General features: G+C 60.9%; 43 protein-coding genes. 28 read left to right on the top strand and 15 right to left on the bottom strand.

Features of this window, described 5'->3' with window-relative positions:
• Positions 1 to 1,113 precede the first annotated feature (1,113 nt).
• Positions 1,114 to 2,325, bottom strand: a complete 1,212-nt coding sequence (locus Q4G32_RS12175) for a dicarboxylate/amino acid:cation symporter (protein ID WP_303351754.1) — start codon at positions 2,323 to 2,325, stop codon at positions 1,114 to 1,116.
• A 329-nt stretch (positions 2,326 to 2,654) separates the two neighbouring features.
• Between Q4G32_RS12175 and Q4G32_RS12170 the strand changes: the two genes are divergently transcribed.
• From Q4G32_RS12170 to Q4G32_RS12125, 10 genes are read left to right on the top strand one after another with little or no spacing between them, the layout of a single operon-like run.
• Positions 2,655 to 3,827, top strand: a complete 1,173-nt coding sequence (locus Q4G32_RS12170; RefSeq protein WP_303351752.1) for a hypothetical protein — start codon at positions 2,655 to 2,657, stop codon at positions 3,825 to 3,827.
• The gene (locus tag Q4G32_RS12165; protein WP_303351751.1) at positions 3,824 to 4,636 is read left to right on the top strand and encodes a hypothetical protein; all 813 of its coding nucleotides are present in this window, start codon (positions 3,824 to 3,826) and stop codon (positions 4,634 to 4,636) included. The genes Q4G32_RS12170 and Q4G32_RS12165 overlap by 4 nt, the downstream gene beginning before the upstream one ends.
• Positions 4,626 to 5,654, top strand: coding sequence for an HAD-IIA family hydrolase (locus Q4G32_RS12160; protein ID WP_303351750.1), 1,029 nt, complete (start codon positions 4,626 to 4,628; stop codon positions 5,652 to 5,654). Before Q4G32_RS12165 ends, Q4G32_RS12160 begins: the two co-directional genes overlap by 11 nt.
• Positions 5,651 to 5,929, top strand: coding sequence for a hypothetical protein (locus Q4G32_RS12155; RefSeq protein ID WP_303351748.1), 279 nt, complete (start codon positions 5,651 to 5,653; stop codon positions 5,927 to 5,929). Before Q4G32_RS12160 ends, Q4G32_RS12155 begins: the two co-directional genes overlap by 4 nt.
• Positions 5,930 to 5,940: 11 nt before the next feature.
• Positions 5,941 to 6,711, top strand: a complete 771-nt coding sequence (locus Q4G32_RS12150) for a TlyA family RNA methyltransferase (RefSeq protein ID WP_303351746.1) — start codon at positions 5,941 to 5,943, stop codon at positions 6,709 to 6,711.
• Between the two features lie 37 nt (positions 6,712 to 6,748).
• Positions 6,749 to 7,858 (top strand): NAD kinase, encoded by a 1,110-nt coding sequence (locus tag Q4G32_RS12145; protein WP_303351744.1) that lies wholly within the window; start codon positions 6,749 to 6,751, stop codon positions 7,856 to 7,858.
• Positions 7,855 to 9,618, top strand: a complete 1,764-nt coding sequence (gene recN, locus Q4G32_RS12140) for a DNA repair protein RecN (RefSeq protein WP_303351742.1) — start codon at positions 7,855 to 7,857, stop codon at positions 9,616 to 9,618. The genes Q4G32_RS12145 and recN overlap by 4 nt, the downstream gene beginning before the upstream one ends.
• A 52-nt stretch (positions 9,619 to 9,670) precedes the next feature.
• Entirely contained in the window at positions 9,671 to 11,404 is a 1,734-nt protein-coding gene (locus Q4G32_RS12135) for a CTP synthase (protein WP_303351740.1), read from the top strand.
• A 3-nt stretch (positions 11,405 to 11,407) separates the two neighbouring features.
• Positions 11,408 to 12,109 (top strand): NUDIX domain-containing protein, encoded by a 702-nt coding sequence (locus Q4G32_RS12130; protein WP_303351738.1) that lies wholly within the window; start codon positions 11,408 to 11,410, stop codon positions 12,107 to 12,109.
• A gap of 12 nt (positions 12,110 to 12,121) precedes the next feature.
• Complete coding sequence (locus Q4G32_RS12125) at positions 12,122 to 13,249, top strand: site-specific tyrosine recombinase XerD (protein ID WP_303351737.1); 1,128 nt, start codon at positions 12,122 to 12,124, stop codon at positions 13,247 to 13,249.
• Between the two features lie 87 nt (positions 13,250 to 13,336).
• Here the strand turns inward: Q4G32_RS12125 and Q4G32_RS12120 are convergent, their stop codons facing one another.
• The 4 genes from Q4G32_RS12120 to Q4G32_RS12105 all read right to left on the bottom strand — a co-directional run bounded on the left by Q4G32_RS12120 (position 13,337) and on the right by Q4G32_RS12105 (position 17,995).
• Positions 13,337 to 14,677, bottom strand: coding sequence for a Dyp-type peroxidase (locus tag Q4G32_RS12120; RefSeq protein ID WP_368660396.1), 1,341 nt, complete (start codon positions 14,675 to 14,677; stop codon positions 13,337 to 13,339).
• A 14-nt stretch (positions 14,678 to 14,691) separates the two neighbouring features.
• Positions 14,692 to 15,300 carry a hypothetical protein gene (locus tag Q4G32_RS12115; protein WP_303351733.1) on the bottom strand — a complete coding sequence of 203 codons (609 nt, stop codon included), beginning with the start codon at positions 15,298 to 15,300 and terminating at the stop codon, positions 14,692 to 14,694.
• A 61-nt stretch (positions 15,301 to 15,361) separates the two neighbouring features.
• Positions 15,362 to 17,185, bottom strand: coding sequence for an FAD-dependent monooxygenase (locus tag Q4G32_RS12110; RefSeq protein WP_303351732.1), 1,824 nt, complete (start codon positions 17,183 to 17,185; stop codon positions 15,362 to 15,364).
• Positions 17,186 to 17,362: 177 nt separating this feature from the next.
• Complete coding sequence (locus Q4G32_RS12105) at positions 17,363 to 17,995, bottom strand: TetR/AcrR family transcriptional regulator (RefSeq protein ID WP_303351730.1); 633 nt, start codon at positions 17,993 to 17,995, stop codon at positions 17,363 to 17,365.
• 170 nt (positions 17,996 to 18,165) lie between these two features.
• Here Q4G32_RS12105 and Q4G32_RS12100 point away from each other — a divergent pair, with 170 nt between their 5' ends.
• The 5 genes from Q4G32_RS12100 (at position 18,166) to dmpG (ending at position 22,917) form a co-directional block, all read left to right on the top strand.
• Entirely contained in the window at positions 18,166 to 19,065 is a 900-nt protein-coding gene (locus Q4G32_RS12100) for an alpha/beta fold hydrolase (RefSeq protein ID WP_303351729.1), read from the top strand.
• Positions 19,062 to 20,078 carry a VOC family protein gene (locus tag Q4G32_RS12095; RefSeq protein ID WP_303351727.1) on the top strand — a complete coding sequence of 339 codons (1,017 nt, stop codon included), beginning with the start codon at positions 19,062 to 19,064 and terminating at the stop codon, positions 20,076 to 20,078. The genes Q4G32_RS12100 and Q4G32_RS12095 overlap by 4 nt, the downstream gene beginning before the upstream one ends.
• 72 nt (positions 20,079 to 20,150) lie before the next feature.
• Complete coding sequence (locus Q4G32_RS12090) at positions 20,151 to 20,975, top strand: 2-keto-4-pentenoate hydratase (protein WP_303351726.1); 825 nt, start codon at positions 20,151 to 20,153, stop codon at positions 20,973 to 20,975.
• On the top strand, positions 20,972 to 21,916 hold the full coding sequence (locus Q4G32_RS12085; protein WP_303351725.1) for an acetaldehyde dehydrogenase (acetylating): 945 nt from the start codon (positions 20,972 to 20,974) through the stop codon (positions 21,914 to 21,916). Before Q4G32_RS12090 ends, Q4G32_RS12085 begins: the two co-directional genes overlap by 4 nt.
• On the top strand, positions 21,913 to 22,917 hold the full coding sequence (dmpG, locus tag Q4G32_RS12080; protein ID WP_303351723.1) for a 4-hydroxy-2-oxovalerate aldolase: 1,005 nt from the start codon (positions 21,913 to 21,915) through the stop codon (positions 22,915 to 22,917). Before Q4G32_RS12085 ends, dmpG begins: the two co-directional genes overlap by 4 nt.
• A 96-nt stretch (positions 22,918 to 23,013) precedes the next feature.
• Here the strand turns inward: dmpG and Q4G32_RS12075 are convergent, their stop codons facing one another.
• The 4 genes from Q4G32_RS12075 to Q4G32_RS12060 are packed head-to-tail and all read right to left on the bottom strand — an operon-like array spanning position 23,014 to position 27,315.
• Positions 23,014 to 24,156, bottom strand: a complete 1,143-nt coding sequence (locus Q4G32_RS12075) for a bifunctional 2-methylcitrate synthase/citrate synthase (RefSeq protein WP_303351721.1) — start codon at positions 24,154 to 24,156, stop codon at positions 23,014 to 23,016.
• Positions 24,153 to 25,061: a methylisocitrate lyase gene (gene prpB, locus Q4G32_RS12070; RefSeq protein WP_303351719.1), complete on the bottom strand. Its 909-nt coding sequence runs from the start codon at positions 25,059 to 25,061 to the stop codon at positions 24,153 to 24,155. The genes Q4G32_RS12075 and prpB overlap by 4 nt, the downstream gene beginning before the upstream one ends.
• Positions 25,061 to 26,581 carry an MmgE/PrpD family protein gene (locus Q4G32_RS12065; RefSeq protein ID WP_303351718.1) on the bottom strand — a complete coding sequence of 507 codons (1,521 nt, stop codon included), beginning with the start codon at positions 26,579 to 26,581 and terminating at the stop codon, positions 25,061 to 25,063. Before Q4G32_RS12065 ends, prpB begins: the two co-directional genes overlap by 1 nt.
• Complete coding sequence (locus tag Q4G32_RS12060; protein ID WP_303351717.1) at positions 26,578 to 27,315, bottom strand: GntR family transcriptional regulator; 738 nt, start codon at positions 27,313 to 27,315, stop codon at positions 26,578 to 26,580. Before Q4G32_RS12060 ends, Q4G32_RS12065 begins: the two co-directional genes overlap by 4 nt.
• 228 nt (positions 27,316 to 27,543) lie before the next feature.
• On the opposite strand from Q4G32_RS12060, the gene Q4G32_RS12055 reads away from it, so the two are divergent.
• On the top strand, positions 27,544 to 29,517 hold the full coding sequence (locus Q4G32_RS12055) for an acetate--CoA ligase (RefSeq protein ID WP_303351716.1): 1,974 nt from the start codon (positions 27,544 to 27,546) through the stop codon (positions 29,515 to 29,517).
• Between the two features lie 350 nt (positions 29,518 to 29,867).
• Here the strand turns inward: Q4G32_RS12055 and Q4G32_RS12050 are convergent, their stop codons facing one another.
• Positions 29,868 to 30,572 carry a response regulator gene (locus Q4G32_RS12050; RefSeq protein ID WP_303351715.1) on the bottom strand — a complete coding sequence of 235 codons (705 nt, stop codon included), beginning with the start codon at positions 30,570 to 30,572 and terminating at the stop codon, positions 29,868 to 29,870.
• Complete coding sequence (locus tag Q4G32_RS12045; protein WP_303351713.1) at positions 30,569 to 32,269, bottom strand: sensor histidine kinase; 1,701 nt, start codon at positions 32,267 to 32,269, stop codon at positions 30,569 to 30,571. Before Q4G32_RS12045 ends, Q4G32_RS12050 begins: the two co-directional genes overlap by 4 nt.
• A 170-nt stretch (positions 32,270 to 32,439) precedes the next feature.
• Between Q4G32_RS12045 and Q4G32_RS12040 the strand changes: the two genes are divergently transcribed.
• Positions 32,440 to 33,846 (top strand): cation:dicarboxylate symporter family transporter, encoded by a 1,407-nt coding sequence (locus Q4G32_RS12040; protein WP_303351711.1) that lies wholly within the window; start codon positions 32,440 to 32,442, stop codon positions 33,844 to 33,846.
• A gap of 597 nt (positions 33,847 to 34,443) precedes the next feature.
• Here the strand turns inward: Q4G32_RS12040 and eccCa are convergent.
• The 4 genes from eccCa to Q4G32_RS14000 form a co-directional block, all read right to left on the bottom strand.
• The gene (gene eccCa / locus Q4G32_RS12035) at positions 34,444 to 38,493 is read right to left on the bottom strand and encodes a type VII secretion protein EccCa (RefSeq protein WP_303351710.1); all 4,050 of its coding nucleotides are present in this window, start codon (positions 38,491 to 38,493) and stop codon (positions 34,444 to 34,446) included.
• Between the two features lie 745 nt (positions 38,494 to 39,238).
• Entirely contained in the window at positions 39,239 to 40,519 is a 1,281-nt protein-coding gene (locus tag Q4G32_RS12030; RefSeq protein ID WP_303351709.1) for an EsaB/YukD family protein, read from the bottom strand.
• Between the two features lie 15 nt (positions 40,520 to 40,534).
• Positions 40,535 to 41,041, bottom strand: coding sequence for a hypothetical protein (locus tag Q4G32_RS12025; protein ID WP_303351708.1), 507 nt, complete (start codon positions 41,039 to 41,041; stop codon positions 40,535 to 40,537).
• The gene (locus Q4G32_RS14000) at positions 41,041 to 41,457 is read right to left on the bottom strand and encodes an FHA domain-containing protein (RefSeq protein WP_368660397.1); all 417 of its coding nucleotides are present in this window, start codon (positions 41,455 to 41,457) and stop codon (positions 41,041 to 41,043) included. Before Q4G32_RS14000 ends, Q4G32_RS12025 begins: the two co-directional genes overlap by 1 nt.
• Positions 41,458 to 42,040: 583 nt before the next feature.
• Here Q4G32_RS14000 and Q4G32_RS12020 point away from each other — a divergent pair.
• The 11 genes from Q4G32_RS12020 to scpB all read left to right on the top strand — a co-directional run bounded on the left by Q4G32_RS12020 (position 42,041) and on the right by scpB (position 51,533).
• Positions 42,041 to 42,388, top strand: a complete 348-nt coding sequence (locus Q4G32_RS12020) for a hypothetical protein (protein WP_303351706.1) — start codon at positions 42,041 to 42,043, stop codon at positions 42,386 to 42,388.
• Between the two features lie 66 nt (positions 42,389 to 42,454).
• The gene (locus Q4G32_RS12015) at positions 42,455 to 42,760 is read left to right on the top strand and encodes a pore-forming ESAT-6 family protein (protein ID WP_303351704.1); all 306 of its coding nucleotides are present in this window, start codon (positions 42,455 to 42,457) and stop codon (positions 42,758 to 42,760) included.
• Positions 42,760 to 43,713 (top strand): DUF6177 family protein, encoded by a 954-nt coding sequence (locus Q4G32_RS12010; RefSeq protein WP_303351702.1) that lies wholly within the window; start codon positions 42,760 to 42,762, stop codon positions 43,711 to 43,713. Before Q4G32_RS12015 ends, Q4G32_RS12010 begins: the two co-directional genes overlap by 1 nt.
• 12 nt (positions 43,714 to 43,725) lie before the next feature.
• Positions 43,726 to 44,100, top strand: coding sequence for a DUF6507 family protein (locus Q4G32_RS12005; protein WP_303351701.1), 375 nt, complete (start codon positions 43,726 to 43,728; stop codon positions 44,098 to 44,100).
• Between the two features lie 79 nt (positions 44,101 to 44,179).
• Positions 44,180 to 46,834 carry a Tox-REase-5 domain-containing protein gene (locus tag Q4G32_RS12000; protein ID WP_303351700.1) on the top strand — a complete coding sequence of 885 codons (2,655 nt, stop codon included), beginning with the start codon at positions 44,180 to 44,182 and terminating at the stop codon, positions 46,832 to 46,834.
• Positions 46,835 to 47,360: 526 nt separating this feature from the next.
• Positions 47,361 to 47,594, top strand: a complete 234-nt coding sequence (locus tag Q4G32_RS11995) for a hypothetical protein (RefSeq protein WP_303351698.1) — start codon at positions 47,361 to 47,363, stop codon at positions 47,592 to 47,594.
• A gap of 100 nt (positions 47,595 to 47,694) precedes the next feature.
• Positions 47,695 to 48,087 (top strand): hypothetical protein, encoded by a 393-nt coding sequence (locus tag Q4G32_RS11990; protein WP_303351697.1) that lies wholly within the window; start codon positions 47,695 to 47,697, stop codon positions 48,085 to 48,087.
• Positions 48,084 to 48,815, top strand: a complete 732-nt coding sequence (locus tag Q4G32_RS11985; RefSeq protein WP_303351695.1) for a hypothetical protein — start codon at positions 48,084 to 48,086, stop codon at positions 48,813 to 48,815. Before Q4G32_RS11990 ends, Q4G32_RS11985 begins: the two co-directional genes overlap by 4 nt.
• 251 nt (positions 48,816 to 49,066) lie before the next feature.
• Complete coding sequence (locus tag Q4G32_RS11980) at positions 49,067 to 49,960, top strand: ParA family protein (RefSeq protein ID WP_303351694.1); 894 nt, start codon at positions 49,067 to 49,069, stop codon at positions 49,958 to 49,960.
• Entirely contained in the window at positions 49,960 to 50,874 is a 915-nt protein-coding gene (locus Q4G32_RS11975) for a segregation and condensation protein A (RefSeq protein WP_303351692.1), read from the top strand. The genes Q4G32_RS11980 and Q4G32_RS11975 overlap by 1 nt, the downstream gene beginning before the upstream one ends.
• Complete coding sequence (gene scpB, locus Q4G32_RS11970) at positions 50,871 to 51,533, top strand: SMC-Scp complex subunit ScpB (protein ID WP_441327508.1); 663 nt, start codon at positions 50,871 to 50,873, stop codon at positions 51,531 to 51,533. Before Q4G32_RS11975 ends, scpB begins: the two co-directional genes overlap by 4 nt.
• The last annotated feature ends 439 nt before the right edge of the window (positions 51,534 to 51,972 follow it).

Here is a 51,972-nt window from a genome sequence, read left to right as displayed (position 1 = left end):
CTCGTGAGGGTGTGGGAGAGTAAGACACCGCCGCAAACCACACCCTGGAGGGGGGTGGGGTGATTGACTGTGATGGTTGATCACCCCACCCCCCTCTTTCTTTTTGTTTGTTTTCTTCATGATGTGTACGTCCTTATAGGGTGCGTGCTTTTTTCGGGTTATACGCCAAAATGTGTGTAAATCCCGGGTGTGTTATGGGTGCCGGCGTCCTGCCCAGTCGTGTTGGAAGGGGTTGCCGTTTTCGGGGCTGAATCCGGTGTTGTAGAGCACTGGCCTGATCTGTTCCTCTCGTTGCGTGTGCTGTGGTCGTGGTGGCGGAGAACCTGATTCCACCGTGCCTTCCCAGCTTCCGTAGACACCTAACCCTCGCAAGCCGTGCGCAGTTTGATACCCCATCAGGGCTGATGGGGTATCAAACTGCGCACGGCTTGCGGGTTAGCCACAGGGTATGCACCGGTAGCCGGTGGAACCAGCGGTGGTGATGCCGCTTTTGACCAGGGGGCGGGCGCATACACCACAGGTGGGTCTGTTTCGTGGAAGGGGGCACCTGACATGCTCTCAAAGCATGTCAATGCTGGTGTTGCCCTACTGCTGGTTGGGATCCAGGGGCCTGCGCTACACACGTTTAGGCGTATAACCCTCTTTTTCTGTGTGGGTGAGGTGGGTAGTGGTCCTACCCGAGAGCCAGACGGGGGTCTGTTAACACAGAATTGCAGGAACGTCGGTGTTGGGGGCGCGTTCTCTGACCAGAGATGGAGCCCGCAGCGCCGACGTTCTTTGTTGTAGCCAGGTGTTACCCGGTGGGTGGGGGGGGGCGCCGGTGTGTTTGGGGCTGCCTGGTGGTGGGGTTTCTCATCTCAGGGCTTCGGTTTCCCATGATCGTGTCGAGTTCCCATGAGCTGGGCGGTGATCTCGCAGTACGGTGGGGGACCAACAACAGGATGGGAAACCAACCAACAGGGTGGGGAACCAGGTGACAACCGGCGGTGACCGTATTACCGCGAACCATGTACTCATGACTGAGGGGGTGGTGTTCTGGCGCTGTGAATCAGCACCAGAACACCACCCCCTCAGTCTTTTGCTATCAGGTCGGGCTACGGGCGGTTTTGCGCATCAGGAGACTTGTGGCTGCGGCTCCGGTGCGGTTTCCAGCTGCTCTTCGCGTCGTCCGTAGAGCTTGTTGATGGCCACGGCAATGGCGCCGTCACCGGTGACGTTGCACGCGGTGCCAAACGAGTCGATGGCAACGTAGGTGGCGATCATGATGGAAATCATGGTGTCGTCAAAGCCGAGCATGGAGCCCAGGAGTCCCACGGCTGCCATGATGGCGCCGCCTGGTACGCCCGGTGCAGCCACCATGGTGATGCCAAGCATGAAGATGAAACCAACGTAGGTTCCGGGATCAATATCGCGGCCCATGAACATCATGACGGCAACGCTGAAGAGCACGATCTTCAGCGTGGAACCAGCCAAGTGAATCGTGGCACACAGGGGGATGGTGAACCCGGCAACGTCTTGCCGCACACCGTTCTTCAGCGTGCATTGCAGGGTCACGGGAATGGTTGCAGCGGAGGATGACGTCCCCAGAGCCGTGAAGTAGGCCGGCAGCATGTTGCGCAGCAGCTTGAAGGGGTTGCGGCCGGCAATAGCACCTGCAATGGAGTACTGCAGAATCAAATACAGGATGGTCAGCACAAACGCGACCAACACCACGCGAATGAAGGTGTTGATCACGGTGCCGATCTGACCGTTCATGGTCAGACCCAAAAATGCTCCAAAAATGTAGATGGGCAGAAGGGGGATGATCACCGAGATCACGATTTTCATAATGATGTTGCGCAGTTCCTCCAGACCCTTGTGGAGGGTGTCGCCCTTGATCAAGGTGATTCCCACACCCACACAGAAGGCCAGTAGCAGCGCAGTCATGATCTCCATGGGCGCCGGCATCTCCACCTGGAAATACGGGGTGAGCGAGTGCTCTGACGGGTCGGTCAGTGAGCCCAAGCTGCGTTCACCCAGCAAGGTGGGGAACAACGCCGTCGCTGTCCCGTAGGCAAGGAAGCCGGCCACGATGGTTGAGGCATAGGCTATTGCGGCTGTGATGAGGAGCCAACGCCCGGCACCGCGGCCAAGATCGGCAATGGCTGGTGCCACCAAGGCAAGAATCAGCACTGGAATGATGAATCCCAAGAAATTACTGAACAAGCCATTGAAAGTGGTGAAAACACGGGCGAGTCCTTCCGGGAAGAACAGGCCGCACAGGATTCCCAGGATGATCGCGGCGATCACCCGGGTCAGGAGAGGGGCAAAGATGCGCTTCAGCATGAATAGATCATGAGCGTCTGGACCCGTAATCGCAAAAGAGGTGCCGTGGGTTCACACAGTGATGTGGTTCTCCCAGCGGGGTGCGAGTGGTGGGGCGACCCTGAACGGCCCGGTCTGCTTTGGACACGCCACACCTGAACTACCCCGGCTTGTAGACTGAACCAATTGCACTGCGCCCGGTAGTTGGCGTCATGGACCTACCGGGCGATCACATGCCTTGTGCACATAGAGACTTTCAGCCGCTCTGCGCGGCACGATGAGGAGTGACATGTCCGATTCCCCTTCCCAGGGATCCCAGGACCGCAACGGACGCGACGGCGAACGCACCGGTGGGTATCGCCGTTCCGCTGGCGACGGCGGCCGTGGTAACCACCGCACGAATGATCGAGGTGGCTACCGACGTTCCTCCGATGGCGCCTCCGGTGGGCAGCGTAACCGCGGGGGGCGCTCCGATGGGCGCACGGACCGCAACGATCGGAACGATCGCAACGACCGACGCGGGGGCTCTGGGCGCAACGATCGGGGCGGTTATCGCGGCGAGGGCCGCGGTGAGAACCGTGGGGGTTTCCGGCGCGATGATCGTGGCGGGTCCCAGCGTGATGATCGTAGAGGTCACGACAGCGCAGATGGCGCCAACCGTGACGGCCGCGGAGGATCTTCCCGTGACGACCGTGGCGGCTACAGGCGGGGTGACCGTGATGACAGCCGCGGAAGCTACCGCCGTGATGACAACCGAGGGGGCTATCGGCGGGACGACCGCGGCGACAATCGCCGACAGGGTGGGTCTGAAAGCCGCGATCAACGCGGCGGCTACCGTGGTGGCGACCGTGACAGGGGCCGCGACTCTCGGGGCGGCTACCAGCGAGTCAACCGCGATGACCGTGGGGGGTATCGCCGGGATGATCGGTCTCAGGACCGCGGTGATCGCCGGGAGAATCGTGGCAGCTACCGGAGCGATGATCGCAACAACCGCGATGACGGCAGCTACCGCAAAAACCGCGATGACCGGAGTTACCGCGGCGACCGCGAGGGCCGGGAAGCCGGCGGCTATCGGGGCAACCGAGACCAAGCCCGAGGAGAGGGTCGTTACGAGAACCGCGGGGAGGGCCGCAACTATCGGAGCGATGACCGCCCGGGCGCTGGACGCCGGGAGGGCGGCGAGCGCTGGCAGCCGCGCCAGGGTGGCCGCGACGGTGGTAAACCAGACTCCCGCAGCCGCTGGGAATCAGGGCGCCGTGACGAACGTCGGACCGAACGGTTCGGGCGTCGAGACGGCGGTGATGGGCGTGAGTCCTACGGCGACAAGCGGCGGGATGATCGCCGCAGCAACCAAGGGAATGACCGACGTGACGGCGCCCGTGATGACCGGCGTCATGATCGCCGCGACGACCAGAGGGGTCGGGGTCCGGAGCGCCACGATGATCGCCGCACCCAGGACCGCTTCCGGGACGACGCCGAACGCAAACCGCGTGTCCCCGCTCCTGAGCTCGATGAGGACGTGACGGGTGAGGAGCTGGATCGGGTCACTCAGCACCAGATTCGCTCCTTGGAAGCCACCAACGCGGAGTCGGTGTCCAAGCATTTGGTGATGGTGGGGCGCTACATCTATGACGACCCGGAGTTCGCGCTGAAGCACGCCCGCTATGCAGTCAGCCGCGCGGGCAGGGTGGCAGCGGTCCGAGAGGCTGCCGCAGTGGCAGCCTATGAAAACGAAGAGTTCCACGAGGCGCTGAAGGAGTTTCGCACCTACCGCCGTATGACCGGCGATGACTCGCACCTGCCGCTGATGGTGGACTGTGAGCGTGCACTGGGCAAACCGGAGAAAGCTCTGGAGCTTGCCACCTCTGACGCGGCGGAGAACTTGGAGGTGAACGCCAAGGTGGAGTTGGCGATCGTCGTCGCTGGATTGCGGCGGGACCAAGGCGATCTGAGCGGGTCACTGAAGGCGCTGGAGATTCCCCAGCTGGACCGCAACCGCGGGTTTTCCTACAGCCCGCGGCTGTTCCGCGCGTACGCGGAGGCGCTGCGCGGGGTGAACCGCGACCGGGAGGCCACAGCCTGGGACCGCCAGGCTGTGGTGGCCGAGGCCGCACTGGGACTGGGGCAGTTCAGCGACCCCGAAATCTTTGATCTGGTGGGGGAGGAGCCCGAACCTGCCGAGGGCATAACGCTGGATGGGGACCACGCCGTACCGGAGTCCGAGGACACCGACCAGGCTGAGGAAGACGATCAAGCTCCGGTGGCTGAGGACGATCAAGCTGCCGCAACGGACGATGATCAAGCTGAAGCGGGAGAACCCGATGACAAGTGATCGGCTCATCGACCAGTTTGACGCGGTGCTCTCCGACCTGGACGGCGTGGTCTACGCCGGACCGCACGCCATCCCGGGTGCTCCGGAGGCGCTGGAGCAGGTCAAAGCACTGGGTGTGCCGGTGATGTACGTGACCAACAATGCTTCCCGTTCGGTGGATCAAGTGGCCGAACATCTCAGCGAACTGGGTGTGGAGACCAGCGGCGATCAGGTCATCAGCTCTGCCCAGGCTGCGGCAGGTGTGCTGACCGAGCACCTGGAACCGGGGGCGCGGGTGATGATCACGGGCTCGCAGGCGTTGGCCGACATTGTGCGCGACGCCGGTCTGGAACCCGTCCGTTCGCAGGAGGACCGGCCGCAGGCAGTGGTTCAGGGTTTCGACCCATCGCTGGGCTGGAGGGACTTGGCGGAGGCGGCTTTTGTGCTGGCTGATCCGGATGTTCTGTGGGTGGCCACGAACACGGATACTTCCATTCCGCAGGCGCGCGGTATTGCCCCCGGAAATGGCACGCTGGTTGCTGCCGTGGCCGCAGCCACCGGCCGCAAGCCCCTTGTTGCGGGTAAACCCGAGGCGCCCATTTTCAGGGCCGGTGCCCAGCGTGTGAAGGCGGTCAATCCGGTGGTGATCGGGGACCGACTGGACACGGACATTCTGGGTGGCAACCGCGCGGGATTCGCCACCGTCGCGGTTCTGACGGGTGTGGACACTCCGGAGAGTATCCTGGGGGCGGTCACGGAGCAGCGTCCTGACATGGTGGTGGGCACGTTGGCCGAGCTTTTCGACCCGCTACCCGGTACTGACACCTCCGTCTCCGCTGCGAACCACGACGACGACGCCTCTGCCACGGTGAGTGCCACCTGCGGTCAAGCATCTGCGCGGGCCGGTGCGGATGGGATCACCATTGACGGGACACCGGAGGATCTGAACGCGTGGCGGGCAGCCTGCGCCGCGTGGTGGAGCCTCCACCCGGAGGTGACGCAGGCTGGGGTTCCGGAGATTCACTGGGAGAAACCATGATCTCGGCGGAAGGGGGAGCGCACGCTGCGGGAGTGGAAGGCGGAGCGCACGCCGACGATGCGGAGCGTGCGGTGCAGCCCGTGTTCTCCACACCGTTTCAACCGACGGGGCACAGCGGCGCGGATGCCGTCCTGGCCGATCTGGAGGACCTGGCACAGGCACCTGTCCAAGATCATCCGGCGGCCTATCAAGCTGCACATGACAAGCTGACCGCTGTGTTGGACGCTCCCGTGAACGTGGTTCCCGCCAACGTGGTGCCCCTGCACCATGGCTGAGGATCACCACCATGACTGAGGACCACCGTCGGGGTGCAGCAGCCCGCCTGGACCGTGTCCTGGTGGAGCGCGGGTTGGCCCGGTCCCGAACCCAAGCCGCGCAGTGGATTGGTGAAGGGCGGGTGGAGGTGGGCGGCGTCGTGATGACCAAGGGTGCCGTGAAAGTCACCGCCGATCAGATGGTCGCCGTTCGCCCCTCTGAGGGGCCCGAATATGTCAGCCGCGCCGGGCACAAACTGGCCGGTGCGCTGGATGCTTTCACCGAAATTTCCGTGGCTGACAAGCGATGTTTGGACGCCGGTGCTTCCACAGGCGGATTCACGGATGTTTTGCTGCGGCGCGGTGCCGGTGAGGTGGCGGCCGTGGACGTGGGGCACGGGCAGCTGGTGGATCAGCTGCGCCGGGACCCGCGAGTGCACGTGTTCGAGGGCGTCAATGTGCGGCACCTGGACCCTGCCTCCATCGGAGGTCCGGCCGAGCTGACCGTGTGCGATTTGTCCTTCATCTCCCTCACCTTGGTGGTGGAGCCCTTGGCCCGGGCCACGAAACCCGGCGGCGATCTGATTCTGATGGTCAAACCGCAGTTTGAGGTGGGTGCTGAACGCCTGGGCCGCACGGGGGTTGTGACCAGTGAGGAGCAGCGCCGTGAGGCTGTGGACGGGGTGCTGGCAGCGGCCGAACGGGTGGGCCTGGTGAAGCGTGGCGAGTTGCGTTCGCCCTTGCCGGGGCAGGACGGCAATCATGAATTCTTCCTGTGGCTACAGCTGGTGGAGCGCGGTTGAACCTGTGGTGTCCCCCGGAGCACGTAGGCTGGAGCCCATGAGTCAAGACACGTCCCGGGCGGGCCACCAGCGCACAGCGCGGACCGCTCGCCGGGTGTTGGTCCTGGCCCACATGGGCCGTGCCGAAGCTCGGCTGGCGGCCGAACAGACCGTTCAACAGCTGCACGACGCCGGGCTGCGCCCCGTGCTGACGGAAGATGATCGCCGCGCCCTGGCGGATGCCACCAACGGGGAGTCCATGCCTGCCGTGGACCTGCTACCTGCCGACTGCGACCTCCAAGACCTGGAACTGGTCATGGTGCTGGGTGGGGACGGTTCCATCTTGCGCGCCGCCGAACTGATCCGTGACGTGGATGTTCCGTTGCTGGGGGTCAATTTGGGCCACGTGGGCTTCCTGGCTGAATCCGAGCGTGCAGGCTTGGGGGAGACCGTGGATGCCGTGGTCGGTGGGCGCTACACCGTGGAGGACCGCATGGCCCTTGACGTGGTGGTGTGGCAGGACGGCAAGAAGGTACTCCACACCTGGGCGCTGAATGAAGCCTCCATTGAAAAGGGCGACCGGGAAAAGATGCTGGAGGTGGTCACCGAAATTGACCGCCGCCCCATCTCCAGTTTTGGCTGCGACGGCGTCATCCTGGCTACCCCCACCGGCTCCACCGCCTACGCCTTTTCTGCTGGTGGACCCGTGGTGTGGCCGGAGGTGGAGGCCCTGCTGATGGTTCCGCTCTCCGCCCACGCACTGTTCTCCCGCCCGCTGGTGGTTTCGCCCACCTCCATGATGGCCGTTGAGGTGCTGACCAGAACGGATGCCCGCGGGGTGCTGTGGTGCGATGGCCGACGCACCGTGGATCTTCCCCCGGGATCTCGCATTGAGGTTACGCGCTCATCGCGCCCGGTGTCCTTGGCGCGGATGCACCTCACGCCGTTCTCCGAACGTCTGGTCCGCAAGTTTGAACTGCCCACGGTGGGGTGGCGTGGCCCGCGCGGGGACGTGGTGGATTCGGGTCCACCCACCTCAGCGCTACCGATCCGTCAACCCTCCTACGCCTCACCGCCGGTGGAAGGGCAGCGCATTCCGGTGGGTCGTGAGATTTCCCCGGACCCCTACGACGACGTCGTAGGCCAGGGCGGCGGTGAGCATCCGTGATCGAAGAAATCCACATCCGTGACCTCGGGGTGATCACGGACGCCGTGCTGCCACTGGGCCCTGGGTTGAGCATCCTCTCCGGTGAGACCGGCGCCGGTAAGACCATGGTGGTCACCGCACTGGGCATGCTGCTGGGTGACCGTAGTGACGCGGGCGCGGTGCGTAGCGGTGCGGAAAAAGCCTTGGCCGAAGCCGTGGTGAACGTTCCGGCCACCCATCGGGCCGTCCAGCTGGTGGAGGATGCAGGCGGTGACGTGGACCGGGAAGCATCCGCCGATTCCACAGCGGACACGGCCACGCTGCAATTGAGCCGTACCGTGGCCGCCAGTGGACGATCACGTGCCCACGTGGGCGGACGCAGCGCGCCCGTGGCACGACTCAGTGAGGTGGGCGAAACCCTGGTGGCGGTCCACGGGCAATCCGATCAACTGCGTCTGACCTCCGCAGCTGCCCAACGCCATGCCCTGGACACTTACGCCACGGTGCACGCGGCCGGTGATTCTCCGCAACTGGCTGGCGATTTCCCGCACCTCCTGAGTACCTACCGGCAGACCCTGTCCGAGTTTGAAGAAGTGTCTGGGCAACTGCGCGAGATCCGGGAGAAAGTGCGCGAACGCGCGCTGGAAGCCCAAAGCCTCCAGATGGCGTTGGAGGAAATAGACACCGTGGACCCCCAGCCCGGGGAAGACGTCGAACTGGATGCCGAGTCGCACAAGCTCACCCACGTGGAGGCCCTGCGCACGGCGGCCACCACGGCTCACGCCACCCTCAGCGGAGGTGAGATGGACGCGGAGGCGCCGGCCGCCGTCGTTTTGATAGCGGGTGCTCAACAGGCCTTGGACCAAGAAGCGGAGGCCGATCCCGAACTGGCGGAGCTGGCCCGCCGAGTACGTGAGTTGGCGGTACTGGTCAACGATGTTGCGGCCGATCTCTCCGGGTACGCCTCCGGGTTGGACGAGGATGCTCCCGCGCGGTTGGCGCAGGTGGAGTCGCGGCGTGCTGCCTTGCGCTCGCTGACCCGAACCTATGGCGCAGACATCCAAGGTGTTCTGGAGTTTGCGCACACCGCCCGGCAGCGTTTGGGCACCCTGGTGGAGGACCCGCACCGGGAGGAAGAACTGGCTGAACGTCGGGCTGAATTGGGTCTTGAACTCCAAGCGCAGGCGCTGGCTCTGACGGACCGCAGACAGGCTGCCGCACGGGAACTGTGCCAGGCGGTGAGCACGGAGCTGGCCGCACTTGCCATGCCCAATGCTGCGCTGGTGGTCACCGTGACGCCCACCGAGTCTTTTGACCGTCACGGCCGTGATCGGGTGGAGTTCCTACTGCGCTCCCACGCGGAAGCCACCCCTCGTCCCCTGGGCAAGGGGGCCTCCGGTGGTGAGCTGTCCCGCTTGATGCTGGCGCTGGAAGTGGTGCTGGCCGCCGTGGATCCCGTGCCCACGTTTGTGTTCGATGAAGTCGACTCTGGCGTGGGTGGCAAGGCTGCTGTGGAGATCGGGCGGCGGCTGAAAATGCTGGCCCAGCACGTGCAAGTGCTGGTGGTCACGCATCTCCCGCAAGTGGCAGCGTTTGCCGATCAGCACATTTTGGTGTCCAAGAGTTCCGATTCCACCGTTTCTGATGTCCGTGTGCTTGAGCCGGATGAACGGGTGGTGGAGCTGGCGCGCATGCTGGCCGGCCACCAGAACTCGCAAGCCGCCCGCGATCACGCCCAAGAGTTGTTGGAGGCGGCAGTGCTACCGGCATCACAACCCTGATCCTTGTTTTTCCTTAACGATCCATACCCTCCCAGTGATAGGCTCGAATCCCGTGGTGAACGCAAACGACGCCGCCCAGACGGCAGGCCAGACGCAGACCGAGACCTCAGCCCCCGCAAAGGTCACCCGCCAGATTTTTGTCACGGGAGGTGTTGCCTCGTCCTTGGGTAAGGGACTGACGGCATCATCACTGGGCATGATCCTCAAAGCCCGCGGCTTGAAGGTCACCATGCAGAAGCTGGATCCCTACCTCAACGTGGATCCCGGCACCATGAACCCTTTTCAGCACGGTGAAGTTTTTGTCACCGACGACGGTGCTGAGACAGATCTGGACATTGGTCACTACGAACGGTTCCTGGACGAGAACCTTGATGCCTCCTCCAATGTGACCACCGGCCAGGTCTACTCCACGGTGATTGCCAAGGAGCGCCGCGGCGAATACCTGGGTCAAACCGTGCAGGTCATCCCGCACATCACGGATGAACTCAAAGCCCGGATGCGTTGGCATGCCGATCATCCGCCGGAGGGCGAGGAAGCTCCGGACATCATCATCACGGAGATCGGTGGCACGGTGGGTGACATCGAATCCCAGCCGTTCATTGAGGCCGCCCGTCAGATCCGCCGGGACATTGGCCGCAAGAACGTGTTTTACCTGCACGTCTCCCTGATCCCGTTCATCGGTCCGTCCGGGGAGCTCAAGACCAAACCCACCCAGCACTCCGTGGCTGCCCTGCGAAACCTAGGCATCCAGCCGGATGCTCTGGTGCTGCGGTGCGACCGCGAAGTCCCGGAGGGCATGCGCAAGAAGGTGGGGGATGCCTGCGACGTCGACGTCGACGCCGTGATCTCCTGTGCCGATGCGCCGTCGATCTACAACATTCCCAAGACGCTGCACTCCCAGAACCTGGATTCCTACATCCTGGACTGGTTCGGGATCGGCTACGGGGAGGCTGATTTCCAGCAGTGGGACCGCCTGCTCTCCGCCGTTCACGAGCCCGCGCACCATGTGACTGTGGGTTTGGTGGGTAAGTACATTGACCTGCCGGATGCGTACCTGTCCGTGTCTGAGGCGCTGCGCGCCGGGGGATTCGACAACAACACCCGCGTGAAGATCAAATGGGTGGCCTCTGACCTCTGCGAAACTCCCGAAGGCGCCGCCCGCGAACTGGGTGATGTGGATGCCATCTGCGTACCAGGTGGGTTCGGCATCCGCGGTTTGGAAGGCAAGCTCGGTGCGCTGAAGTTCGCGCGGACCACGGGGCTGCCCACGCTGGGGTTGTGCCTGGGCCTGCAGTGCATGGTCATGGAGTACGCCCGGAACATGGCTGGATTGCCGGAGGCATCCTCCACCGAGTTCGACCCCGAAACCTCCACCCCGGTGATTGCCACCATGGAAGAGCAGAAGGCATTTGTGGAAGGGGCAGGCGATTTGGGTGGCACCATGCGTCTGGGGTTGTACCCGGCTGCGCTGAAGGAGGGCTCCGTGGTTGCTGCAGCCTACGGCGCCGCTGAGGTCCAAGAGCGACACCGCCACCGGTACGAGGTCAACAACGCTTACCGTGAGCAGCTGGAAGACGCCGGTCTGGTCTTTGGTGGCACCTCCCCGGACGGCAACCTGGTGGAGTTCGTGGAACTTCCCGCGGACGTCCACCCGTACTACGTCTCCACGCAGGCCCACCCCGAATACCTCTCCCGGCCCACCCGCTCCCATCCGCTGTTCCGCGGACTGGTCAACGCTGCCTTGGACCGCAAGACTGCCCGCGCTGCCCACCCGGGACAGGACTGAACCATGGACTTCACGGAGCTGACTTCTGCTGACCTGGCGGATGCCGTGGAGCCCCGGCACGTGCTGAGTGCGGAGACCGTTTACACGGGACGGATCTGGGACGTGCGCGCGGAACAGTTTGAACTCAGCGACGGCGGGCCCCGGATGACTCGTGATTTCATCACCCATCCGGGGGCCGTCACGGTGGTGGCTCTTGACGATCAGGACCGTGTGCACCTGATCCGTCAGTACCGGCACCCGGTGGGAATGACTCAGTGGGAGATTCCCGCTGGAATCCTGGATGTTGAAGGTGAACGTCCGGAGGTCACCGCCCGGCGGGAGTTGGCGGAAGAAGCTGACTTGGAAGCAGATGAACTGTGGGTTCTGGCTGACTTTCACAACAGCCCGGGGTCATCGGCTGAGTCCATCCGGGTGTTCCTGGCACGGGGCCTGCACCCGGTCCCCGAGGGCCAGCGCCACGAACGCTCGGACGAGGAATCAGAAATCATCGGCGCGCGCGTTGCCCTGGATGATGTTGTTGCCGCGATCCTGGCGGGGCGGGTGTCCAGCCCCAACTTGGTGGTGGGAGCGCTTGCGGCCCATGCTGCACGAGCCGCTGAGTGGACCACCCTGCGTGATCCATCTGTGCCGTGGCCGGCCCATCCAGAGTTACGGCACACGGGTGGTGTGGTGGCACGCTCCATCATCCCGCTGGATCAACGGTGAGACTTTTGGCTTGTGACCGCTGAATCCGCTGCATCCCCTGGGCCGTCGAGTTCCACATCTGGTGCCCCCACCGCGCTGGAACGGGCCGTGGAGCGTTACCTCCAACATCTGGTGGTGGAACGGGGGCTGGCGGCCAACACCTTGGCTGCTTATCGGCGGGATCTGAGACGGTACGTGGATTTTGTGCAGGCCGACATTGACCCAACGGAAGCTCCACCTGTGGACGCCGCACAGGCTGTGACCCCGGCGCATGTTTCGGCTTTTGTTCGGTACCTGCAACGGCCCGTACCCGCAGTAATCGGCGAGCCCGTTGGCCCAGCTGACTCAGCCACCGCCTCAGCCGTCTCTGTCTCAGCCGCCTCTGCCGCCCGACGGGGTGAAGCGCCCGGTGCGGGGTTGAGTGCTCGCAGTGCGGCGCGCGTCGTCGTAGCAGTGAGGGGCGCTCACCGGTTCTGGGCTTTGGAAGGTCACACCGTCACCGATCCTGCTGCCGAAGTCCCGCCGCCGGTGGCGGGCATGCGACTGCCCAAGGCGATCTCCGTGAAGGCGGTCACGCGTTTGTTGGAGGCACCCGATGTCTCCACACCTGCGGGGTTGCGTGATCGAGCGCTCTTGGAGGTCATGTACTCCACGGGGGCGCGCGTCTCTGAGGCGATCGCGTTGGATGTGGACGATCTTTCTGCGGCAGTTCGGGCAGCGGGGGAGGACCAGGACAGGGGGCTGCCCTTCATTCGGCTGTTCGGCAAGGGGTCTAAGCAGCGGTTGGTGCCATTGGGCCGGCCTGCCGTGGCGGCACTGGATGCGTGGCTGGTGCGTGGGCGACCCGAGTTCTCGACCAAGGGCAAGGCGTCACCGGCGGTGTTCCTCAATGCCCGCGGGGGCCGGATCAGTCGGCAGACGGCGTGGAACACCATCAAGGCTGCGGCCGATCGATCCGGGCTGACCGAAGAAGGTGTGGAGGTCACCCCGCACACGTTGCGGCACTCGTTTGCCACCCACCTGTTGGAGGGGGGCGCGGATCTGAGGGTGGTCCAGGAAATGCTGGGGCATGCCTCCGTGACCACCACCCAGGTCTACACGCTGGTCACCGCCGACTCCCTGCGCGAGGTCTGGACCACAGCCCACCCGAGGGCTCGGTAGCCCACCTCCGCCGAAAACATGGTTTGGTTGAAAAATCGGGCCTTGAATTGGGTCAAACCATGTTTTCGGCGGAGGGGTGGTTGCGGGCTATTTCAGGTTGCCCAGCCAATCAAGCGCTGTGAGGCTTGGCATGAAGAAGTATTCACCACCATCAAGCGTGTTGAATGTTTCAATTCCGGTGATGCGGCGGGGTGGGATACCAGGCACCGTGAAGTAGCCATCATTACCTTGCAGGCCCAGCATGGGATCCTTCTCAGTGCCTCTACCGATGAAGTTTCCAGAGTTGACCCACTCGCTCTGTAAAAACTCGACTGTGTCAATAGCGCGAGCACCAATGGCGATGAAATCCAGTCCACGAGGGTTACCATCATCCCGTAGGGAATCACCCAGTGGATCCCCGTATGTGGTGGAACGACGAATGATTCGGCGAATATTTACGTCTGATAGTGTCTTCAACTTAGTGTCACGTGGATTCATCCTGCGTATGTGTGAGCTCAGAGGGGTGCGTAGCCCTTTTTCATCTTTGCCGTAGGTGAAGTTGTTATTGCGATTGTCATCTGCACCCAGTGATGGATCATCCCGGTCAGGTGAGAGCTCCAAGGGCGCGCCGCTACGCCAGCGCCCCACCAGCTTTGCCGCCAGAAGCTCACGCTCATCAACGTTATTCGCATTGTTGTGGAGGAATCGGTTAAAGGCAGCCACGTGGGAATGATATTTTCGGAAAACTAAGTAGCTGCCGTTGCGACCGAGTTCGGGGGGTGTTGGTACTGGTAGCTCGACCTCTCCTTCCGCCTTGTAGCCCAAGACGAACTCACCTGCCTTGATTGCTTTACCATCCCCAGGTAAACCGTCCAGGCCACTGCCTTCCACAACCGGCTGGGTGAAACCATCCTTGTAACCGAACGCGTTGCGGTCTCCGGGCTGGGCACCAAAGTCTTGCCGGAGCAGGACAGTGAGCCCCGAAAGCTCAGACAGACGGTCCTCATACGCGCGCACTTCCTCTTGCCAATCTGACTCGGATTGGGCAAAAACCGTGACCGCAAGGTGAACGTTGCCAGTACCAAATGGCTTCTCCCAACGGGACGGGTGGTTCGGTCCTTGATCACGGAGAAAATCAGCGCGGGCAGCCATCCCCTCCCGAAAGCCCTTGGGGAATGAGTCAAGAGAGGTCTGTGGCACTCCAAGAGCAACCAGCCCCGGATAGGTCAGAGCCACCGCCGTCCAGGCTGAACGAGGTTCATGCCAGTTTTTTGCCGACGAAACACGTTGATGCAACCGTCGCATGGCTTCGCGGCCGGCAGCCGCATCCTCGATCTTGATTAGAGCGTGCGTACCATAGTATGGCGCGGGACGTGGTCTAAGAATAGTAGCTTGTATGTCTTCCAACTCAAGGGTTGGAGTTCGCAATCGTCTCAAAAGGCGGGACACAACAATTCCATCTATCAGTTGAGCTTTTCGGCGAATTCACGGACGGCTACATCGAGTTCCAGCAGACGTTGACCGTCCGAAACAGACATGTCTGGGTGCGCCACGTACCAGCCAGCGGCTGGAATCTGGTAGCTGGCGATCCAGTCCTTCACCTCGGGTGATTTAATTCCCGGCCATCCCTCCAGGTTTCCGAAAGCGTAGTCCATCACTTCCGGGATGCGGGTGGCGAAGTCGTCAATGTAGGGATCCCACTCACCATCGTAAGCAGTAGCAAAAAGCAGCTTTGAATCATTGTCGAGAATGACCCAGCGCATATCATGCAGAGTGCCGACGTTACTGACTGCGGCGAGACTGCCACCGAGCAGATCGAAGAGCGCGCGAAGTCGATCGGCACCACCTGGTTTCAGTGGAGCAATCACCGTCAATTCAGAGACCTGACCACTTTTGAGGCCCACGCGCCCCGCAGATGTGGTGGCGTGCTTGGCAAAATTCTCCTTCTCAAGAATGGTTCTACCAGCCCAAACCTTGAGGGCTACTTTCGCGTCGGTCAAGTGCTGTTCTACTTTGGCGCGAACAGCAGCGGGTAGATCCTGGTACTGGCTCTCAAGCTGCGCGTTACTCATTGGTTCCACTCCTCGTGATGATGTTTCCCCTCATGTATGGGGATGTTTTTATGGTAGTCACCTAATGTTGAGCAGGCAAGACCTGTGGCATGGAAAACGAATGAAAGTCACTGACAGTTGGCTGGACTTTCGGTGATGAAACCTTGATTCCGCAAAGCGTGTCCACTAGCAGGTTCAAGTTTTCCGGGAGACGATCGCCACGCCAGGCTATGTGGCTGTCTTGCCGGACTATATAAAGTTGATTTTTGAACAAATTTTGATCTGGGCATTTTGCTTGAACCATAGTGATGGGTAACTTGCTTGAGAGTATGGGGGTCAATTCTTGACCTGGATCGAAACTGATGATTGTATAATCCGGTCCCAATAAATCTAGAATACTGATACCCTGAACGGAGAAGTGAGGAAGGCGGCACCCCGGCACTGTGGACGGCACATGCTCTGCCATGGAGTATTCAGGAGCGGTCGATCCGTCGTTGAGAATAATTGGAGAATGCGTGTAGTAGTAACCGAAGTTCAGACCCTCCGGGACCATTTGAGCCTTAGTGACGGGGAATAATTTGTGCCGCAACCTAGTGCGCAGTAACTTGCCGAGTGCGCCGGATGAGCTGACCAACCTGGGAACCTTGCCGCGGCCTAATGCCTCAAGGGTCTTCTGCATGCTTGTCATTGCAAGCTTAGAAACCTGGTGAGTGATGGGCCAACGCTCTGCTTCGTAGGCCTCCAGAATTCCAGGCGCAGCCCACCCTTTGATGACAGAGGTCAGCAGCCATGAGAGATTCACGGCATCTGCGATTCCAGCGTTCATGCCGTACCCGGCGAAAGGGACCCACACGTGTGCAGCATCGCCAGCCAAGAACACACGGTTGTTCCTGAACCGAGGTGCAACCAGCCGGCGCCCGATCCAGTCCTCATCGCGCAGTATCTGGAAGTCGAAGGTTCCATCTACTCCCAGCACATCCCTGATGGATTGGTCCTGGTCCAAGCTCTCAAACTCTTGCGTGCCGTTAGGGAGCGCACGGTGCACCAGCCAGAGCTCTTTCCCGTCGATGGCCACCACGGTGCCGCGGGCCTTGTGATTCGCCACCCAGGTCATCCACGCCGGACGGCGTTCACCAAACAATTTGATGACGTCTGTTGATCGGATCAGTGCACTGCGCGTCCTCGATATTTCGGCGTCCCCTGTCAGGCGAATTCCCATGCCCTTGCGTACACGGCTGCCTCCACCATCGCAGCCCACGAGGTACTGTCCCGAGACCATGAATTGGGTATCGGAATCCAAATCGCGGCAGGTCACCGTGACACTCTCGGCATCCTGCGAAAAAGATTCCAGTTCCGTGCGGGGGAGGAACGTGACGTTGGGGAGGCTCAACAGTTTTTGTCTGAGAATTGGTTCGAGCCACAACTGACTTTCGCGCACCATGGGCTCCGGAGTTGGCCAATGGCTGTCGAAGTATTCACCGGGCTGTTGGCGCTCTCTGCGGGAAGGCATCTGAATTCGCGTGAACTCATGACCGCTGACGCTGGAAGCAAAGACGGTGTCGGTCGGAAAATCGTCTGGCAGTCCGGCTGCTCGAACATCTTGTGCGATACCGAATCGTCGGAAAACTTCCATGGTTCGTGAAGCAATGGTGTTGCACTTTGCATCGGGCGGTGTGTTGGCCTCCCGGGCTTCCAGCACAACGACGTCAACTCCGCGCATGGCAGCGTCTATCGCCAGACTGGTGCCGACCGGACCGGCGCCCGCCACGATGATTGGTGCATCCACAGTTGTCTCCCGTCTTGGTGCGGCATGAGCATGGCTTGCCGCAGCAAAAGTGATGAAAGCGTCAGAAAAGATCGTAGCTGAGGAGTGGCTGGATGCAAGCCTTGTGGAGAAAAAGTTCACAGCGGGACGCCTGGTCTGAGGCACAAGCCTGGGATTTCTGGCTAGTGAGGACCCTGTGGTCACGGCCGTTCTGGTTGCGATCACGCGGTCCGCGTGGCAGTGGTGCCGGGGGATGTTTCTGAGCCCACGCAAGCTCGGTCAGGCGAGATTTGACCCCGAAGATGGTGGGTTCGCCCGTCAGGATTCGGGGTCAGCCCGTGTTGTTGAAGACTCGGGGGTGTATGCGACACTCCCGGCCTGGGTGTGGGTGAGTCCCAGCATGATCAACACCCGTTCGGCGAACTGCGCGGAGATGGAGCTCACCTCTGCTTCAGGGTGCAGGTCCAAGTGATGCATCAGACCCAAAAGTGCTGTGGCGGCGATGGTGAAACTGATCTCCGGGGAGATCGGATCAAAACGATGGGTGGCGATGCCCTGGTTGATGTTTTTGATCCCCCGCTGGCGAAAGCCCTTGTCATCACCGAGAAGGGCAGAGCTGGAGGACAGAAGAATGCGAGTGAGTCGCGGGTGAGCACGCTGGAACCGTCCTGCAACATGAAAACTTGTGCTGACGACTTCGGCGGGGTCTGTGATGTCCTCAACCGCCTCGTCACGAACCAGTAGCCAGCTGGCTATGGTCTCTTCAACTGCTGCTTGGAACAGCTGTTCCTTGGACTCGAAGTGGTTGTAGAACGACCCAAAGCCAACCTGGGCCTGCTCGGTGATCTCCTGAATGCTGACACTGGTACGCCCCTGAGACAGAAGCGACTGAGCTGCTGAGATCAATGATTGGCGCGTACGGACTCTGCGTCGGTCTGGGCGTTCATTCACGGTGTTCACACTACTTGCCCACGGTCATTTCCGGTGTGTCTGCATCAACCACGGTTGGTGAGCACACCGGTTGGCTGCGGTGGGCAGGCGGGGCTGATCGGTTGACAGCTTGAGATTTTTCTGATGATCTCATCACCTGTAGGTGATGAGATCATCAGAAAGGGTCGGTCATGGTGACTGCCGAACAAAAAGCCGGGGTAGGAATGAAGCGCAGCACCATCAGTGTTGGGCACCGCCAGATTTTTGTCTCCGAGGCGGGCGACGGAGAAGCGGTCGTCCTCTTGCATGGTGGTGGGGCAGGTGCGTCGGGACTCTCCAACTTTGCTCGGAACATCCACGCGCTTTCCCAACACTTTCGAGTGATTGTGCCCGACATGCCGGGCTATGGTCGTTCCTCGAAAGGTATTGATCAGTCAGATCCTTTTGGCGATCTGGCCCTGTTTGTACGGGGACTACTGGACAGCCTTGAGATTGAGACCGCCCACCTCATTGGAAATTCATACGGTGGCGCTGCGGCGCTGCGGTGTGCATTGGATCGACCGGAGCGAGTGGATCGGTTGGTGCTGTTGGGGCCCGGGGGTATCGGCACAACTCGCAGTTTGCCCACCCGGGGACTCATGAAACTCACCAATTATTACGCGGGTGAAGGCCCTACGCGTGAGAAATTGGATGAATTCATACGTGACTATCTGGTGTATGACGGCGCCGGTGTCCCCAGCGATCTGATTGAGGAACGATTCCAGGCAAGCCTTGATCCCGAGGTCATGAAGAACCCACCGCTTCAGCGTCCTTCAGGGATGGGCGCATTACGCAAGTTGCGCAAGATGGATCTCCTCCTGCACGGACGCCTCAAAACTCTAGAAACACCCACACTGGTGTTGTGGGGTGAGGCTGACAAGGTGAACCGTCCCAGCGGTGGGTTGACTCTTGCTCGAACCATGCCGGAGTGTGACCTGTACCTAGTGTCTAGGACCGGGCACTGGGTTCAGTGGGAGCAGCCCGATATTTTTAATCGCACAACAATTAATTTCTTAACCGCGAACGCCAAAATTCAAGGAGCGGCACGGTGAACCTCTCTCCTGATGAGACCAGATCCAACTCCGTATTTGGAGCAATACATCTGGGGTACGTGGTGGTGCAAACTCAAAAATTCCTTGATTGGCACCGGTTTGGAGCCGATGCGATCGGGCTGCACGTGGATGTCCTGGATCGGGACGTCATGCGTTTTCGGATGGACGACCATTCATGCCGGTTCCTTCTGGAGCGCGGTCCGGCCGAAGATCTGGTGGCGGCCGGATGGGAGGTCGATGACCATGAGACTTTCGACGAAATCATACGTCGAGTGACCGAGCGCGGGGTGCCAATTGAAGAAGGTACCTATGAGGAATGCAGGCTCCGCGGAGTGGAGCGTTTGTGGAGATTCCCTGGGCCCAAGGGGATCAAGACCGAGATCTTTACGACGGCGGTCCGAACCGCTGAGCCCTTGAAAATGCAAATCAGTTCATTTGTGACAGGGGCGTCGGGGATGGGGCACTTGGCCATCACCACAAAGAATCCTCAAGAGCTCCGTTCCTACTACAACACTGTTTTTGATGCCCGCATCACTGACTTTATTGAAGAGAATATTAGCGGCTTGACTCTGAACGTCAAATTTCTACGAGTCAACGAACGCCATCACTCCATTGCTGTTGTTAACATAAACGGCATACGAATAAATCCGATCCGCACTGCCATTCAGCACATGAACATCCAGGTGGCAACACTGGAGGACATGTTGGATTCGTATGCAAGAGTCAAGGAACTTGGATTCGGCATGGCTTGGAGCGTTGGACAACACACCAATGACCGAGAATTGTCCTTCTATTGTGTTACACCCTCGGGTTTCGAGTTGGAAATTGGATGGGATCCAGTCCTCATCACTCCTGAGCTGGAATCCACCTGGGAGCCAAGTCTCTATCAGGGAATCTCGATATGGGGTCATTCCCCGGTGGGAGAAACCGTGATCTCAAAAATGGATCAATTTCGCTTAGCTGTGCGATCCATGAGGGAGCACGAACCCACAGTTCCAGAGCTGACTTACTGACACCTCCCCAATGCTTGCCCGTATTGATCACTGTATTGTGATTCCAAAGCAAATTTCCTTCATGGAGAGAAAATGAGTTCACCCATTAGTCAAATAGCAGACACGCTGGCCCATGCGGAATTGGCCAGGAGGCCGATTCTGCCGTTACGCAACCAGTACGCACTGACGCCGCATGATGCTTATGCGGTTCAAGTGGAGCTGGGTAAGCGTCGACAAATGCTGGGTGCACGGCACGTTGGGCGCAAGATCGGACTTACCTCTGAGAAGGTTCAAGCTCAGCTCGGTGTTGAACAACCAGATTATGGAGCGCTCTTCCATGACATGCGAGTGGCCCCGGGTTCGCAGATTGATCTTGCAACCCTGATTCAACCCAGAATTGAGGCTGAGGTGGCGTTCACGCTGGCTGATGACCTGTGCGTGCAGCAAGGTCAGGGGCCGGCGGATTTGGATCTGGACACTGTGCGTGCAGCCATTGCCTTTGCCCAGCCTGCACTGGAGATCGTGGACAGTCGGATTCAGAACTGGGACATCGGATTTGTGGACACCGTCGCTGACAACGGATCCGCTGCCTTGTTCGTCCTGGGGCCCACCATGCACCAAATCACGGAGGTTGAACCCCGGGCCGTCCAAATGGCCATGCACGTTGATGGTGAGTTGGTCTCCACCGGATCGGGAACTGACTGCCTGGGCGATCCGCTGGAAGCAGTCCTTTGGCTGGCCCGCTCGGCGATTGAGCACGGAAAACCGTTACGTGCAGGGGAGATTGTTCTCTCGGGTGCATTAGGTCCTATGGCAGTTATTGAGAGGCCATGCGCCGTGACAGCAGTCGTTGGTGAGTTGGGAACCGTGTCTGTTGATTTTGTTCAAAATCACCAGGAATCAGGGGTGTCGTCATGAAAACGCGAGTTGTGATCATTGGTTCAGGCAACATCGGGACTGATCTGATGTTCAAGATTTTACGTCGTTCACAACGGCTGGAGCTGGCTGCGGTAGTCGGGATCGACCCACAATCGGAGGGTCTTGCTTTGGCTCGGGACCAGAACATTGTCACGATCTCCGATGGCGTGGAAGGCTTGGTGGAATCGCCGTCGTTCAAAGGAGTGGAAATCATCTTTGATGCCACTTCAGCAGCTGCACACAAGCACAACGTTGCTGTACTGGCATCACACCCGGTGCGTATCATCGACCTCACGCCGGCGGCCATGGGGCCTCTGGTGATTCCATCCGTGAACCTAGGGGCGTATCCGGATGCCCGTGAAGTCAACATGGTTACTTGTGGCGGACAAGCCACTATTCCGATCGTTGCTGCTATGACGGCCCAAACAGTGGTTCCTTATTGCGAAATTGTGGCCTCCATTGCCTCAAAATCTGCTGGTCCTGGGACTCGCGCCAATATTGACGAATTCACTGAAACAACTTCGGCTGCATTGAGGAGCGTGGGGGGAGCAGCCCGTGGCAGGGCACTCATTATTCTCAATCCCGCAGATCCTCCGGTCATGATGCGCGACACCGTCACTGCCGTGATTGGCCCGGATGATCACGAGGCGGTCAAAGCGGCTATTGAACAAGCTGTGCAGCGTGTTCAACGCTACGTTCCCGGTTACCGGCTGAAGCAGGCGGTCCAGATCCAACCACTCGGGGACACGGATCTGAGGTCGCTGGAACTGGACTCTTTCGGACAGGACATCACACACCGGATATCTGTCTTTCTGGAAGTAGAGGGTGGCGGCGATTACCTTCCACCCTTCGCCGGAAATCTGGACATCATGACATCTGCAGCCTTGGAGGTCGGCGAGTCGTGGGCAAACGCAGGATGGGGTACCGAGGAGGCATCATGAGTCAGGTCTACCTACAAGACGTCACGCTGCGCGACGGACTTCATGCACTACGGCACCGAATCCAACCGAGTGAGCTGGCAGCCATTGTGACCGCACTTGATCAGGCGGGGGTGGATGCCATTGAGGTGGCGCATGGAGATGGTCTATCTGGCGGGTCGCTGACCTACGGTGTAGGAAGCCATACCGATTGGGTTTGGTTGGAGACGGCGGCAGAGGCCATCCATCACGCCCGCCTGACCACTCTGATTCTGCCCGGTATCGGCACCACCAAAGACCTCAAGAGAGCTTTTGAACTAGGGGTCCGTTCTGTCCGGGTGGCCACACATTGCACGGAAGCAGACGTGGCTGGTCAGCACATTGAGTTCGCGCGGGATCTGGGAATGGATGTTTCGGGATTCCTGATGATGAGCCACATGATTCCGCCTCCGGAACTTGCCCAACAAGCACGAATCATGGCGAGCTTTGGCGCCCATTGCGTCTATGTGACTGATTCCGGTGGCCATCTCACACCGCATGAAGTGGCCGCCCGGATTCAGGCTTACCGACAAGTTCTTGATCCAGAAGTTCAGGTTGGTATCCACGCCCACGAAAATCTCAGTCTGTCAGTGGCCAACAGCTTGGCTGCAATTGAGCACGGAGCTTATCGAGTGGATGCCTCTTTGGCGGGACTGGGCGCTGGAGCGGGTAACTGTCCGATCGAGCCGCTGGTTGCCGTGATACGGCGCTCCGGGCTCACCCACCGCGCCGACCTTTCACAGTTGCAAGATGCTGCTGATGACTTGGTGCGTCCTCTCATGGACAGGCCGGTCCAAGTCGATCGGGAAACGTTGACCTTGGGATATGCGGGTGTGTATTCGAGTTTCCTGCGGCATGCCGAGACCATCAGTGCCCTCTACGACGTCGAACCACGGGCGCTGCTGATAGAAGCAGGAGCTCGTTCTTTGGTGGGCGGGCAGGAAGACCTTTTGGTAGACATTGCACTTGATGTGCGCGCCCGCTGAAACCCTCCCCTCCGCCGAAAACATGGTTTGACCTAATTTCAGGCCCGATTTTTCAACCAAACCATGTTTTCGGCGGAGTTAGGGGGAAGGGGAGGGTTAGCTCAGGTGGCGTTCGTCCGGTCCGTTGTAAGCCGAGAGCGGGCGGATCAGCGAGTTGGCTGCACGCTGCTCGATGATGTGCGCGGTCCATCCCGTGATGCGCGCGCACACGAACAGCGGCGTGAACGTGGGAATGTCAAAGCCCATGAGCCAGTACGTGGGGCCTGCCGGATAGTCCAGGTTGGGCTTGATGCCCTTGGCCTCATCCATGGACTTGGCCAACCCGTTGTAGAGCCCCAGCAGCTCCGGGCGCTGGTAGTGGTCCAGCATGCGGAACAGCGCGTCCTGCATGGTGGGAACGCGGGAGTCACCGTTCTTGTAGACACGGTGGCCAAAGCCCATGACCTTCTTCTTCTGCGCCAAGGCATCGTCCATCCAGGCCTTGGCGCGGGCCTCAGCCTCTTCCGCGGATTCATCCGTGCGAATGCCCAGTTCTTCAAAGGTGTGCATCACGGCCTCGTTGGCGCCACCGTGCAGCGGACCCTTCAGCGCACCAATGGCCCCGACGACGGCGGAGTGCAGATCCGACAGCGTGGAAGTCACCACCCGGGCCGTGAAGGTAGAGGCATTGAAGGAGTGTTCCGCGTAGAGAATCATGGAGACGTTGAAGGCCTCCACCACCTCCGGGGCGGCCTCTTCACCGAAAGTCATCCACAGGAAATTGGCTGAGTAGTCCAGATCCTCGCGGGGCTCGATCGGTTCCTGACCGCGGCGTCGTCGTTGGTCGTAGGCAACCACGGCGGGCATGGCCGCGAACAAGGATTTGGCCTTCTCCAACTCCGCTTCCGGGGATTCGTCCTCGGCCTTGGGGTGCTGGGCGCCCAATACGGAGGCAGCCGTGCGGCACACGTCCATGGGGTGGCAGTCGGTGGGCAGGGCGTCGATCACGGCTTTGAGCTCCGGGGTCAGCGCCCGGTTGGCGCGCTCAAAGTCAGTGAACTCTGCCAGCTCCTCATCGGATGGCAGCTCCCCGTTCCACAGCAGCAGAGCCACCTGCTCAAAGGAACAGTTGGCGGCCAGCTCTTGGACCGGATACCCGCGATACAGCAGCGAATTGGACTCGGGGTTGACCTTGGAGACCGCGGTGACGTCCGCGACCACACCGGCCAGGCCCTTCTTGATCTCAGTGTTCTGGCTCATGATCGTCCTCCGGGGACCTCGAAATTGAAGACATTGCTGTCAAAAGCGCTGTAACCGTCGTAGTCCACGGTTTCATACAGGCGGGCTCGCGTCTGCATGTCAGCCACAGCGGCTTGCTGCGTGCCATCGGCTTTGATGGTGTCCAGCAGACGTTCGACGGCGCCCATGGCCGCCCGCTGTGCCGAAACCGGGTAAATCACCATGGACACACCCGCGTTGTGCAGCTGATCCACCGTGAACAGTTCGGACTTGCCGAACTCGGTCATGTTGGCCAGCACAGGCACGGAGACGGCAGAAGCCATGGCCTCGAACTCGGTGATGTCCTTCAGCGCCTCCGGGAAGATCACGTCCGCGCCAGCTTCCACCAGCGCCTGGGCGCGTTCAATGGCCACTTCCAGGGGTTCGACGGCGCGGATGTCCGTGCGCGCCATGATCACAAAGTTCGGATCACGCCGTGCCTGGGCACCCGCCTGGATGCGCTTGACCGCGGTTTCCAGATCCACCACGGACTTGCCGTCCAGGTGCCCGCAGCGCTTGGGGTTGAACTGGTCCTCGATGTGGCAGCCAGAGACTCCGGCGTTTTCCAGCTCCTGGATGGTGCGCGCCACGTTCATGGGCTCACCAAAGCCGGTGTCCGCATCAATCAGCGTGGGCAGGTCCGTGGAACGCGAAATCTGGGAACCACGCAGGGCCACCTCCGTGAGCGTGGTCAGGCCGACGTCGGGAAGACCCAACTCATTGGCCAGCACACCGCCGGAGATGTAGACGCCGTCGAACCCTTTGTCCTGGATGACCTTGGTGGCCAGCGGGGTGAAGGTTCCCGGGAACTGGACGCAGCGGTCTTCGGCCAGCAATTCGCGGAACTTGAGGCGCTTGGCCTCAGCCGTCACGTGTGAATACAGCATCAGAAGATCCCCTTGGTGCCGGATTCCAGGGTGACGGAGGCGGTGATGTTCAGTGCGTCCAGGTCACCGGCGCCCAGCTCGGGCAGGGACTCGGCGGCCTGGATGAAGCGCTCCAGCTCGGTGTCTGCAACCAGGCCCTCGGCCAGGGTGCGCAGCTTGTTCAAGTACTGCTCGCGGGCGAACGGGCGGGCCCCCAGCGGGTGGGCGTCTGCCACGGCGATCTCATCCACAATGGTGGAACCGTCCTTGAGCACAATCTCCGCACGCCCACCAAAGGCCTTCTCGGAAATGTCCAGGGAGTGGTAGCGGCGGGTCCACTCGGCGTCTTCCTCCGTGGTGATCTTGTGCCACAGCTCCACGGTGTCCGGACGGCCCGCGCGCTCCGGAGCGTAGGAGTCCACGTGGTGCCAGGAGCCATCCTGCAGGGCAACCGTGAAGATGTAGGGGATCGAGTGATCCAGGGTTTCGCGGGTGGCCTTGGGGTCGTACTTCTGGGGGTCGTTGGCGCCTGAACCGATCACGTAGTGGGTGTGGTGGGAGGTGTGCAGCACAATCCGCTCCACCTTGGCCGGATCGGCGATCTCCGGGTGCTCCGCGTGCAGCTTGCGTGCAAGGTCGATCCAGGCCTGGGCCTGGTATTCGGCGGAGTGTTCCTTGGTGTAGGAATCCAGGATGGCGCGCTTGGCTTCACCGGGGGCAGGCAGCGGAACCTCGTAGGCGGCATCCGGGCCGTCCAGCAGCCAGGAAATCACGCCGTCTTCACCTTCCCAGATGGGGGTGGGGGAGGTCTGTCCGCGCATGGCACGGTCCACAGCTTCCACGGCCATCTTGCCGGCGAAGGCGGGGGCGTGGGCCTTCCACGTGGAGATCTCGCCCTTGCGGGACTGGCGGGTGGCGGTGGTGGTGTGCAGCGCCTGGCCGATCGCGTGGAAGATGGTGTTGGTGTCCAGGCCCAGCAGGGTGCCGATGCCGGCGGCAGCTGAGGGACCCAAGTGCGCCACGTGGTCGATCTTGTGCTTGTGCAGGCAGATGGCCTTGACCAGGTCCACCTGGATTTCGTAGCCGGTGGCCAGACCGCGCACCAGGTCACGACCGTTGGAGCCCACGTGCTGGGCCACGGCCAGAATCGGCGGGATGTTGTCTCCGGGGTGGGAGTACTCGGCGGCCAAGAAGGTGTCGTGATAGTCCAGTTCACGCACGGCCACGCCGTTGGCCCAGGCTGCCCACTCGGGGGAGACCTTGGTCTGGGCGGCGTCCACACCGAACACGCCTGCTCCCGATCCGCCCGGGCCTGGCTTGTGGGCCAGCGCCTGGTCACGGGCGGAGATGATCGGCCCGCGGTTCAGGGAGGCAATGGCCACGGAAGCGTTGTCCAATACGCGGTTGATCACCATGTCGGTGACTTCGGTGCTGACCTCAACGGGGTCGGCAGCCACCTCGGCCACCTTCCAGGCAAGCTGGTCTTCCTTGGCCAGGTTGTCTGAGGACGGGTGGACCCGCACTGAATGGTTGACGGTCATGAGGCTTCCTCTCGGGTTGCTACTGCTGGTTGGGGATGGTTTGCCGGGGCTTTGGACAGTGCTGAACTCAATGCGTTGTGCAGGTGCAGACGAACAGCCGCTTCTGCCAGCTGTGCCGATCCGGTGGAGATGGCGCGGGCTATCTGAGCGTGTTCACGGGCCGCTGCGGCCAACCGGGGGGCATCATGGGCGGCCAACCTGCGCACTCGTGCCAGTTGCATCCGAACAGTGGATGAGGCCGCATCCAGCCACGGGTTGGCCGCGGCCGCGTCAATCGCACGGTCCATCTGCGCCACGAGTTCGTAGTAGGCGGTGGAGGAATCGTGTTCTTCGGGATGACTCTGACCGTCCTCGGCATGGGCTGCGGTGCCCTCACGGTGGGCCCCCACCTCAAAGAGCCCCGCCACCACATCCAATCGGTCGGCCATGGCCGCAAACTGCGCCGGTTCTCCCCGCAGCGCAGCCAGTCGCGCAGCCTGAATGTCCAGCGCCTCGCGCAGTTCAAACAGCGGTGGAATGTCATCCACGGTCACTTCGGAGACGACGACGCCGCGGCCCCCCTGCGCTTCAGCCAACCCCTCAGCGGCCAATCGGCCAATGGCCTCACGCACCGGTGTGCGGGAGATCCCAAACCGCTGGGACTGTTCAACTTCTGCCAAGACCTGGCCGGGAGGGAGGTCGCCGTCCATGATTTCCGTGCGCAACTGTTCGTACACGCGCTGGCTGGCTCGCACTGTGACCCTCCTCTCGTCGTCGGACAGACTCTAATGTATACACAGATTGCAGATTTGGCACCAGTACCCATCAGGTGCCGCAGGAAATTTCCAAAAATGTATACAGAACACTGGCTTTGAGTGATCAGGGTCACTATTATGGCGAATGAGCGACAGGGTTAGGTCCGGCAGTGCCGGGGTTTGACCACCGGCGGCAGTCAAGCCCCGAGCCAGCAAGAGAGGATTGCCATGAGCCACCCCAGTGAGCAGCCCACCCCCACCACGAATCGTGGATCCCTGCCCGGCAACGGGACCTATGCCGCGGAGTTCACCCGCAGTGTGGAGGACCCTGAAGGGTTCTGGCTGGAAGCTGCTGACCGTATCGACTGGGAGACCAAGCCCACTCGGGCTCTGGATGACTCCAAGGCGCCCATCTATCGGTGGTTCCCGGACGGTGTGCTCAACACCTGCTACAACGCGGTGGACCGCCACGTGGAGGCAGGCAACGGGGACCGTACGGCCATCATCTACGACTCCGCCGTGTTGGGACTCACGGAGAAGATCACCTACGCGCAGCTCCAAGAGCAGGTGGCCGGGTTTGCTGGAGCGCTCGCGGCAGCGGGAGTGAGCAAGGGGGACCGAGTGCTGATCTACCTCCCCATGATTCCGCAGGCTGCCATTGCCATGTTGGCCACCGCCCGCCTGGGCGCCGTCCACTCCGTGGTGTTCGGTGGTTTTGCTCCCAAAGAGTTGGCGGTGCGCATTGATGACTGCCGGCCGACCGTCGTCGTAACGGCCTCCGGGGGTGTGGAGCCCAAGCGGCGCATCGAGTACCTGCCGGCCGTTGCGGAGGCCATCGCCATGGCGCAGCACACGCCGGGCACCGTTCTGGTGCATGAGCGTGAGGGCTTTGAACACAGCGTGACCCAGATGCAGGCCGCTGCCGAGGAAAACGGCACCGGGGTGCAGTGGAAGACCTGGGCTGATGCAGTGGCGAACTCTGAGCCTGCCGACTGCGTGCCCGTGGCGGCCACCGATCCGCTCTACGTGCTCTACACCTCCGGTACCACCGGCACTCCCAAGGGTGTGGTGCGGGACAACGGCGGCCACGCCACGGCCCTGGCCTGGTCCATGGAGAACATCTACAACGTGGCCCCCGGTGAGGTCATGGCCACGGCATCGGATGTGGGCTGGGTGGTGGGCCACTCCTACATTGTGTACGGCCCGCTGATTGCCGGTGCCACCACCGTGATCTACGAAGGCAAGCCCGTGGGCACCCCGGATGCCGGTGCGTTCTGGCGCTTGATTCAGGATCACCAGGTGCGTTCGTTCTTCACCGCACCCACCGCATTGCGTGCCATCCGGCGTCAGGACCCGGAAGGCGAGTTGGCTCAGGATTACAACATCTCCAGCCTGCGAGCCCTCTACGTTGCCGGCGAGCGCCTGGACCCTGAGACGTGGAGCTGGGCCGGGAAGGTTCTGGGTGTGCCGGTGGTGGATCACTGGTGGCAGACGGAAACGGGCTGGGCCATTGCGGGTAACCCCATGGGCCTGGAGGCTCTGGAGCTGAAGTCCGGTTCGCCCACGGTGCCCATTCCCGGTTACCAGGTGGAGATTTTGGACCCGCTGGGGGATGCTGTGGCGCGCGGGGAGGAAGGCAACATTGCCATCAAGCTCCCGCTGCCTCCCGGCACCCTGGCCACCCTGTGGGGCAACGACCAACGGTTCATCGACTCCTACCTCAGCGCCTTCGAGGGCTACTACGCCACGGGCGACTCCGGACTGATGGATGAGGACGGCTACGTCTACGTGATGGGTCGCACGGATGACGTCATCAACGTCTCCGGGCATCGCCTGTCCACCGGTCACATGGAACAGGTGCTCTCCTCCCACCCCAAGGTGGCCGAGTGCGCGGTGATCGGCGTGGCCGATGACCTCAAGGGCCAGCGGCCCTCCGGCTACGTGGTGTTGAAGGCCGGCGCGGACATTGATGAGGACCGCGTCACCCAGGAACTCGTGGCCATGGTGCGCAACCAGATCGGCGCGGTGGCTGACCTCAAGCACATTGCCGTGGTTGATGCCCTCCCCAAGACTCGCTCCGGCAAAATCCTGCGCAAGACCATGCGCCAAATTGCCGACGGCGTTGAAGCTCCGGTGCCTTCGACCATCGAAGACCCGGCCGTGCTGGAAGCCATTTCCAGCGTCTTGCGTCCACAGAACTGATAAACCCGGCCGGGCCGCCAAGGCTTCAACCGACGTTCTGACAGGATCACGCGCCGCGTGGTGCAGCAGTTTTGCTCCGTTACTGCTGCGCTACACGGCATGTGATACCCGGATGCTCACGGGCCACCGTCCTCTCCCACTTTGGACGGTGGCCCCACTTTATTGCCGCCGAGTGCGCAATGGTGTGGCTCCTGACGGTTTCAGGGGCCGCACCATTGCGCACTCGGGGTGGGTCCACGGTGTGGGGTGGGGTTCACGACGACGACGGCGCTGGGCCCGGTTCCCCAGAGATACCCCGGATCGGAGCTCTCCCGGGTTAGGGCTCACCCGGATCACGGCATTGCGCAGCGTCAGCTTCTGCCGTATTCCATCTCCGGGCGGCCCACCGTGCCGTGGCGGGGCCGCCGCTGGGCCAGGCCCCGATCCGCCAGGTGTTCCAGATAGCGCCGAGCCGTCACCCGGGACATGCATGCCTGGGCCGCCAGTTCCGTGGCAGAGAACCATGCGCCCTCAGACAGGATCTGCTCCACGCGCCGCAAGGTCTCCGGAGTCAGGCCCTTGGGCGCTGTTCCGCCGGGTGAGCCGGGGGAGCGCAGGGCATGGATGGTTCGATCCAGGGACTCCTGGTCCACGGTGCCCGCTGTACTCAGTGCGTGCCGGTAGTCCCGGTAGGCCTCCAGGCGGTGCACCAAATCCTCCCGCAGGAAGGGCTTGATCACGTAACCCACCACCCCCAGGGCGCTGGCGGCCCGGACGGTGGCCACGTCACGGTGGGCGGTGACTGCCAGGATGTCCACGTCTTCACCCGCTCCGCGCAGACGCCTGGCCACATCCAAGCCGGTGGCATCCGGGAGGTTCACGTCCAGCAGGATCAAATCGACGGGACGCCCGGCTTTGCGCAGTCCAGCCACCGCCCGCAAGGCTTCAGCGGCGGTTCCTGCTGTGCCCACAGGATCAAATCCAGGGGTGTGTTGCACGTATTCAGTGTGTGCGCGGGCTGTCAGAGGCTCATCTTCCACAATCAGTACCCGCAGTGGGGTATGGGGCCCGCTCATGACTCCTCCTGTCCCTTGGTCTGGCTGCCAGTTCTTTCCAGGGGCAGCGAGATCTCGAACACCGCGCCGTCGTCGTGAAAAACCCGCACCGTGCCGCCGTGATGCTCCACGGTGCGGCGCACCAGGTCCAGGCCAACCCCACGTGAGGTGTTCGGGGCGGTGGGTTTGGTGCTCACCCCGCGGCGGAAAATCTGTTCCACCTGGTCATCGGCCACTCCCGGGCCGTTGTCCGCCACGGTCAGCAGCGCCACGGGGATGCCGTTGGTATCCCCGCGGGCCAGTTCCACCTCCACCAGGGGGTGGCTGACGGTCCTATCCCCACCTGCGCTGTCCCGGGCGGCGGTGACGGCATCGACTGCGTTGTCGATCAGATTGCCCACCACCGTCACAGTTTCTGCGGGACTCAATGGCAATGGAGGCGCTGTGCCATCCACGCTGACCTCCAACCGCACGCCGCGTTCAGCCGCGGCCGCGGTTTTGCCCATCAGCAGCGCTGCCAGGATGGGATCGGTCACAGCGGACTCCACATCCCCGGACAAGCTGCGGGAGCGGCGCAAGTCCTCGGAGGCAAAATCCAGTGCCTGTTCGGCGCACCCCAATTCCAGCAGGGAGACCACGGTGTGCATCCGGTTGGCGTGTTCGTGGGTCTGGGAACGCAGGGCATCCGCCATGAGCGTGGTGGCCTGCAACTGCCCGGAGAGCCGGGTCAGCTCAGTGTGGTCCCGGATCACAGCCACCATGCCGCGGGACGGTTTGGACGCGCGGGTGGTGGTCACAATCAACGTATTCTCCCCAACCTGCATCCACTTTTCCCGAACGGTCTGCTCCCGGACCAGTACCTCCACCAATTCATCCGGCAACGGCACATCCGTGAGCTGCGGCGCCGCTGAACGACGTCGGTCCAAGACATGATCCCGTACCCTCCGCCGCCACGGCCGGCCAGCGGGAACCTGTGCCGCAAGGTCTTGGTCCTGGATGCCCAAAAGGCTCTGGGCGCGGGGGTTGATCAGCAGGAGTCGGCCACCCTCCACCATCAGCAACCCCTGTGCCGCTTGCTCCAACACGGCATCCTGGACGGCCACGGCTTCTGCCAGCGCCTCCGGGCCGCGGCCACCCGTCACCCGGGACAGGTAACGGGTGAGTCCGCCGGTCACAGCGCTGGAAACCAGGAACAACGCAATTGCCAGCGCGATCAGAACCGGTATCTGAGCCCAGGCTTCAGCGGAAATGTTGTCCAGCAGCACACCGGTGGAGACCAGGGCAACCACACGGCCGTCGTCGTTGTAAACGGGAGCAATGGTGCGCATGGACATACCAAGGCGGCCCATTTCCGTGGCGGTGTGAACCTCACCGTCCAGGGCCTCGGAGATGGACCCGCTGTAGGGCTGGCCCACAAAGTCGGGATTGGAGTGCGTCCACCGAATCCCGTCCGGGGACATGATGGTGACAAAGTCAATGTCCGTGTCCCGGACCAGCTCCAGCGTGTGTGGCTGCAAAGTGGCCGTGGGATCGGGACTTTCGGCCTGCTCGGCCACCCAAGGGTCTTCAGCCAAGCTCAACGTCATGGCGCGGGTCACGCTGGCGGCTTCCCGGCGAACATCCGCAGAAGAGCGCTCAATCAACACCACGGCCACGGCAACGGTGATGCCAAGAACCAGCACCAGCTGAATCAACAAGAACCGCCGAGCAAGGGACAACGGGAAACCTCTGTTCACAACCAGTTGTGATCACGACCACTATGACCACAATGGGACGTCCATCACTTTAAACGGGAATCTGTATCCCAGCTGCTCGCAAGGATGCGGGTGGTTTGGCCCCACCAGTATCCGTCGTGATCGCCGCGACGCCGACCGCTGAGGAGAATCCCGTGGCCGCACATCTTTCGCCTTCAAGTTCCAGCACCCCAGCGGGTGCGCCCGCCAAAAAGCGGGATCGGACCCATTTCCTCTACATCTCCGTGATTGTGGCCGTGATTGCCGGTGCCGCCCTGGGGCTGATTGCCCCTGACACCGCAGTGGCCCTCAAGCCACTGGGAACGGCGTTCATTGCGCTGATCAAGATGATGATTGCCCCGGTGATCTTCTGCACCATCGTGCTGGGGGTCGGCTCCATTGCCAAGGCCGCCACGGTGGGCAAGGTGGGCGGTATGGCGTTGGCCTACTTCCTGACCATGTCCACGTTTGCTCTGGCCATCGGTCTGGTGGTGGGCAACATTGTGCAGCCCGGCTCCAACCTGGACATGAGCCAGGCAACCTACGACATTCCCGCCACCACGGATGCCAGCCACAGCGGCACCGAGGACGGCATGGTGGGTTTCCTGCTGGGCATCATCCCCACCACGCTGCTGTCCTCCCTGACTGCGGGCAACATCTTGCAGACCTTGTTCGTGGCGCTGCTGATCGGCTTTGCCCTGCAGGCCATGGGTGACTCCGGTAAGCCCGTGCTGAAGGCCATGACCTACGTCCAGGCCATTGTGTTCCGCCTGCTCATGATGATCATGTGGCTGGCGCCCATCGGTGCCTTCGGTGCCATTGCCGCCGTGGTGGGTGCCACCGGTATCCAGGCCATCACCTCCATGATCGTGCTCATGGCGGCCTTCTATGCCACGTGCTTGCTGTTCATTGTGGTCATCCTGGGCCTGCTGCTGAAGGTGGTCTCCGGGGTCAACATCTTCTCCCTGATGAAGTACCTGGCCCGCGAATACCTGTTGATCTTCTCCACCTCATCCTCCGAGGCCGCGCTGCCCCGGCTGATCGCCAAGATGGAGCACCTGGGTGTCTCCAAGCCGGTGGTGGGCATTGTGGTTCCCACCGGATACTCCTTCAACCTGGATGGCACCGCCATCTACTTGACCATGGGCTCACTGTTCGTGGCCGATGCCATGGGCACCCCGCTGCAACTGGGTGAGCAGATCACGCTGCTGCTGTTCATGATCATTGCCTCCAAGGGGGCAGCAGGTGTCTCCGGTGCGGGTCTGGCCACCTTGGCCGGTGGCCTGCAGGCACACCGCCCCGATCTGGTGGACGGGGTTGGGCTGGTGGTTGGCATTGACCGGTTCATGTCAGAAGCCCGCGCCCTGACCAACTTCTCCGGCAACGCCGTGGCCACTCTGGTGCTGGGCTCCTGGGTCAAGCAGGTGGACACCACTCGCGTTCAGGACGTACTGGCCGGGCGGATTCCATTTGACGAAGCCTCCCTGGCGGTGGACCCCCACGCTTCTCCCACCGCGGCCGAGCAAGCCACGGAGGGCCACCCGGAATCCAAGGTGTACTGATTTCTCCATCTGCCTTGATGCCGAGTGCGCAATGGTGTGGCCCCTGACACGTTCAGGCGCCACACCGTTGCGCACTCGGCCTGGACACTGCGCGTGTTTATGGACCGGACTCCACTGAGCTCAATTGCTGCCACAGCGCGTGAATCGGTACCCATACTGCGGGTTGCACGTGCGGGTGTGCGGAAAACGGCAGTGTTCGGTCGGTGATGGCGCGGTCCCAGGGGATCACCGTGTGCAACGGCGTAACTGGAGGCTGGCGATCAATCATGGGTGGTCTGCTGACTCTCACGAACACAATCTTTGTGTTGGTCAAATGCAGTGGGAGAAGGTCTTGGAGGGCTTCCAAGCATGCGCGTCCTCGTGCCGAAATTGGCACCACGATAACCACCGATCCATTTGTTTGTGCGGTGACGACTGATTGCACGGTGGCGCGTCCACCATCGACGACGACGGAGGGCCGGGGGACACTCTCGGTTGTCCCTGTGCCGGATGGTGCTTGTTGGCCGGCAGATTGTGCTTCTTGGAGCAACCTGGCCACTGTGGAGGTTCCCGCACCTCCGCAGACGCCCAGCACGGTGATCATATGGGGTGCTGGATTCATTCGGCGCCACCTTGGAGCTGTGCCGAATCTCGGGCTGCCGGTTCTGCCGGATGAGTCTCAGCAATCTGGACCACAAAGGCGCTTTCGCCACGGCGCACAAATCTCCCACGCCCGGGGGGCATACGTTCCGGATAAAGCTTGGGCAGGAGCTGACCTTCATTGCGGTCACCAGAGAGCACCAATAACGAGCCCCCTGTGTTGCGGATGCTCTGCAAGGCGGAACCGAACAATGCGCGGGACGCACCCGCTACGGGACGGGTCAGGACCACGTGAAAGTCAAGGTCACGTGATGAAGGAAGGTAAGGCATCAACACGGACAGTGGTTCGGTGCCACCGGCGGCAATGATGTCGTGATCATCAACCAGAAGGACGATCCTGGGAGACCGAGCTTGCTCAGCGGCGCTTCGAGCAGGGCGCGCTTGGAGTTCTGAAGCAATGGACGAACTCATGGCAGATGCCTGATGAGCCGAGCGAGCATGACCAGCCAAGAACTCTTCTGGAATGACCCCGGGTACTTTACCGCGGGGGTCGATCACAGCTATGGCCAGTTCGGAGGGGTCGAATCGCTCCACCAATCCTTGGGCAATGGTGCGCAACAGAGTGGATTTTCCACTTCTTGCGTCACCTACCACCACCAGATGCTGGTCACGATCCATGAAATCCCAATCGGTTGCTTCCATCGTGTCTTGACGAAGCCCGATGGGAATGGTGGCTGGTTCTGTGACCGGGTCAGGCAACTCGGCTGGGTCAAGATGTCTGGGCAGTAACCGGATAGGTGCCGCAGCTGGGCCCGAAGAGGCAGCTGCGACTCGACCAGCCAGATCACTGAGTGCAGTTCCCATGTCTTGGTCCGTCTCCACCAGATTCAACAAGGGTAAGGCGAACTGGCACAGGTGCGAATCAGTGTTCAACGCCCGCCCCGGGGTGTCTTTGGGAATGGTCTCAGCCAGTTTGCGATCAATGGCGGATTCAATGGGGTCGTTCAATCGCAGTTCGATTCGCGTACCGAACAGGGACTGATGGGCCATGCGCAGCTCGCTCCAGCGGCTGAGCGTGAGAACGATGTGGATACCGAATCCTGCGGCACGTTGCATTAATGGGGTGAAGACGGACTCCAGACCGTCGGTGTCCTGACGCAGAGCACCGTAGCCATCCACCAGCAGGATGATGTCGGCGGTCGGTAGCTCAGGGAGATCCCCAGAGCCGTGGAGTTGGCGCATGTGATCCAAAGACTCGATGGCCCGGGAGCGGAAAACCTCCTCACGTTTCGACAACATGCCGGTGACCTCTTCAAGCAGACGCATCAAGCGCGTCTCATCACCGCGCACAGCAATTCCACCCACTTGGGGGAAGTCTTCAAGCCTCCTGAGCCCACCTCCTGTGAGGTCCATGCCGTAGATCGCCACTTGCTCAGATGTGTAACGCAATGCCAAAGAAGCCGCGATGGTGCGCAGCGCCGTCGACTTGCCTGATTGGGGTCCGCCGATGATGGCCACATGCCCACCTGCTCGCGTCAGATCAATGACCCAATCGCCTTGACGTTGTCGCAGGGGATCGTCTTCCAATCCGATCATGACGGACAGCCCTTCGGCAGGTGCCACGGAGTCATGGCCACGTTCTGCATGTGCTGAAGGCCATTTCTGTACGCCTTCCCCGTGGTCAGCTACCTCGCCCAGAGACAGTCGTCCCGGAAGCGGATTTAGCCAGATGGGCCGAGCTGGAGGTGCTGCTGAACGTAAGTCCTCGGCCACCAGGTCCACCAAGCTTGGGCCGGTTTCTGGTTGGCGCAACACGGGTTGCTCCGCCAGATCCTCGATGTCAGCTTCAAGGCCGTTGTGAACCGGCAGCGCCATGACGCGTTTGGTTGTTGCCTCGGTGACCTCAGAGGTGTCTTGGACAGCCCCGGAGACGTACTCGGCGTGGAACCGTTCGTAGATGCTGGTGTCCACCTTGAGGTAGCCGTATCCGGGAAGTGGAGGTAGATGGAACGCATCCCGGTTGCCCAACACGGTTTGTGATTCTGCCTCAGAAAACGTCCGTAGACCCAACCGGTAGGACAGATAGGTGTCAAGCCCCCGTAGTTTGCCGCCTTCAATTCGTTGGCTCGACAGCAGGAGATGGACACCGATTGAACGGCCGATGCGACCGATTTGGAGAAAGAGATCAATGAAGTCGGGTTCCGCCGTCAATAGTTCGCCAAACTCGTCAATCACCACAAATAGATGCGGCATAGGCGGTAGCTCAGAGTGCTCCTTGCGTAGTTGCCGGTAGTGCGTGATCGACGGCGAGGAATTCGCGGCTTTGAGCATCTGTTGACGCCGGACAACTTCTCCTTGGAGAGAAGATCTGGCTCGCACCGTCAATTGTGGATCATCTGCGAGGTTGTCGATCAGCCCGGAGAGGTGGGGCAGGCCCGCAAATGGTGCGAAAGCGGCACCTCCCTTGTAGTCGATCAGAATCATCGACAGGTCTTCGGGGGGATGAGCGACTGCAAGAGACAAGATCAAAGTCCGCAGCAGTTCGGACTTACCGGAACCAGTGGCGCCGATGCACAACCCATGCGGGCCCATGCCTTGTTGGGCGCTCTCCTTGATGTCCAAATGGACGGGGCGGCCTTGATCATCCATGCCGAATGGCACCCTGAGAAAGTCGGAGGCTGTACGTGGTGCCCAGATCCGCTGGATATCGCTCGCAGAGATGGGCTGGCCGGGCGCAGGCTGGTATCCAATGAGGTCGAGAGCCCCGGGGGACTGTTCGGCAGCGGTGTGAGCAACTGAATTGAGAGTTCGCTGAGCCGCCAGGACTCGACTCAATGACTGGAGCATCCAACCGGGGACGTGGTCGTGATCGAAAGACACAGATACGGGAGTGTCTGTTCGAGCGCCGTGAGTCAGCGTGTCCGTTCCGTCATCATGGAGCTCGATCCGGACATCGACGTCGTCGGGCTCATCCAATCGGTCGTCCAGGAGATGGACCATCGTGATCCCCAGGCTGCGGTGATCGAGTGCCGGGTCGGGTAGCCGCAGTTCAGCTGCGGTGGCGCCGTGTGAGTCCACCACGATCAGGAGACGGCTGAGGGCACCCTGTGTCATGGCGCGACGCCGGGCGGCAGCGGCATCCTGGGTGCGGCCCAACAACTCATAACGCATGAGTTGCACCAACGAATCCAAGGTAGGTGCCACCCGCCTGGCTGGAACCGGCCCATCGAACTGGCGTGGGTCTTGAACGTGCGGGAGTAAATCCAGCCCTACCCAATCAGGGCTGCGCTCGGGGGAGTACACCGCGGCGATTTGCAGGTCGTCAGGGGATTCATGTGCGGCTAGCTGGAGAAGAATGGCACGGGCAACTTCCAGCGTGCGATCACGGGACCCAATCACCGCCACAGTGCCTGCTTCGCTGAGTTCAACTAATGCAGGCATACCGTGAACGTCGCGTTGGGAGTCGGCCAGCAACTCAGCCTCCTGCTGGAGGATAGGATCCGCCGGTTCCGTGGGAGTTTCCACGGAGGGGACGTAAAGGTCGAACCAAGGCACGGTTGCCGTACCCACTCTCGCCTGGAGGCGGTCAGTGTCTTCACGGCGGCGTTCCCACAATCGGCGGGGATCCCGGACGAAAGTCCCTAGACCGTGGGGTGCAGGATGCAGGAGTAAGGCATGTTTCCGGTCAGTCTCCGATTCCTCCCGTAGATCGTGGCTGGTGCGTTCCAGATAGTCCAGGTAGTGAGTGCGGCGCGCTCGCAGTTGCCGAGTTGCTCGGCCTCGGGCAGAGACGGCGTAGCCGATGCCGCCGACGACGGCTACCAGAAAAACCAATGCCGCGACCACCAGGAACAACGGATTGCCGTGGCGTAAGACCACCATCATGCTCACAGAAGTCACAGCACCCATGATGGGTAGCAGGACCTGGAAAGGGGTGCCTGTGGTGTCGTCGGTGAGAACGGGTGGTGCCGCGATTTCACGTGCTTCAGGTTTGACCAGTGCTGACGTGCTGCGCGTGGGACGATTGACGCGGTGGCGTTCTGAAGCGGTTTCTGCTGTGGTGGTCATTGGTTCTCCGCTGTCACGGACGTGGGGTGTAATGGTGAGGCATCGACGGCACGGACGACTCTGGCTGTCACTCGTTGAATGGCGAGTGCGTAGGACCTTCGTTTGGGACGGGGGCTCTGCACAGTCAGTTGTGCTCGCGGCTCATGGGGTACGCGTACCGTCGGCACCCCCAGAGCTTTGATGAGGAGGCGGATCGACCGTGGGGCCGTGTTATGGATGTCTTGGACCACCATCACAGTGGGAGTGAATTGTTGTAGTGCCAGTGCCACACCGTGGGCGTGGATGATCGCGGAGCGTTCAGCGGGAACCGTCAGACACACCGCGTGCGAATGCTCGGCGATCGCGGTCAGTCGTTCCACAGGGATGTGTCCCCAGTCAGTGATGGTGATTTCATGTCTCCGTTGAGCTGTCCCAAATCGTTCCCACCACGAATCGAAGTCACCCGGTGTGTGACTTTCCAAGGGGCTGGCACCGTGTCGGGTCTCCGTGAAGACCTCGTAGGCTTGTGCATCAATATGGAGCACGGGGCTTGAGCGCCTGCTGGACAGCACCTCCGCCATCTCAGCAGCCAGTGTTGTGGCACCGCTTCCACCATGGGTGGTGAGTACGCCAATCCGACGCCGAAGCGGTAGTGGTGCTGTCATGTCACGCTGCAATCTGCCCAACTCGGTTCCCACCCGGGGGCTGGATGTGTGAAGTACACCTCGTAGCGTATTCAACGGCCGCTTTGTGATGCGCCCAGCGGTCATTGGAACACCTCCAGTAGATCGTTGTAGACGCCGAGTAGCCCCAGCACAGAGGTGAGCACCACTAGGACAGCCACAAGTTCCATGATGTCCAGAGAACGGCGAATTCTGGCCTGTACGACCCGGGGTGGATGAAGGACGGCTAGCGCGAATGTGCACCCCAGGAGCACAAAAGCTGTGCTGGTCCTGGCAGCATCACTGACAAGATGCGTGTTCACCAGCCACAGGCTGGTGGGAATGCCCGCAGCGAGCAAAAGACTAAAACGCTGGGGGATCAAGGGGACGGTGCGGGAGCGCAAAGCCACAACACTGATCAATGCAGCGGCCAGAGCCAGACGCCAGGGACCATCATCGGAGATGAGATGAACCAGACCGATGGACACCGGCCCGCACACCATGACGAGTGTCCAACTCAGCACCGCATAGGAATTGTCCACCGCGGCGTCGACGTTGTTTCGTAGGACCGCGTTTCCGTGAATCACGCGGTCATCAAGCTGAGCCAAGCCCGCCACAGTCAAGGCAATGCCTGGCAGGACGCCGATGAGCACAGTTCCCAGCACAGCGGTGAGCGTGTAGGTGGTAGTGGTGTCCGCTCCGGCTAGAAGCGAGAGTAGCGGCGCCCCAGCAACGAGTGTGCCCAGGGCGCCACCTGTCATGGCGGACCGTTGCTGCCGGCCCATGCCCAAATGGATACTCACTGAGAGGCCCAACGCGACGAACGCTGCCAGTGCGAGTTCCAGGGGTGGCAGGTATATGGCCAATACTGTGATGAAAGCTGCCTGAGTACCTAATCCGAGACTGACAACCACCCAACTCAGACGGTTGATTCCAAGACGGGCCAGCCCTGCACTGAGTGCCAAGACGATGACCGCCACAACGCCCGTGGTGAGCAGGCCGAGCGATGTGGCCGACTGGAACCCTAGGAAAAATCCCAACGCTGCTACCATCATGGCCAATACCGCCGTATATGCCCACGGACGCCACCGATCAGTGCGCTCTTGGGCACGAACTGCGGCGACGTCTGTGAGATCAACGGTTTCGGGTGGTTGAGGAGCTTCATCGAACGTGGTCAGGCGCAGTAGGGCGCCCTGGGCCACCCCTTGATCGGAGAGTGTCCGGTCAAAGTCGATTTCAGTGCCCGAGGTTGCTGCAAGGGCGAATGCAGTCCCTCCGGGGTCTGCATTCCCCAAGATGTCCAGGATCTCCGGTACAAGGGAACCCACGGGCTCGTCATCGGGAAGTGCAACATCCGTCTTGCGATCATCCGAGGCAATTGTCAAGCGTATGTAACGCAATTATTCGTCCTCCACCACGGTCAAGGTTTGCGGGTCAACTGTGATCCCACTGGCGGGGTCGGTGTAATATCCAGTGCTGGAGTCGTAATACCAGTTCAGGCGAATGTCAATAGTACGACCTTCCGGGTCTGTGGCTAGTTTAGTTTCTGGGTCAACGGTAAATCCCGTTTGTGGGTCAATGTATTCACCAGTATTTTCATCGACCAGTAGGCCGGTTGCTTCGTCTTCCCGCAGCCCGTTTCCGGGTTGAATAGGGTTGGCTTCAGCGGCATTCCGAAAAGCTGTTAGTGCCTTCTCATTACGTTGACTTTCCAGAATATTCAAAACGTACCCGGTGGCCAAGCAGCCGATACACATGACAGCGGCGAGGATGGCAGATCCCAGAAATCGGCCGATGTTGTTCTTGACGACTTTCCGAGTGGGCATGGGGCCATAGGCCAGCGCCGACTGCAATCGACGCCGGTGAACCTTGGTGGTTTCAATGAGTATCTGGTCGGAGTCGGACATCAGCGCCGCACCAGATTTTGCTCGGTCATCAACTGAGTATCTGTCAATGAACCCCTTGCGCTCAGTGGCTGAATCTTGGCTCGCCGTGATCCGAAAGCCGCTGTTGTGTTAAAGGGGACGTGGATCGGTAGACCAGGTTCCAGTGCGCGGGGGTTTTCACCGTTATTGATTAACCAGGTTCCGCTTGCGGAGTGGAGGTCTTCCAGAAGGACTCCACCTTCACAAGCGACTACGACGGCGTGGCTATATGCCACAGATCGGCTCAGATCAGGGAGCGTCACTATGTTACGGACGTCATGGGTTGGCTGAGGAGCGCGTCCAAGTACCGCTCGCCCTCGAATGACAACGCGCAAGCCGTTATCGAAGTGCAGCACTGACGAGTGCTGACGGCGGTCCGTAGGGCTTGATGTATGCATCCGAGAGAGCGACGCCATTTGTGGAGGCGGCCGCAGAGGATCTGCTCCACCGCGCACCAATACGTCGCGATGAGGGCCATGCCAGAAGGGTTGCGGTAGATAGGACGGCACGGCAACGCGGCGCACTCCTGTGGCCCAGCTGCCCGGCGATCTCCCAGCGGTAGCTCTCAAAACGGCACGGCTTGCGATGAGGAACACACACAGGGTCAGGACAGCGGTCATGATTGCGCTTTGTGGGAGGCCGGTCCCAAGCAGTATCAGCCATGTGCCTCCAACCAGACTCGCCATCAAGATCACATCCATCACGACGGCGACTCGGCTGCGAGCCGAACTTGCCTGTTGATAAGAAATCACGACGTAACGCTCCGTAGCTCTGGGGCCGTGGTTGAGACGGTGTGGGCGGGGGCCTCCGCCGCGCTAGCTCACGGAAGTTTGGGCCGTCTGGATGCTACATGGCTGTGACAGGCTACAACGTAAGCACTGCGTCATAGAATGCGTTTTCATACACTTTGTATTGTGTTGTCGTCGGATGCGTTTAGAGTCGGGCCGTCAGCATTGATCTCGTGCTAGGAGAGGAAGCGCCATGAAGTTCTCGATGGAAAACGACACGTTGTCTACGTTGGGGCAGCGGACGTCGGTTGAGTCAGATGACCTTGGGTCGCAGGTGCGGCGCCTGGTGGAGGCTGCCGAGCCTCTGGAGGGCGTGTTCAATGGTGCGGCAAAATCGAGCTTTGACTCGTTCAAGGCTAATGCTGACAACATTGCCAACGCGTTGAACAGTGCGCTGGGTGGAATTGTTGAGTCGATTTCTGGTCAGGATCGAGCATTCGGTACTGCTGCTCAAGAGGGTGCGGAAACACACTCTACGGCTGAGGCTTCATCAGATTTCTCTGGGGCAGAGTTTCTTTCCCGGATTGCACCGCAAGGATAGGCGGTCGGGCAATTCGACTTGCGTATAAGAGTTTGAATCTGTCTTGGAAAAGATTGGAAAGTTGTCATGGGAAATATAGTAGATCGTAACGATTATTCAATTGGTGCCTCGGAGTCCGCGCAGGGAAATTTTGAGACGGTAGCGGCAATGCTGGAGGCGACTCTGGACCGACGCGACGCAGACGTTCGAGCGGCGATGTCCGAGTACCAGGCTGATGGAGTGTCAGATCAGTATGAGCACTTGGAACAGCGCTGGAATACCGCGGGTCAGCAGGTGCGGGACATCATTCAACAGATACGGAATTCGCTATCGGAGAATGATGACGTTGCTCGGCGCGCGTTGAGTCAGGCCAGCTCCGCCATCCCCGGGTGATGGGGAGGGCCTTGGAACATCCGGCGGGCCAGGCACTGGCGGGATTCGCCACTCTCGATTTGGGTGAAGTCTTCGGTGCTGAGCAGAGTGTGGCTTTGTTTACGCGTGAGATCCGGGACTTCATGAGCTCGGCGCATCGCGGCGGGAGATTGCCGCTGATGGTGTCTGGTCCAGATATGCGTTTGTCCTGGTCGCTTGCTCAAGAAATGGAACGTGGGCTCGCTCGTTGGGCAATCCGGTCTGCTGACGGCGGCTTGGTTGATGGTGGTTCTGGCCAACCTGTTTCCGACCCCAGTCAGCTGTGGGGGCCGGTCCCCACCGAGTCTCCTGCTGTGGGTGCTCCCGAGACTGTGGGCGTTCTCAACCTGGAAATGTTTACGCATGAGCGTGCTGATCCGCAGGTGCAGATTGGACCGGGTATTGAAACCTTCGTGCAGGCGTTGGGCTCGGATGCGTTCGAGGCCTGGTTCCTGGATGAAGAGCAGCCTCGTCCATGGAACGCGCAAGCAGTGACTGGCGAGCTGCAGCGTCAGATGCCCCGGACACAGCCTGTCTTCATGTGCGCCCCTTCGGGTGCTCGGGTCCGGGTTGACGTGATCCGGCAACACAGCGGTTTGACGGAACATGTGGTGGCCTGCCTTCCCCTGCCCGGTGGGGGTGACGGACATGGCTCTGGGGTGGATGCCCGAGTGCTGGATGCGTTGAGGGAAGTGATCATGGCTCGTCGTGTGGCATCGGCGGTGGTCTCGGCAGGCTCCTATGGGATGTGCGAATCCAGGTTGGTTCGGGAGGTTGGGCATTACCCGCACGAACGCCCCATAGCTATCGTATTGAGCCCATTGGCGTTGCGGGATTACCGAATAGATATTGACAGACTCTGCGCCTTGGGCGACATGGAATCAATCGGTCCAGGCCGACACAAGAGCTACATCATAAAAGTTGCGAATTCGTGATGAGGTAACACGATGTCTGAATGGCAAATATTTCCCTCCGGCGTTGAATCCGTCCTCGGGACAGTCCAGGAACAACAGCCCGCAATTGCGGAGTCAGTTGCGATTGAAATTCTAGAATCGGTGATGTCCAACATGGATGTGGCTTCAGAAGCGACCGCGCCGGCGATTGCTGCTGTCCAAACGCTGTTGGAAGATGTGACCACCAGTGCATCTCGTATTTCTTCCCGGGTAGGCGCAGGCGTGCTGGGAGTTTACGAGGCCACCATGGCGTACAGCACAGGGCAGCAGGAGATGGCTGGGGAATTTGAGGCTCATATCGGGGCGGCCGCTGAGGGCGACATTTCTTTCTTTGAGCAGCACGGGAGCGTGGAGGTAGCAGGTGCTTGATCCTGGGACCGGAACTGGTGCGCCAAGCGGAGGTGAGGCGCGATCCATCGCTGATTCACCTCCGACAGACGGCCAGGGTTTGATCGACTCTTCGGCGTTCCTGGTGAAGGACGGTGACCTTGAGCCGGCCAAGATCAGCATGGCAGGTGGGATTCTCCGCAGCGTGGGAAGTAACCTGAGTATGGCTACTGGCACCATCTCGGGGACTTGGGATGGGATCCAACCTCATTATCAGAGTCCAGAACAGGACCGTGTGTACACGGTGATGCAGCCGGCGGTAGATGAGGCCGATGACACCGTCGATGCTTTGCAGCGCGCTGAGGGAGTGTTGGAAGGATTCGCCCAAGAACTTTCACGGATCATTCCCGAACTGGCTGCCGTGACGCAGGAAGCCGATGATTTTCGGGCTGAAGCGTTGGCTGGGTACAATGAAGTCAGGCCTACAGAGTCCGGTTATGGTACAGTAAACCCTGGTTATGGCACGATGAAAGTGTATCCGGTAGCTGAAACCCCTTCTGGAATTGATGAGTCGCTTGTGACACACATTTCCTGGCGAGAGCATCGCCCGGCCTTCGAGCGCAACCAGGAGCTTGTTGATAAATATTCTGGCGTTTTCTTGCGTATCGTTGACGCCGCCACAACGTGCGCTCAGGGCGTCAAAGGCTGTTTACGGCATGTCGACGCGCCAGAGGTCGCGGCCCCTGACATCACCCAAGAGGCATTAGCTGATGTATGGGGGTCACGTGCGACCGAGATTCGTGATTTCTCTCAGCAAACCAAGGACTTCCTTTTCAATAGCCTTGCGGATGTTGTCGGTTTGGGTACCTGGAATATTCGTGAGGGAGAGATGTGGGACTTTGAACTCGCAGGTCAATCATGGGGTGGCTTGCTTGACGTTGGATGGTCATCCGCGCTTTTGACGGTCGGGGCCCCGTCGGTACTAGCTAGCTGGGGCCTGCGTCAAGCGGGTATAGAATTACCGGGAGCGGCCGGTGCGGTGACGGGTTATTTGGCTGATAGGTTTGACACGGTTGCTGGTGTGGGTGGCTCTTTTGTCGGCTGGGATCATCAAGAATATTTGGCTGGCGGTGACGCGTGGCATAAATGGCAAGACAGCAACACCAGGGTTGAAACAGGGTGGGAGGCTGCTGCCGGGTTCACCGGTATAATCGGGGCTGGTCGAGCCGTGGCAAGTAAAGGCGCCAGAGCAGGAGTTCGTTCTGCACGAGCTGGTGAAGGTCGGGCCGGCGTGTTGACTGATGGCTCATTGACAAGCCCTCTCTCGGGGACTGGTTCTAATCTGCGGTTTCCGTCTTTAACACCGTCTCGTATTGATCTAACCGGATTGCTGCTATCGGCGATGGGTCGGCCTGCGGTGGCCGGTGGTGTACCGGGAGTGTCTGCTGCGGCGCCGGTGCGCGGTGGCAGTAGGTCTGCTTCGGTAGTGGACCCTGGCGCACGCTCCACCGGGGCGGGTGGTTCGGCTGGTGTAGCTGGCTCGGCCACTGGGCTGCGACATGGCGCGGACGGAGGCACGGCACCAGAGTTCGGTCGACGGGTGGGTGACAACGGTGAGGTGCTGCCGTTGCCCGGTGACGGGGACTCATCACCTGGTAGCGGGTCTGGGGCATCTCGTGGCGGGCCAGCAGCTTCCTTTGCCGATGCGACATCGGGAGGTGGTTACGCCCAGGGAGCCGGCGCAGTAACACGGCCTGTCGATTACAACCCTGATGGGAGAGTGATCACAAAGCCGACCGCTGAGCAGATGCAGCAGGCTTTGGCCAACAGCTCGCGGTTCACCAATGACCGTGGTTCGTTCATGGTGGACCCGCGTACGTTGGCTCCGTTGCGTGAGGTGACCAATGGCGCATCGGCTCGTCGAGCATGGCTGGTCCATCAAAACCCTGACGGGACGTTGATTGCAGTCAACCGTGGACACGGCAACGGCGCGTGGGCGCCGGTGGAACGCCACGGGGATCGGGTACTGGCTTACAGTCCGGATGCGGTGACTCCGGAGATTAGGGATGCTGCGTGGTCATCGGCTCCGCGTAATGCTGATGGGTTGGCGGTGGATTTCCGTGATGGGAGCATCCTTGACCCCACCCGTGCGGACACGATCATTGTGCGGGATATGACCACGGGTGAGTACTTCGTGACCCACAAGGGCAAGGCTTGGAGGTCGGAAGACTTTATTGATGTGATGAATGAGTACTACACGCGTGACGCCTCGATGTACACATCAGGGGATGTGATGCGACCCGGTGTAGTGGAGTCCATGCCAGGTACGCAGCCAAAATGGAATCCTCTGGATCGTATTCCAGGGGTGAAGGTGATCCGCCATAAGGTGGAGGAAGCGTGGATGCGGTACCAAGCCCAGATATCCGGTCTCGACATTGATCAGTATGGCGGGTTGGCAGAGTGGCACCAGCCACGGCCTGGTGGGAGTCATGTTCAGTTTGATGGTCGTGTAATGCGGGGTGATCCGCCACGTGAGGTCTTCCTGGAAGCCAAACATGGGTACAAGGGAGAGCTTGATCCTGTCACCGGTCGGGTTAGTCGCGATTTCGAAAGTCTTTGGGAAGATCAACTGAGACGGCAACTCGACGCAATGCCGGACGCAGCACACCTTGAATGGCATTTTTCGTCGCCAGAAGGAGCTGCGGCAGCTCGCCGGTTATTCTCAACTAACCCTGATTTTTCTCAAGTCAAATTTATATATACACCACTAAGATAGTGAGGATATTACTACAATGGATTCGTGCGGCATCAACGCTATGTGGGTGCGAAGGAATGAGGCGGTGGAATCTGTGGCTGCCAGATTGAGCCTTAGCTTGCAAGCGCTGTCCAACCTGTTGGATATTTCGGAGTGGAACGAGGGGGGGCGGGGTAATGTGTGGCCCATGGAGGATCCTGCGGCGCAATTCGATTTCATTTCGAACTCGCCGATGTCCGGCGATAATGGAGAACCATTGCATGATGAAGGGTGGTCTCTGCACCTAGGGGGAGAGGCGAATGATATCGAGTGCAGAACTGCACTCTACGCAAGTGACAAATATCTATCCCATAAACGGTCAAATAGTAACTTTAGAGTTTCTCTAAGCGATTACAGTTTAGAACGAGGTCGGTTGCGCAGGCTGGGGTCCTTGGTTGTGCCTTCCATCGTTGATGCATTCGAGCCACTCGTGGTTACCTTTGATGGGAAAGTTAATAGGCGATTCATGCGAGGCGGGTGGGAAGTTCCGCCGGCCTATGTTACGTGGGTGTCGTCGCGTTTGGGCGAGGTGGCTGAGTTGCCTCAGGGTTTCACGTCTGTTGAATACAACGGTGGCACGTTGGTCTCGGCAGATACTGGACTGTCTGAGATCGAGGTAGGCGAGCGGGTGTTGGATTTGTGGGAGCGTAGCGGTATGCGTGAGGTTCCGCATCCGGAGCGGACGATACTCCCGGGTGAAGAGTGGTCCTACCAGCTCCCAGATGGCAGCATCCTGGGTTAATACTTACCTATCCGTTAGATTATCTGAGATAGTAGAGGAAATAGAGAGGGTAGATCTTCTGATGTTTTCTGAACCCGAGTACCGTAGCCAAATTACAGGCTTGACTCCTTCCCCGGACGGTGGGACGCCCGTATGGGCGGTCCCTGTTGAGGGATTGGCTGAGCCCGTCACGTTCACAGGGCGAGTAGTCAGGCCCAGTGGCGTGGAAGTCTTCTTGGAGGCTGTGGACGAACGCTACCGCGTCCTGTGGGAAGACCCCTCAAGTGACATTGCAAGAACCTACGAGCGTCAAATGGTCTCCCGGGCCTTGATGGGCTTGGAAGCCATGCCCCAGGAGGCAATGTGGGAGTGGCACTGCGCCACTCCTGAAGCTGCGGCCTCGCTCATGAGGTTGTTCAAGGCCGAAGGCCTCTATGGCCAGCTGGTGGCCAAGTTCACGCCGCGTGAGGGCGCCCAGCCCGGCGCGTCATCAATGCAGGGAGGTGGCCGGTGATGGAGCGTTTCTCCGAAGGCGAGTTGGTCATTGGTGTCTATGACCGTGCGGGACAAGGCCCCGAGGAAATCGCCCAGATGATGGATTCGATCTTGGCGACCATAGATCACAACCTGGGGGTGGAGGACTACACACCTTGGGCGGTTCCGTTGGGACACTCCTGGCATGGGGACCTGGCCCACAAGATCAAGGTTGTGCAGTCTGTGCCCCGCGAACTTGATGAAGGTGCTCGCGCGGACACCGGCTATTCAGTTGCCGTGGCCGGGGAGGTGCAGGGGCATCAGGTCTACGTTCGGCTTGAAGCTGGAGCTCCTTTTGTGGGGCGGCGCGTGCCGCTGGTCCGCGTGTCCGTGAGCATTGAGCGGCCTGGCGTGGGTGTGGACCAATCGCTGGTCACCGTGGTTCTTGGCTCCATTGCCATCTGTTCAGACCCGATGATGGTCACTTCGGTTCCCCTGAAGTTGATTCGTATGGGCGATGACAAGGTTGATCAACTGTGGCACCACTGGTGGACGCCCCTGTCCGATCGCGTGTGGCTGTCCTCTCGGATCCTGGAGCTTGATACGCACCATCCCCAGGTACGCCCCATGGCCATGGGGTCGGGGTTCCTTTTGCAGACTGACTACACACCAGATCAGGACTCTGTGGCACAGGCCGGAGCGTTGCCGCATCTCGGTGGGTTGTATGAAACCCTCCAGCATTACAACCTGCTGGAGCTGCCCCACTGACGCCTCATGCAAGAGTCGGAGGGTGGAGGTCGCGGAAATGCGTCACGTTGCCTTTGGCCAGCCACATCCGTGGGCCGTCGTCCCATCGGTGCGCCGGACGGTGTGCTCAGCTCTGCATGGAGTTCTGCATGAAACTGTCCCCGGCGGTAGTCTTTCCCGGAGTGTGTACGCTGCCCGGCAGCCCTTTCCGCACGTGAACCACCGAGCAGTCAACGTGATCCCCATGTGATCAACCGAGGAGAGAAACCTAAGTGAGCAGCAAGAGCGAGGACCGGTTCCCCGAACTGGACGACGCCAGCGCGGGCAAGGTTGGCCCCACGGGCCGTCCCCTACGGAGATTCCCCGATCCCGCACCGCTGGATTCGCACGGCCCGGCTCGGATCATCGCCATGGTCAACCAGAAGGGCGGCGTGGGGAAAACGACGTCGACCATCAACCTGGGTGCCGCACTGGCCGAATGTGGGCGCAAGGTGCTCATGGTGGATTTTGACCCGCAAGGTGCGCTCTCTGCCGGATTCGGGGTCAACCCCCACGAGCTGGACCAGACCATTTACAACGTGATGATGGAACGCGGCGTGGATCCCTGGGACGTGATCCTGGAGACCGAGGTTGAAAATATTGACCTGATGCCGGCCAACATTGACCTCTCCGCAGCGGAAGTTCAGCTGGTTTCCGAAGTGGCGCGGGAGCAAGTACTGGCCTCTGCCTTGCGCAAGGTGGAAGAGCATTACGACGTCATTCTCATTGACTGCCAGCCCTCCCTGGGGCTGTTGACCGTCAATGCTTTGACCGCCTCACACGGAGTGGTCATCCCATTGATTTGCGAATTCTTTGCGTTGCGTGCGGTTGCCCTGCTGGTGGACTCCATTGAGAAGGTCCAGGACCGGCTCAACCCCAAGCTGGTGATCGACGGCGTTCTGGCCACCATGTTTGATTCCCGAACCCTGCATTCCCGTGAGGTGCTTGACCGGATTGTGGAGGCCTTTGGGGACAAGGTGTTTGACACCGTCATCAAACGCACCGTCAAGTTCCCGGATGCCACCGTGGCTGCCGAGCCCATCCTGTCCTTTGCCACCAACCACGCAGGTGCGGAGGCCTACCGGCAACTGGCGCGTGAACTCATCTCCCGCGGTGGCGCTCCCTGATGAGCACCGTGGTTCCCGAGGTGGACTCCGGTGAACTTTCGCCGGGGCTCTCCACGGGTTTTGCGGTGGAGTTGGACAACTTTGCCGGACCGTTTGAAGTGCTGCTGGGGTTGATCGGCAAACACGAGCTGGACATCACCACGGTTTCACTGTCAGCGGTGACAGATGAATTTCTGGACTATGTGCGTGCCTTGCGCTTGGAGAACTCACCCGCTGCCCTGGATGCCGCCTCAGAATTTCTGGTGGTGGCCGCAACTTTGTTGGACCTGAAAGCCGCGCGTTTACTGCCCCGCGGTGAGGTCAGCGATGAGGAAGACCTGGCTCTTTTGGAGGCCCGTGACCTTTTGTTCGCTCGGTTGCTGCAGTACAAGGCATTCAAAGATGTTTCCCAGTTGATGGGGGAGTCCATGCGTGCGGAATCTGCCCGCCAGGCCCGCTCCGTGCCGTTGGAACCTGAGTTGGCGACTCTGCTGCCGGAGTTGGTGTGGCGCACCACGCCCGATCAGTTTGCGGAGATCGCACGCCGAGCCTTTGCCTCCCAGGCAGAGACCCCCACCGAGGTGGGAACCGATCACCTGCACGGATTTGCGGTCACGGTGCGCCAGGAAGCCGAAGAGCTGCGCCTGCTGCTGGAGGACGGCGCCGAACACGGTTTCCGAGCCTTGATTGCCACTGCGGAGAACGTTCTGGTGGTGGTGGTCCGCTTCCTGGCCCTGCTGGAATTGTTCCGCGACCGTGCCGTGGACCTACGCCAGGAACACCCCTTGGAGGAACTGTGGGTCACCTGGACCGCCGGGGCCGAGTGGAGCTCCGAACGCCTCTCCGACGAACACGACCGGCCGGCATCACCCGAGGCCACTGATGCTGGTACTGGTAACTCCGTCCCCGCGGCTGCCCAAGGGGTGGGTCGGTGAGCACAGAAACGACGCCGAACACTCCCGTTGACGTGGACACTCTCCCCGGTGGATTGGCCGCGGCGTTAGAGGCCATCTTGATGGTGGCGGACCGCCCGGTCAGCGAGTTCGATCTTTCGGAGGTCCTGTCTGTTCCTGTGGCGGAGGTTCGTGCCACGTTGAGTTCCCTGCGCGCCGAGTACGACGGTCTGGGTACAGACATCACCTCCCACGGTGACCACACGATGGCTGGGGGGATGCCGCAGGAGGTGAGGGCCGGCGTCGTGCCCCGGGGGTTTGAACTGCGCAAAGTGGGTGGAGGCTGGCGATTTTATTCACGCAGTGAATTTGCGGCAGTGGTCCAGGCTTTTGTGCTGGAGGGGCAGACCTCCAGGCTGAGTCAGGCTGCCATGGAGACCCTGGCCGTGGTGGCCTACCGGCAGCCGGTGAGCCGTGCGCGGGTTTCGGCGATTCGCGGGGTCAACGTGGACGGTGTGATCCGCACGCTGGTGGCCAGGGGGCTGCTGGCGGAGGTGGACCGGGACCCCATCAGCGGTGCCCTGCTGTACGCCACCACCCCGTATTTCTTGGAGAAGCTGGGTCTGGATTCTCTGGAGGAGCTGCCGCAAATCTCCCCGCACCTGCCCGGTGTGGATCAAGTGGAAGACTTCCGCGACTAGCTCCCCTAGCTCTGACGTGAGATCACCTGTTGTTGTTGAGATCACCCACTACAGCCGGTGATCTCAACAACAACCGGTGATCTCGCGGGGGCGCCGGTGGCGGTGGCCGGGGTGCCCGGTAGACTTGGGCACTCATGGCGTCGCACGCGACCACACCGGTCTGCATCGGATCAGTTGTGCATCAACGACGGCGCACCACGCGGCAACCGGTGAGCCACCGACCGCGTGAAACCACCACAGACCTGACAAGGACAGTGAGACATGGCTGAGAACAGACAGAACAACAACCGCGGGGCACGCCCCCATCAAGGCGGCGCGAACCGCGGAACCGGGCGTCCCGGCGGTAAGCCCGGTGACAACAAGTCCGGTGGCCGCCCCGGATCGGGTGGCCGCCCTGGATCAGGTAGCCCCATGGGGCGTGGAGCAGGTGCCGGAGGCC

Origin of the sequence: Kocuria sp. (assembly GCF_030538595.1) — a bacterium.
In the GTDB taxonomy this organism is placed as follows: Bacteria; Actinomycetota; Actinomycetes; order Actinomycetales; family Micrococcaceae; genus Kocuria.
Note: the sequence above shows the minus strand (reverse complement) of the source record. Positions and strands in the feature narration are given on the sequence as shown.

Excerpts from the sequence above, each read along its gene's own strand:
- Q4G32_RS12175 (WP_303351754.1), bottom strand. The coding sequence starts at position 2,325 with ATGCTGAAGCGCATCTTTGCCCCTCTCCTGACCCGGGTGATCGCCGCG.
- Q4G32_RS12160 (WP_303351750.1), top strand. The coding sequence starts at position 4,626 with ATGACAAGTGATCGGCTCATCGACCAGTTTGACGCGGTGCTCTCCGAC.
- Q4G32_RS12155 (WP_303351748.1), top strand. The coding sequence starts at position 5,651 with ATGATCTCGGCGGAAGGGGGAGCGCACGCTGCGGGAGTGGAAGGCGGA.
- Q4G32_RS12150 (WP_303351746.1), top strand. The coding sequence starts at position 5,941 with ATGACTGAGGACCACCGTCGGGGTGCAGCAGCCCGCCTGGACCGTGTC.
- Q4G32_RS12145 (WP_303351744.1), top strand. The coding sequence starts at position 6,749 with ATGAGTCAAGACACGTCCCGGGCGGGCCACCAGCGCACAGCGCGGACC.
- Q4G32_RS12130 (WP_303351738.1), top strand. The coding sequence starts at position 11,408 with ATGGACTTCACGGAGCTGACTTCTGCTGACCTGGCGGATGCCGTGGAG.
- Q4G32_RS12115 (WP_303351733.1), bottom strand. The coding sequence starts at position 15,300 with ATGAGTAACGCGCAGCTTGAGAGCCAGTACCAGGATCTACCCGCTGCT.
- Q4G32_RS12100 (WP_303351729.1), top strand. The coding sequence starts at position 18,166 with ATGGTGACTGCCGAACAAAAAGCCGGGGTAGGAATGAAGCGCAGCACC.
- Q4G32_RS12090 (WP_303351726.1), top strand. The coding sequence starts at position 20,151 with ATGAGTTCACCCATTAGTCAAATAGCAGACACGCTGGCCCATGCGGAA.
- Q4G32_RS12085 (WP_303351725.1), top strand. The coding sequence starts at position 20,972 with ATGAAAACGCGAGTTGTGATCATTGGTTCAGGCAACATCGGGACTGAT.
- dmpG (WP_303351723.1), top strand. The coding sequence starts at position 21,913 with ATGAGTCAGGTCTACCTACAAGACGTCACGCTGCGCGACGGACTTCAT.
- Q4G32_RS12075 (WP_303351721.1), bottom strand. The coding sequence starts at position 24,156 with ATGAGCCAGAACACTGAGATCAAGAAGGGCCTGGCCGGTGTGGTCGCG.
- prpB (WP_303351719.1), bottom strand. The coding sequence starts at position 25,061 with ATGCTGTATTCACACGTGACGGCTGAGGCCAAGCGCCTCAAGTTCCGC.
- Q4G32_RS12065 (WP_303351718.1), bottom strand. The coding sequence starts at position 26,581 with ATGACCGTCAACCATTCAGTGCGGGTCCACCCGTCCTCAGACAACCTG.
- Q4G32_RS12055 (WP_303351716.1), top strand. The coding sequence starts at position 27,544 with ATGAGCCACCCCAGTGAGCAGCCCACCCCCACCACGAATCGTGGATCC.
- Q4G32_RS12050 (WP_303351715.1), bottom strand. The coding sequence starts at position 30,572 with ATGAGCGGGCCCCATACCCCACTGCGGGTACTGATTGTGGAAGATGAG.
- eccCa (WP_303351710.1), bottom strand. The coding sequence starts at position 38,493 with ATGACCACCACAGCAGAAACCGCTTCAGAACGCCACCGCGTCAATCGT.
- Q4G32_RS12025 (WP_303351708.1), bottom strand. The coding sequence starts at position 41,041 with ATGTCCGACTCCGACCAGATACTCATTGAAACCACCAAGGTTCACCGG.
- Q4G32_RS14000 (WP_368660397.1), bottom strand. The coding sequence starts at position 41,457 with ATGCATACATCAAGCCCTACGGACCGCCGTCAGCACTCGTCAGTGCTG.
- Q4G32_RS12020 (WP_303351706.1), top strand. The coding sequence starts at position 42,041 with ATGAAGTTCTCGATGGAAAACGACACGTTGTCTACGTTGGGGCAGCGG.
- Q4G32_RS12015 (WP_303351704.1), top strand. The coding sequence starts at position 42,455 with ATGGGAAATATAGTAGATCGTAACGATTATTCAATTGGTGCCTCGGAG.
- Q4G32_RS12010 (WP_303351702.1), top strand. The coding sequence starts at position 42,760 with ATGGGGAGGGCCTTGGAACATCCGGCGGGCCAGGCACTGGCGGGATTC.
- Q4G32_RS12005 (WP_303351701.1), top strand. The coding sequence starts at position 43,726 with ATGTCTGAATGGCAAATATTTCCCTCCGGCGTTGAATCCGTCCTCGGG.
- Q4G32_RS11975 (WP_303351692.1), top strand. The coding sequence starts at position 49,960 with ATGAGCACCGTGGTTCCCGAGGTGGACTCCGGTGAACTTTCGCCGGGG.